We start from the raw sequence: 57,064 nt of genomic DNA, 5'->3' as shown, positions 1-57,064 counted from the left end.
GCGTTCGCGATCTTCCTGTTCGGCGCGTCGGGAGCGGCGACCTCGCCCTACATGTCGATGATCGGCATCCGTGAACTCGGACTGTCGGACCGGGCCTATTCCGTCCTGATCTTCGCCGCCGCGCTGGTGAACGTCAGCGCCAGCATTGCCGCGGGCATTCTCGTCGACCGGCTCGGACACTACCGGCGCCCGATGCTCGTCGCGTCGCTCTTTGGCGTTGCCGGCTTCGCGATGGTCTATGCATTTCCGTCGGCGCCCGTCTTCGTGGTCGCCACGCTCGTCTTCATTCCCGTCTTCGGCTCGATCAATTCGCTGATCTTCGCCAGCATCAGGGCGGCCTCCGCCGACATGGCCGCACGCGAGCTGATCGCGGTCAACTCGGCTGTACGCGCCGTGCTCTCGCTCTCGTGGGTGCTGGTGCCGGGCGTGGTCGGCGCGCTTCTCGCCGGCGGCCCTTCGATGCTGCCCGCCTTTCTGTTTGCGAGCATCGCCTGCGGCGCCTGTTTCCTGCTCTTCGTCCTGTCGTCGTCGACGGCCGATGCCGGACGGAGTGCCGGCGTCCGGCGCGGCTCGTTCCTCGCCTCGCTGGGCGAGATCGCTTCGGGCAGGGTTCTGCCGCGGATCGTCGCGATCGCGCTGATATCCTCGATGCTGCACATCAACGGCGCCGTGCTGCCTCTCGTCGTCACCGGCAAGGCGAAAGGCACGGCAGTCGATGTCGGCGTCATCGTCGGGATCGTCGCGTTTCTGGAGATCGTCTTCATCGTCTTCTGGGGCTGGGTGGAGGCGCGCACATCCGCGCGCTTCGCCATGATCGCGAGCGCATCGGTCTATGCCGCCTACCTCGTCTTTCTCGGCCTTGCCGATGCACCGCGCGACGTTTACGTCCTGACGCTGGTCGCAAGCCTCGGAGCGGCCGGCATCATCTCCGTTCCGATCACATACCTGCAGGACCTGATCGCCGAGCGCGCCGGGCTCGGCAGTTCGCTCATCGCCGTCAACGTCTTCCTGAGCGGCGGCCTGAGTTCGCTGGCGTTTGCCCTCGGCACCTGGATCAGCGACTATGCCGGAACGGCGATTCTGGGAGCGTTCGGCGGGCTGTGCGGCATCGTGCTGCTACGCCTCCTCGATCGCCCCGGCGCTGCGGCATTGCGGGAGGCGGACGATGGCGGAACGTGACGGCGGGCATGATCGCCGCAAGCCCCTCCTGGAAGTCTGCGTCGACGATCCCGCCGGCCTCGCCGCAGCGATCGAGGGCGGGGCGGACCGGCTCGAGCTGTGCTCGGCGCTCACCGTCGGGGGGCTCACCCCGTCGCACGGCCTCATGGCCCATGCCGCCGGTTCCCCGGTCCCCGTCTATGCACTGATCCGGCCCCGGACCGGCGATTTTGTGTTCACGACGGACGATCTCAGCGTCATGGTCGATGATGTCCGTGCGGCACGCTCGGTGGGGCTTGCGGGCGTGGTGATCGGTGCGTTGCGTTCGGACGGTCAGCTCGACGTCGCGGCGCTGGAGACACTGGTCGCCGCGGCGGAAGGCATGGACCTGACGCTCGACCGCGCGTTCGACCTTGCCGCAGATCAGGAGGAGGAACTCGAAACCGCGGTCCGACTCGGCTTTTCGCGCATCCTGACCTCCGGCGGCGCGACGACGGCGATCGAAGGGCTACCGCGTCTCGAACGGCTCGCGCGCCGGGCCGCCGGCCGTATCTCGATCATGCCGGGCGCTGGCGTGCGGCCGGAGACCGTTGACCGTCTGCTCTCGCTGCCCGGCGTCTTCGAGCTTCATGCCTCCTGCAGCGCGCCGATCGCCGCCGCCGATCCACGGCTTTCCGCCTTCGGCTTCTCGCAACCGGGTGAAAGGCGTACGACAGTTGAGGCTGTTCGGGCGATGAAGGAGAGGATGTTACGGTCGGTCGCAGGTTGAGGCAGGCCGGTTCGTCATTCCGAGCCATGCAACCTCGCAGTAGCTATTGCGACTGCTGAAGGAGCTTGCGCACCTGAGGTCTGACAACTGGCAACGAGCCCTCGGAAGGGCACGTGTTTGTCTTCTTGCAATCTTCGGCAGGTGTTTCGTTCGCGATTTGCTTCGGATCTGACGGGGTGCCGATTCTGAGCTCACGCCGCATGAGATTGTCGGTCTTCACCCGAGCTTTTTCCTCGGCAATCGCCCCCTCGGCACAGAGCATCGCAATCATCGCCGCCAACAACGCTGTCTTCATGGCGAGCCTCCAGACCAATAATTTATACTATTCTAATGTAATCATGTCGAGGAAATGCGCCGTGCCGGTCGACACGACCGTCTGGTCCCGGAAGAGATCAACGGCTGCGGCGAGACCACGGCTATGGCAGCTGCGACAAGCCCTGACGAGATCTTGTGTAAGCGATTGGGAAAAATGGTGAGCGCGCAGGGATTCGAACCCTGGACCTACTGATTAAAAGTCAGTTGCTCTACCGGCTGAGCTACGCGCTCCCGTCGAGGGGCAAATCGGCTCCTCTGGAAGTGCGCGGAACATATGCAGGCGACTCCGTGCGGTCAACCCAAAAATCGTGCCGAAAACGGGGAAAACTGTCCAATTGCCGCACGCGCGGAAAGGTGATTGGCAAGCAAGCCCGCCGGAAGGTAGGAAGGCCGCATCGAAGGATAGCGGAGACCCGACGTGTCGATTGCCGATATTTCCCTGTTGAGTGCGCTTCTGGCCGGTGCGCTGTCGTTCCTGTCGCCATGCGTGCTGCCGCTTGTTCCGCCCTATCTCTGCTATATGGCCGGCATCTCCGTCGAGCAGTTCCGCGGCGAGAGCCATGCGGAGGCCGATCCGGCGGCACGGCGCGCGGTCATGTTCGCGGCGCTCGCCTTCACGCTCGGCTTCGCCACCGTCTTCGTGGCGCTCGGCGCCGGCGCCTCGACCATCGGCACGCTGCTTCGGCAGCATCTCGACCTGCTCGCCAAGATCGGCGGCCTCATCATCATCGTCATGGGGCTCAATTTCCTCGGCGTTTTCCGCATCGGCTTTCTCGCGAGCGAAATGCGCTTCCAGGGGCAGGGCAAGCCGGCGACCCTCGGCGGTGCCTATGTCATGGGGCTCGCCTTCGCTTTCGGCTGGACGCCCTGCATCGGACCGGTTCTCGGCGCCATCCTCGGCGTCGCCGCCTCGCGCGAGACCGTCGGCGACGGGGCGATGCTGCTTGCCGTCTATTCGCTCGGCCTTGCGGTGCCCTTCTGGATCGCGGCCGCCTTTTCCGGCGCCTTCATGCGTTTCCTCGTGCGCTTCCGCCGCCACCTCGGCCTCGTCGAGAAACTGATCGGCGCGCTGCTGGTGCTGACCGGGCTCGCCTTCATGTTCGGTTTCGTCTCGAACCTCGCGATCTGGTTCCAGCAGACCTTTCCAATCCTCTCGCAAATCGGCTAAGTCCGGAGCGACGGGCCGAGCGCCCGGACGCGGAAGAGGAAGCGGGACGCGCCCATGGCCGACATCATCGCACTGGTTCTCCCGTTCTTCGGGCTGATCCTGATCGGCTACATCTCCGGCAAGCTCGGCCGCCAGCCGGCGACTGCCCTCGGCTGGCTGAACTTCTTCGTTATCTACGTGTCGCTGCCGTCGCTGTTCTTCAAGCTCGTCTCGCGCACGCCGCTTTCGGAACTGACGCGCATCGACTTCATCGCCGCCTCACTCGCGGCGACCTACACGATCTTCGTGCTCGTCTTCCTGATCGGCCGCTTCGTCCGGGGCAATTCGATCGCCGACTGCACGATCCAGGCGCTTGCCGGCGCCTACGGCAATATCGGCTACATGGGGCCGGGGCTCGCACTTCTCGCCTTCGGCGAGGCGGCGGCAGTGCCGGTCGCGCTGGTCTTCTGCTTCGAGAATGCCGCCCACTTCATCGCCGCGCCCGCCCTCATGGCGTTTGCCGGGGGCGATGCCCGTCCGCGCGCGGCGGTGGCTGCCGATGTGGTGAAGCGGATCGTCACCCATCCCTTCATCATTGCGACGGCGATCGGGTTCCTCGCCGCTGCCTTCTCCTTCGAGCCGCCGCTGGCACTGCAGCGCCTCATCGACTATCTCGCCCAGGCCGCCGCCCCTTGCGCTCTCTTCGCCATGGGGGTCACGCTGGCACTTCGCCCGCTGAAACGCATTCCCGCCGAGATCGGCTACATCGTCCCGGTCAAGCTGCTCCTGCATCCGCTGCTCGCCTGGCTCGTGCTTGGCCTTGCCGGCAATTTCGACCCGCTGTGGATCTACACCGCCGTCCTGCTCGCCTCGCTGCCGACGGCGACCAACGTCTTCGTCATCGGCCAGCAATACGGCGTCTGGCAGGAGCGCGCATCGGCGACGATCCTGATCACGACGGTGCTTTCGGTGCTGACGGTCTCGGGTCTGCTCTACGCGATTACGACCGGTCTTCTGCCGCCCGACCTCTTCCCCTGACGCTCAGCCGTTCCTTCAGGAAGAGCGGCAGCGCGGAGAAGCCGCGTCCGGGCTCGACACCCTCGCGCATCACCAGCTGGCGCAGCGGCCCGAAGCCAGACAGCAGGTGAAGGCCCGCGGTTCTCAGAACCTGCACCGGCAGGAAATCGGACAGCAGCGAACGGTTGAGGAGGTCGACACTCGCCGTGCGGCTGACGACGTCGATGCGGCGGCGGCGGTCGAAGCTGTCGCCGGCGCGGGGATCGATGGGACGGTCGGCTCGAGAGCAGAGGATTTCAACGAGCGCCATCACGTCGCGCAGGCTGAGATTGAGCCCCTGCGCGCCGATCGGTGGGAAGGCGTGCGCCGCCTCGCCGATGAAGGCGGCCCGGCCCTTGCCGAAACGCACCGCCGTCATGCTGGAGAGCGGCCAGGCCTGGACGCCATCCTCAACCGTCACCTTGCCGAGCATCGACTGCATCCGCTTCTCGACCTCGCCGCTCAGTGCCTCAAGAGAAAGCGAGGTGAGCCGCGTAGCTTCGGCGGGCTCCACGACCCAGACGAGACTCGAGCGGAGACCGGGCAGGGGAACCTGGGTGAACGGCCCCGATTCGCCGTGAAACTCGGTCGAGACGTTGCGGTGCGGCAGCGTGTGCCTGAAATTCAGCACCACCGCCGTCTGCGGATAGGACCACTTGCGCACGGTAACACCCGCACTTTCCCGCGTCCTGGAACCTCGGCCATCGGCGCCGACGACAAAGTCGGCGGTCACCACTTCGCCGTCTTCGAGCGTGATGACAACGCGGTCGCCGCCGATCTCGATGCGTTCGGCCGCGCCGGCGATGCCGGTGATGTTGTTTTCGGCGGCGACAGCCTTCTTCAATACGGAAATCAGCGCTTCGTTCGGGATATTATAGCCGAAGGCGTCCAGCCCGATCTCGGCGCTGCGGAAGGCGACGACCGGCGCCCGCAGCAGCCGCTTGGTGCCGTCGATGATCTGCATGGTCGAAAGCGCTTCCGCAGACGGGCGGATTTCATCCCAGAGCCCCAGCCGTTCCATGAAGCGAATCGATTGCTCCATCAGCGCCGTGGTGCGCTGGTCGACGATCTCGCGCTCCGGTGCGACGAGCGCCACCGAGCGACCGCCGCGGGCCAGCGCCAGCGCCGCAATCGAGCCGGCCAGTCCCGCACCGACAACCGCAACTTCGAAATGCTTCATCGCTTCCATCCGCGTCAACCGTTCGCTCCGGATGCATGTATCGCAATTCATCGATACGACCACTGCCACACGACGGCGGTCACTCCGGTCCTCGTCGTTCGATATAGGCGCTTCGCGCGTTCGAATCCATGGGACAAATACGACCGGTGATCCGGCGCAGCCAGGGCAAGCGGCTTCAGGACGGCAAAGGCGCGAAACCGGGGAGCGCCGAGCGCGCGCCGTTGCAAAACGCGCCGATTCGTCGGATACCCGTAGCCGAGGCGAAGAGGGGACCGACAAAGAGCATGAAAATCTTCAACTACCGCCGTGTGCCCTATGCCGAAATCCGCGCCTTTTCCGTTCACGTCCTGACGGCCTCCGGCTCCTTCCTCGCCTTTCTCGGCGTGGTCGCCGCGGCCGAGCGCCGGTTCGTCGACATGTTCTGGTGGCTCGGGCTGGCGTTGCTCGTCGACGGCATCGACGGGCCGATCGCCCGCAAGGTGCGCGTGAAGGAGGTGCTGCCCAACTGGTCCGGCGATACGCTGGACAACATCATCGACTACGTGACCTACGTGCTGCTGCCGGCCTTCGCGCTCTACCAGAGCGGCATGATCGGCGAACCGTGGTCGTTCGTGGCCGCAGGCATGATCGTGGTGTCGAGCGCGATCTATTACGCGGACATGGGCATGAAGACGGACGAATATTTCTTCTCCGGATTCCCTGTCGTGTGGAACATGATCGTCTTCTCGCTGTTCGTCATCGACGCTTCGGCGACGACGGCGTTGTCCGTCGTGGTGGTGTCGGTGGTGCTGACCTTCCTGCCGATCCATTTTCTGCATCCGGTCAGGGTGGAGCGGCTGCGGCCGGTCAACATTGCCGTCTTCCTCGCCTGGTGTGCCTTCGGCATCTATGCGCTGCTCCTGCATTTTGCGACCCCGCAATGGGTCGTCGTCGGCTTCGTCGCAACCGGCATCTATCTCTACGGGATCGGCGCCGTGCTGCAATTCTTCCCCTCGCTCGGACGAAAGTAGGAGGCTTTTATCATGGCAAAGACGCAGGCAATCCTGATCCGCGACCTCGGCGGCCCGGACGTGCTTCGGCTCGAAGAGGTCGACCTTGCCGCGCCTGCCGCCGGCGAGGTACAGATCCGCCACGCCGCCGTCGGCCTCAACTTCATCGACGTCTACTTCCGCACCGGGCTCTACAAGGCGCCGAACGGTTTGCCGTTCGTGCCGGGCAAGGAAGCGGCAGGAACGGTGACGGCCGTCGGTCTGGGCGTCACGGACTTCCGTGTCGGCGACAGGGTCGCCTATGCCGGAGCGGACGGCGCGTATGCGGTCGAGCGCAACGTCGCCACCCGCCATCTCGTCAAGGTGCCGGACGAGATCCCGCTCGAGACGGCGGCCGCGATGATGCTGAAGGGCATGACGGCGGAATACCTGCTCAACCGCACCTACAAGGTCGGGCCGGGCACGGTGCTCCTCTTCCACGCGGCCGCCGGCGGCGTCGGTCTCATCGCCGGCCAGTGGGCGAAGGCGCTCGGCGCAACGGTCATCGGCACGGCAGGCTCGCCGGAAAAGATCGAACTCGCGCTCCGCCACGGCTACGACCACGTCATCGATTACCGCAACGACGACTTCGTCGCCCGCGTCAAGGACCTGACCGGCGGCAAGGGTGTCGACGTCGTCTACGATTCCGTCGGCCGCGACGTCTTCCCGCGGTCGCTCGACTGCTTGAAGCCGCGCGGGATGTGGGTGCTCTTCGGCCAGTCGTCCGGGCCGGTCGAGACGTTCGACATGAGCCTTCTGGCACAGAAGGGCTCGCTCTATGCGACGCGCCCGTCGCTCTTCGCTTACATCGCGACGCCGGCCGAACTGGCGGCCTGTGCAAATTCTCTGTTTGATGTTGTGCGGAGCAACAAAGTGCGTATCAATATCAATCAGACCTATCCTTTGGCCGACGCCCGTCGCGCCCATGAGGATCTGGAATCAAGAAAAACAAGCGGAACGACCTTGCTGATCCCCTGAATGCTCATGCGGACAAGGGGCCGCAAGGATGAAAAGAGGGGATCGCGTGACGGACATCGAGGCATCGCGAACCGGCAGCCTTCTGGCGGTCCGCGGCTTGACGAAGCTGTTCGGCAGCTTCGCGGCCTGCCAGGGCATTGATTTCGACATCAGGCCGGGAGAGATCCACGCCCTCCTCGGTGAGAACGGCGCCGGCAAGTCGACGCTGGTCAAGATGTTGTTCGGCGTGCTCGCCCCGAGCGCCGGCGAGATCGCCTGGCAGGGCGGTGCGGTTTCGATCGCCTCTCCGGCCGCCGCACGCCGGCTCGGCATCGGCATGGTCTTCCAGCACTTTTCGCTCTTCGAGGCGCTGACGGTCGCCGAAAACATCGCGCTGTCACTCGATGACGGTATCCCGCTCGCGGCGGTCGCAAAGAAGGCCGAGGAGCTTTCCCGTCTCTACGGCCTGCCGCTCGATCCCGGCGCCCACGTCGCCGACCTCTCCGTCGGTGAACGCCAGCGGATCGAGATCGTCCGCGCGCTGCTGCAGAACCCGAAACTCATCATCCTCGACGAGCCGACCTCGGTGCTCACCCCGCAGGAAGCGGACCGGCTCTTTGAGACGCTCGCAAAGCTGAAGGCGGAGGGCCGTTCGGTCCTTTATATCAGCCACCGGCTCGAAGAAGTGCAGCGCATCTGCGATCGCGCCACTGTGCTGCGTCACGGCCGGGTCACCGGTGAATGCGATCCCCGAAAGGAAACACCGGCCTCGCTCGCCCGCATGATGGTCGGCAGCGACATCGCCATCGTTCACAACACGGGCACGGCTGACACGGGCGCGGTGCAGCTCGAGGTGAAAGCGCTTTCCGCACCGGCCCGCACACCCTTCGCCGTCGCGTTGAAGGACGTCGCGTTGACGGTGAGGGCAGGGCAGGTGCTGGCGATCGCCGGTGTGGCCGGCAATGGCCAGAGCGAACTCTTCGACGCCTTGTCCGGCGAGTATCCGGTCGCCGGTCGCGACGCGATCCGCATTCGCGGCCAGGCCGTCGGCCGCCTCGGTATCAACGAGCGGCGGCTGCTCGGCGCCGGCTTCGTTCCGGAAGAGCGGCAAGGCCACGCCGCGATCGGTACGCTACCGCTTTCCGACAACCTCGTGCTCGCCCGCCATCGCTCGGATCGCAAGGCGTTCCTGACCGGCGGCGTCTTCGGCCTCGTCCGTCACTCGGTCGTCCGGGCGGCCGCCAAACGGATCGCGGAGGCGATGGACGTCCGCAAGAGCGGCGACGATCCGCTCGCCGGCTCGCTTTCCGGCGGCAACCTGCAGAAGTTCATCGTCGGGCGCGAGCTCGATCGCCAGCCATCGGTTCTGGTGGTCAATCAACCCACCTGGGGCGTCGACGCCGGTGCAGCGAGCCGCATCCGCCAGTCGCTGATCGATCTCGCCCGCGGCGGTTCGGCGGTGGTTGTCATCAGCCAGGATCTCGACGAGATCTTCGAGATCGCGACAGACATCGCGGTGATTTCCGAGGGCCGGCTCTCGCCCGCCGAACCTGCCGCCGCCATGACCCGCGAGAAGATCGGCCTTCTCATGGGCGGATTGCACGAAAGCAAAGCCGAGCCAGAGCCCGCCCATGCGCATTGAACTCGAAAAACGCCCCGGTGGCTCGCCGCTCTTTTCCGTGCTGTCGCCGCTGCTTGCCATGGTCCTCACCGTCGTCTTCGGCGGCATCATGTTCTGGCTGCTCGGCAAGGACCCGGTCGATGCGATCTATTCCTTCTTCATCGAGCCGTTGCTTGAGGTCTGGTCGCTGCATGAACTGGCGATCAAGGCCGGCCCGCTGATCCTGATCGGCGTCGGGCTCTCGGTCTGCTACCGGTCGAACAACTGGAACATCGGCGCGGAAGGCCAGTTCATCATGGGCGCGATCGCCGGGTCGATCCTGCCGGTGGTCTTCTTCGAATGGCATTCGCCGCTGGTCCTGCCGCTGATGCTGGTCATGGGCGCGATCGGCGGCGCGCTCTATGCCGGTATCCCGGCGCTGCTGAAGGCGCATTTCAACACCAACGAGATCCTGACGAGCCTGATGCTCGTCTATATCGCCCAGCTCTTCCTCGACTGGCTGGTGCGTGGCCCCTGGCGCAATCCGCAGGGCATGAACTTTCCCGAAACGCGGACCTTCGCGACCGAGGCAGTCCTGCCGGCCGTCGTGGAATCGTCCGGCCGCGCGCACTGGTCGATCGTCTTCGCGCTGGTTGCGGCGGTGCTCGTCTGGTTCATGATGCGGTTCACGCTCAAGGGCTTCGAGGTGACGGTGCTCGGAGAGTCGGCACGGGCAGGGCGCTTTGCCGGCTTTTCCTCCCGCAAGATGATCTGGTTCTCGATGCTGCTTTCCGGAGCCTTCGCCGGCTTTGCCGGCATCGCCGAGGTCTCGGGCTCGATCGGCCATCTGCAGCCGATCATCTCGCCCGGCTACGGCTTCACCGCGATCATCGTCGCCTTCCTCGGCCGGCTCAATCCGCTCGGCATCGTCGCCTCCGGCCTCGTGCTCGCACTCACCTATCTCGGTGGCGAGGCCGCACAGCTGTCGATCGGCGTCTCCGACAAGGTCACCCGCGTGTTCCAGGGGCTTCTCCTGTTCTTCGTGCTCTCCTGCGACACGCTGATCCACTACAGGATACGGATCGTCGTCGACCGGGTGAGGACGGCGATCGAGGGAGGACGCAACTGATGCTCGAAGCGATCCTTCTCACCGTCATCACCGCCGCCACGCCACTCGTCGTCGCGGCACTTGGCGAACTCGTCACCGAACGCGCCGGCGTGCTGAACCTCGGCGTCGAGGGCATGATGGTCATGGGCGCGGTCGGCGCCTTCGCCGTCACCCAGATCACCGGCTCACCCTACATCGGTCTCCTCGCCGGGATCGCCAGCGGTGCTCTGTTCTCGCTGCTCTTCGGCTTCCTCACGCTGACGCTCGTCGCCAACCAGGTCGCGACCGGCCTTGCGCTGACGCTGCTCGGGCTCGGCGCCTCCGGCATGCTGGGGGAAAGCTATGTCGGCGCGCCGGGCATCAAACTCCAGCCGATCACGATACCGCTGCTTTCCGAAATTCCCTTCCTCGGCCCGGTGCTGTTCCGCCAGGACATCATCTTCTACCTGTCGGTCGCGCTGGTCGTCGGGGTCAACTGGTTCCTGTTCAAAAGCCGCACGGGACTGAAGCTCAGGGCGATCGGCGACAACCACGCCTCTGCCCATGCGCTCGGCATCCGCGTCATCCGCACGCGCTATCTCGCGGTCCTCTTCGGCGGCGCCTGTGCAGGGCTCGCCGGCGCCCAGCTTTCGCTCATCTACACGCCGCAATGGGTGGAGAACATGACCGCGGGGCGCGGCTGGATCGCACTCGCGCTGGTCGTCTTCGCCTCCTGGCGGCCTTGGAGGGTGCTTGCCGGCGGCTATCTCTTCGGCGCCGTCTCCATCGGGCAGCTGCACGCGCAGGCAATGGGGGTCGGCATTCCGTCCCAGTTCCTCTCGGCGCTGCCCTATGCCGCCACTATTGTCGTCCTCGTCATCATTTCCCATAATCGCCGCACGACACTGATCAACACGCCGGCCTGCCTCGGCAAGGCCTTCGTGCCGGACAGGTGACGGCAGCAGGCAACGTTCAGAAAAACCTTCCAACACAAAAGGGGTCACCATGAAGAAACTAGCATTCGCACTCGCCGCGACCGCGGCGATGGTTTTCTCGATTGCCAGCGGCGCCCAGGCCGAGGACAAGAAGAAGATCTGCTTCGTCTATGTCGGTTCGAAGACCGACGGCGGCTGGACCCAGGCCCATGACCGCGGCCGCCAGGAACTCGAAAAGGAACTCGGCGACAAGATCGAGACCGCCTTCCTCGAAAACGTTCCGGAAGGCCCGGACGCCGAGCGCGCGATCGAGCGCATGGCCCGCTCCGGCTGTGCCCTGATCTTCACCACCTCCTTCGGCTTCATGGACGCCACCCTCAAGGTCGCGGAAAAGTTCCCGGACGTGAAGTTCGAGCATGCGACCGGCTACAAGACCGCTGCGAACGTCGCGACCTACAATTCGCGCTTCTATGAAGGCCGCTACATCCAGGGTCAGATCGCCGCGAAGATGTCTGAGAAGGGCGTCGCTGGCTACATCGCCTCATTCCCGATCCCGGAAGTGGTCATGGGCATCAACTCCTTCGTCCACGGCGCACAGTCGGTCAATCCGGACTTCAAGGTGAAGGTCATCTGGGCCAACACCTGGTTCGATCCGGGCAAGGAGGCCGACGCCGCCAAGGCGCTGATCGACCAGGGTGTCGATATCCTGACCCAGCACACCGACACCACCGCGCCGATGCAGGTTGCTGCCGAGCGCGGCATCAAGGCCTTCGGTCAGGCCTCCGACATGATTGCTGCCGGCCCGAACACGCAGCTGACGGCGATCACCGACACCTGGGGTGCCTACTACGTCAAGCGCACCAATGCACTGCTCGACGGCAGCTGGAAGTCCGAGCAGATCTGGGACGGCCTGAAGGACGGCATCCTCACGATGGCGCCGTACACCAACATGCCGGACGACGTGAAGAAGATGGCCGAGGAAACCGAAGCCAAGATCAAGTCCGGAGAGCTGCATCCCTTCACCGGCCCGATCAACAAGCAGGACGGCTCGCCCTGGCTGAAGGACGGCGAGAAGTCGGACGACGGCACGCTGCTCGGCATGAACTTCTACATCCAGGGCGTCGACGACAAGCTGCCGCAATAAGCGTCGGCTCCAGCTTCGAGTATTTTGTGGAGGGCGCCGTCGGGCGCCCTCTTTTTTTTGTCAAATGTCATGCCGCGACGACACGATGCCCGTTTACAAAAGTCATACTATATGATTTATAGGTTCTCGTCTTGGGAGAAGACTCAAACGGGAGGAAATCATGAAGTTGTTGAAAGCGCTCGCGAGCGCGACGGTTCTTGCTGGCTGCATGTTCGGTTCCGCAATGGCGGACGGCATGGTCGTCGGTTTCTCGCAGATCGGCTCGGAATCGGGCTGGCGCGCTGCTGAAACCACACTCACCAAGCAGCAGGCTGAAAAGCGCGGCGTTGACCTGAAATTCGCCGATGCGCAGCAGAAGCAGGAAAACCAGATCAAGGCTCTGCGCTCGTTCATCGCACAGGGCGTGGATGCCATCCTCGTCGCCCCGGTCGTTGCGACCGGCTGGGACGAAGTTCTGGAAGAAGCCAAGGATGCCGAAATCCCGGTCATCCTGCTCGACCGCACGGTCGATGCGAGCAAGGATCTCTACATGACGGCCGTCACCTCGGACCTCGTGCACGAAGGCAAGGTCGCGGGCGACTGGCTGGTCAAGACGGTCGGCGACAAGCCCTGCAACATCGTCGAGCTTCAGGGCACCACCGGTTCGTCGCCTGCAATCGATCGCAAGAAGGGCTTCGAGGAAGCAATTGCCGGTCACGACAATCTCAAGATCGTCCGCAGCCAGACGGGTGACTTCACCCGCACCAAGGGCAAGGAAGTCATGGAGAGCTTCTTGAAGGCGGAAGACGGCGGCAAGAACATCTGCGCCCTCTATGCCCATAACGACGACATGGCCGTCGGCGCTATCCAGGCGATCAAGGAAGCCGGTCTGAAGCCCGGAACCGATATCCTCGTCGTCTCGATCGACGCTGTTCCGGACATCTTCCTCGCGATGGCCGCCGGTGAAGCCAATGCGACTGTCGAGCTGACGCCGAACATGGCGGGCCCGGCTTTCGACGCCCTGGAAGCGTACAAGAAGGACGGCACCATGCCGCCGAAGTGGATCCAGACGGAATCGAAGCTCTACACCCAGGCCGACGATCCGAAGAAGGTCTACGAGGAGAAGAAGGGTCTCGGCTACTGATCTGCCCGTCCGGGTGCCTCGTTCCGGTCTCCCTTGCCGAACCGGGCACCCGCAACCCGGCTTGCTGCCGCACGAAACGCGGCGGCAAGCGGTGACGCTTTCCTCGGGCTGGAGCTGGAATGACCGACAACCAATCCATGATTCTCGCGGCCTCCGGGCTGTGCAAGTATTTTCCGGGAGCGACGGCGCTCGACCACGTCGATTTCGGCCTGAGACGCGGTGAAATCCACGCGCTGCTCGGCGAGAACGGCGCGGGGAAATCGACGCTCGTCAAATGCCTGACTGGCGCCTATCGCCGTGACGCCGGCCGCGTCGTGCTCGACGGCGAGGAAATCGACCCGCGCGACACCCATGCCGCCCAGAAGCTCGGCATCGGCACCGTCTACCAGGAGGTGAACCTTCTCGGGAATCTCTCCGTCGCCGAAAACCTCTTTCTCGGCCGCCAGCCCCGCCGTTTCGGCGTCGTCGATCCGAAGCGGATGAACGCGGCGGCGGAAAGTCTCCTTTCCACCTACGGCATCGACATCGACGTGCGCGCAGAACTGTCCCGCTATCCTGTCGCGATCCAGCAGGTGGTGGCGATCGCGCGTGCGGTCGATCTCTCCGGCAAGGTGCTGATCCTCGACGAACCGACGGCGAGCCTCGATACCCGCGAGGTCGAGATGCTCTTCTCGATCATGCGCGATCTGAAGGCGCGGGGCCTCGGGATCATCTTCATCACCCATTTCCTCGGCCAGGTCTACGAGGTCGCCGACCGCGTGACCGTCCTGCGCAACGGCTGTCTCGTCGGCAGCCGGGAGACCGCGGAGCTCGACCGGCGCTCGCTGATCTCGATGATGCTCGGCCGCGATCTCGAAGCCGTCGAGGCGACACCTCATCGCCAGACGGTGGAGGACCGGCCCGTCTGTTTCCGCTTCTCCGGCTACGGCAGGAGAGGGCACATCCAGCCCTTCGACCTTTCGCTCCGGCAGGGCGAGGTGGTCGGCATGGCAGGGCTCCTCGGCTCCGGCCGCACGGAGACGGCAACGACGCTCTTCGGGATCGCTCCGGCCGACAGCGGGTCGGCGGAAATCGACGGCCGGACGGTCGGCATCGGCAGCCCGCGCGACGCGGTCGCGCATGGACTCGGCTTTTGCCCGGAAGATCGCAAGACCGACGGCATCATCGGCGATCTTTCGATCCGCGAGAACATCGCGCTCGCGCTGCAAGCGCGCCGCGGCTGGTGGCGTCCGATCCGGCTTGCCGAACAGATCGAGCTCGCCGATCGCTACATAGCCGCGCTCGACGTGCGCACCACGGATCGGGAAAAGCCGATCCGCCAGCTTTCGGGCGGCAACCAGCAGAAAGTGATCCTCGCCCGCTGGCTTGCGACCAATCCGCGCTTCCTCATCCTCGACGAGCCGACGCGCGGCATCGATGTCGGCGCCCATGCGGAGATCATCCGTCTGATCGAGGATCTCTGCGACAAGGGGATGTCGCTCCTCGTGATTTCCTCGGAACTCGAGGAACTACTGGCCTACAGCTCGCGCATCATCGTGGTGCGCGACCGCCGCCACGTGGCCGAGCTCGTCGGCGAGGAGATGACGACGGCGTCGATCGTCGATGCCATCGCCGCCCAGCATACGGAAGGAACACCAGCATGAGTGCGGCACTCCGTTCTCTGGGGGCGCGGCTTGCGCCGCAGCTGATCGCGCTTCTCGTGATCCTCGCCCTGAATTTCATCGCCTTCCCGAGCTTCTTCGATATCGGCGTGCAGAACGGCCGCTTCTACGGCAGCCTGATCGACGTTCTCAACCGCGGCGCGCCGGTCGCGCTGCTCGCCGTCGGCATGACGCTGGTCATCGCCACCAAGGGCATTGATCTTTCCGTCGGCGCGGTGATCGCCATCAGCGGCGCGGTGGCGGCGACCGCGGTGGCCGACGGGCAGCCACTCGTCGTAGCACTTGCGCTCGCCCTCGCCGTCGGCCTTCTCTGCGGCGTCTGGAACGGCCTGCTCGTCGCCGTCCTCGACATCCAGCCGATTATCGCCACGCTGGTGCTGATGGTTGCCGGTCGTGGCATCGCGCAGCTCATTACCGAGGGGACGATCCTCACCTTCACCGACCAGTCCTTCGCCTTCATCGGCAGCGGAGCGCTCTTCCTCGTGCCGGTTCCGGTGCTGATCTGGGTGGCCTTTGCGCTCGCGGTCGCGGCGCTGGTGCGGCGCAGCGCCCTCGGCATGCTGGTCGAGGCGGTCGGCATCAACCGCCGTGCCAGCACGATCGCCGGCGTGCGCACGCCGGTGCTGCTCGTCGTCGTCTACATGCTCTGCAGCCTGGCGGCGGCGATCGCCGGCATCATCGTCGCGGCCGACATCCGTGGCGCGGATGCAAACAATGCCGGGTTGTGGCTCGAGCTCGATGCGATCCTCGCCGTCGTCGTCGGCGGCAATTCGCTCCTCGGCGGACGCTTTTCCATCGCCGGCTCGATCCTCGGTGCGATGATCATCCAGGCGATCAACACCGGCATCCTGCTTTCGGGCTTCCCGCCGGAATTCAACCTCATCATCAAGGCTGCGATCATCGTCATCATTCTGGTGGTGCAGTCGCCGGCCGTGCAGTCCTTCGCCGCCATCTGGCTCGGGCGAACGACGCGCGCCGGGGAGTAGTCGGACATGAACTCGAGATATCTGCCCGTCCTCGCGACCGTCGTCATCTTCGTCGTCGCCTATGCCGTCTGCGCCCTGCAGTTCCCGGCGATGCTGTCCTTGCGCGTCGTCAGCAACCTGATCACCGACAACGCCTTTCTCGGCATCGCCGCCGTCGGCATGACCTTCGTGATCCTCTCCGGCGGCATCGACCTCTCCGTCGGCGCGGTGATCGGCTTTGCCGGCGTCTTCCTGGCGGTCCTGCTCCGAGACACGGGCGTGCACCCGCTCGCCGCCTTCGCCCTTTTGCTGGTCATCACCACGCTCTTCGGCGCGCTGATGGGGGCGGTCATCCACTACCTCGAAATGCCGGCCTTCATCGTGACGCTCGCCGGGATGTTCCTCGCCCGCGGCATGGCCTTCCTGCTCTCGATCGACAGCGTGCCGGTCAATCACGAATTCTATGCGCTGGTGCGCAAGAGCTTCTACAAGCTGCCGGGCGGCGGACGCCTGACGCTGATCGGCGGGGCGATGCTGCTCGTCTTCCTGGTCGGCGTCTTCATCGCCCATCGCACCCGATTCGGTGCCAACGTCTACGCACTCGGCGGCGGCGTGCAGACGGCCCGCCTCATGGGGGTACCGGTCGGTCGCACGACGATCCTCACCTACGCCTTCTCGGGGCTGCTCGCAGGCGCATCGGGCATCGTCTTTTCGCTCTATACGTCGGCCGGCTATCCGCTCTCGGCCGTCGGCGTCGAACTCGACGCGATCGCCGCAGTCGTCATCGGCGGTACCCTGCTCACCGGTGGCACCGGCTTCGTCGCGGGCACCTTCGTCGGCATCCTGATCCAGGGCCTGATCCAGACCTACATCACCTTCGATGGCACACTTTCAAGTTGGTGGACTAAAATCCTAATAGGCTTTCTGCTGTTTGCGTTTATCTTGCTGCAAAAGGGAATTCTTGGCCTGTCGCGAAAGGACAGCAGCTAGCCCGAACGAGGAGAATATCGCTTGCCGAGTGAAATGCCTGATCCCATGGGGCTCGTCCGCCGAAAGCACACGAGCCACCGGCAAGTTGTCGAGGAAATCGGCAAGGCCATCGTGTCTGGCGGTTTTCCGGTCGGTAGCGTCCTTCCCGGCGACCCCGAGCTGGCGAAGCGCTTCCATGTCTCGCGCACGGTGCTGCGCGAGGCGATGAAGACGCTCGCCGCCAAGGGGCTCGTCGTCCCCAAAGCGCGAATCGGAACCAGGGTCACGGATCGCCAGTTCTGGAACATGTTCGACGGCGACATCCTGAGGTGGCATTTCGAGGCTGGCGTCAGCGAGGAATTCCTTCTCAATCTCTACGATATCCGCGAAGCTTTCGAGCCAGCTGCCGCCGCGCTCGCCGCCGAGCGGGCGAGTCCGGAGCAAATCGTCCTGCTGCGTCAGCTCGCCGAAGCTCTCGGCAACCCGGACCACACGACGGAAAGCCTTGCCTTCGCAGACTTGCGCTTCCACCTTACGCTCGCGACAGCGTCGCGGAACCCGTTCATGCGGACCTTGGGAAGCCTGATCGAGGCTGCGCTTTTCGGTGTTTTCCGCCTTTCGTCGGGCTCGCCCGACGGACACCGCGCTGCTGAAGTGCGCGCGTCCCACATGGCGATCGTCGACGCGATTGCCGCCCGTGACGGTGCGGCCGCGCGCCTCGCCATGGAGAAGGTGATCCAGGTCGGTCGCGACCGTGCTCGGGAGACCTTTTCCGACGAGGCCGTCGGCGCTCCTTGATCTTCTTTCACTTTCGGCACTCTTGCGGGCTTTCCGGACTGCGTCTAGGGATGTATCCCGAAGAGTGCGTTTCCGGAGAGCTCCATGGCCCGCAGTTGTCTCGCTGTCATCCTCGCCGCAGGTGACAGCACTCGCATGAAATCGTCGGTATCGAAGGTGCTTCACCCAGTGGCGGGGCGGCCGATGATCGCCCATGTGGCGGCCGCGGTCGCACGAGCCGGGATCAGCGATGTCGCGCTGGTGGTCGGACGCGACGCGGAGGCCGTCGAGAAGGCAGCCGCGGTCGACGATCTTCGGGTTTCTTCCTTCATTCAGAAGGAGCGGCTCGGAACGGGACACGCCGTGCTCGCCGCGCGCGAGGCGATCGCAAGGGGCTATGATGATATCCTGGTCGCCTATGGCGACGTGCCACTGATCACTGACGGGCCGTTTGCGGCAGCGCGTGCCGCCGTCGCCGAAGGCCACGATGTTGCGGTCATCGGCTTCCATACCGATGAACCGACGGGTTACGGACGCCTTCTCGTCGAGAACGGCGAGCTCGTCGCGATTCGCGAGGAGAAGGATGCGACCGATGCCGAGCGGGCCGTTACCTGGTGCAACAGCGGCCTGATGGCGATCGACGGGCGCAAGGCGCTTGCGCTCCTGGAGCGCATCGGCAACGACAACGCCAAGCGGGAATTCTACCTGACCGACATCGTCGAGATCGCCCGGTCGCTCGGGGGTAGGACGGTCGCCGTCGACGCCTCGGAAGAGGAACTCTCCGGCTGCAACAATCGCGCCGAACTCGCTCATATCGAACGGCTCTGGCAGCAGCGCCGACGCCGCGAAATCATGCTTTCGGGTGTCACGATGATCGCGCCCGAAACAGTCTTCCTCTCCTATGACACCGAGATCGGGCAGGACGCGGTGATCGAGCCGAACGTCGTCTTCGGTCCCGGCGTCACCGTCGAGGGCGGCGCCGTTATCCATGCCTTCAGTCATGTCGAAGGCGCCCATGTCTCCGCGGGCGCTACCGTCGGTCCGTTCGCGCGGCTGCGGCCGGGTGCTCATCTCGCGGAAGGAGCGAAGGTCGGCAATTTCTGCGAGGTCAAGAAGGCGGAGATCGGCGCCGGCGCCAAGGTCAACCACCTGACCTATATCGGCGATGCCTTCGTCGGCGCGGGAAGCAATATCGGCGCCGGCACCATCACCTGCAACTACGACGGCGTGAACAAGTTCGAGACTCATATCGGCGCCGGCGCCTTCATCGGGTCGAACACAGCGCTCGTCGCGCCGGTTTCGGTCGGCGACGGCGCCTATGTCGGCTCCGGCAGCGTGATCACCGAAGACGTCCCGGCCGACGCGCTCGCGCTCGGCCGTGCGCGGCAGGTGGTGAAGCCGGAGAGGGCAAAGCAGATCCGCGAGCACAACCTCGCCATCAAGGCGGCGAGGAAGGCGAAGGGCTGATTGCCGCAGCTTGCGTAACGCGGCGAAACCGAATGTGACCTGTGGGCTGATTGCGAAAAACCGGAAAGTGATTAGGACTGGCTTTCGCTGATGAAACCAGACGGAGAAGTCTATGTGTGGCATTGTCGGAATTGTTGGTAACAAGCCGGTCGCGGGCCGCCTTGTCGACGCCCTGAAGCGACTGGAATATCGCGGCTACGATTCGGCCGGTGTCGCCACCATCGACAATGGCGTGATGGATCGACGGCGCGCCGAAGGCAAACTTTTCAATCTGGAAAAGCGGCTTGCCGACGAACCGCTCGGCGGCAATATCGGCATCGCGCACACGCGCTGGGCGACCCACGGCGTCCCGAACGAAACCAATGCCCATCCGCACTTCGTCGAAGGCGTCGCGGTCGTCCACAACGGTATCATCGAGAACTTCGCCGAACTGCGCGACGAACTGATGCGCGAGGGTGCGCATTTCACCACGCAGACCGATACGGAAATCGTCGCCCAGCTGATCGCGAAATACCGCCGCCAGGGTTACGACAATCGTGCGGCGATGCTCGCCATGCTGAACCACGTCACCGGCGCCTATGCGCTGGTCGTGATGTTCGAAAACGATCCGGACACGATCATGGCCGCTCGCTTCGGGCCGCCGCTCGCGATCGGCTTCGGCAAGGGCGAAATGTTCCTCGGTTCCGACGCGATCGCGTTGGCGCCGTTCACCAACGACATCGTCTACATGGTCGACGGCGATTGCGCGGTCATCCACCACGACAGCGCAGAGATCACCGATTTCTCCGGCAAGCCGGTCGAACGCCCGCACCAGATTTCCCAGGCGAGCGCCTTCCTCGTCGACAAGGGCAATCACCGGCACTTCATGGAGAAGGAAATCCATGAACAGCCGGAAGTGATTTCCCACGCGCTGTCGAACTACATCGATTTCCACAGCCAGACGGTCCGTCTCGACGAGACCGCGATCGATTTCGGCAAGGTGTCGCGCCTGGCCGTCTCCGCGTGTGGAACGGCCTATCTCTCCGGCCTCGTCGGCAAGTATTGGTTCGAGCGCTATGCCCGGCTGCCGGTCGAGATCGACGTCGCGTCGGAATTCCGCTACCGTGAAATGCCGCTCTCGAAGGACGAGGCCGCACTCTTCATCTCGCAGTCCGGTGAAACCGCCGATACGCTCGCCTCGCTCCGCTACTGCAAGGAGCAGGGCCTGAGGATCGGCGGCATCGTCAACGTCAAGGAATCGACGATCGCGCGCGAGTCCGACGGCGTCTATCCGATCCTAGCGGGCCCGGAAATCGGCGTCGCCTCCACCAAGGCCTTCACCTGCCAGCTCGCGGTGCTCGCTTCGCTCGCGATCGGCGCCGGCCGTATGCGCGGCACGCTGACCGAGGCGGAAGAAAAGCAGATGGTGCGCAGCCTGTCGGAGCTGCCGCGCATCATGAGCGGCGTGCTCAACGACATCCAGCCGCAGATGGAAAGCCTGGCGCGCGAGCTTTCGAAGTTCCACCACGTGCTCTATCTCGGCCGCGGTACCAGCTATCCGATGGCGCTCGAAGGCGCGCTGAAGCTCAAGGAAATTTCCTACATCCACGCCGAGGGTTACGCCGCCGGCGAGTTGAAGCACGGCCCCATCGCGCTCATCGACGAGAACATGCCGGTCATCGTGATCGCGCCGCACGACCGCTTCTTCGAAAAGACGGTGTCCAACATGCAGGAGGTCGCCGCCCGCGGCGGCCGCATCATCTTCATCACCGACGAAAAGGGCGCGGCAGCCTCCAAGCTGCCGACCATGGCGACGATCGTGCTGCCGAACGTCGCCGAGCTCATCGCGCCGATGGTCTTCGCCCTGCCGGTCCAGTTGCTCGCCTATCACACGGCGGTCTTCATGGGTACTGACGTCGACCAGCCGCGCAACCTCGCAAAGTCGGTGACCGTCGAGTGATCCTGCGTCCGGAGCGCGCGGGCGACGAGGCGGCGATCAGCGCCGTCACGGCGGCCGCCTTTGATGGCCATCCGCACAGCGACGGCAGCGAACCGCGCATCATCGAAAGACTGCGGGCGGCGGGCGTCCTGACGCTCTCGCTCGTCGCCGAGGAGCAGGGCGAGGTGGTCGGTCACGTCGCCTTCTCGCCGGTCACCTTTTCAGGCGGCGAGCCGGGCTGGTTCGCGCTCGGCCCCATTTCCGTCCGGCCGGACCGGCAAGGGCAGGGGATCGGCAGCCGCCTCGTCCGCGAAGGCCTCCGTCGTCTGCAGGAGGATGGCGCGAGAGGTTGCGTCCTCGTCGGGGAGCCGGCGTACTACCGGCGCTTCGGATTCAGCACCGAGCATGATCTCTCGACGCCCGGCGTTCCGCGCGAGTATTTGCTCGCTTTGGCCTTGAACGGCCCGGTTCCATCCGGCATTGTCGCCTTCCACCCCGGTTTCTTTGGCGATGCAGCATAGCGGCGACCGATGAACGATCTCCCCGAAAAGATGTCCCTGGCGACGCGGCTGAGAAACAACTTCCTCGCCGGCCTGATCATCTGCGCCCCGGTGGCGATCACCATCTGGCTCACCTGGTCGTTCATCCGCTGGGCGGACAGCTGGGTGAAACCCTATATTCCGAGCCGGATCGATCCCGAGAGCTACCTGAAATTTGCCATTCCGGGCTTCGGCCTCCTGATCGCCGTCGTCTCGATCACCCTGATCGGTTTCCTGGGCAAGAACCTGATCGGCCGCTCGGTCGTCGATTTTTCCGAGCGGGTCCTCCACCGGATGCCGCTGGTGCGCACGCTCTACAAGAGCCTGAAGCAGATCTTCGAATCGGTGCTGAAGGACCAGTCCTCGTCCTTCAAGCGGGTCGGCCTCGTCGAGTTCCCGAGCCCCGGCATGTGGGCGGTCGTTTTCATCGCCACCGACGTTCGTGGAGAAATCGCCGCCCGCCTCAACGAGGACGGTCGGGAAATGGTCGCGGTCTTCCTGCCGCCGACGCCGGTGCCGACCGCCGGCTTCCTGATGTTCGTGCCGCGCGACCACATCAAGCTCCTCGACATGACGCCGGAAGAGGCGGCGAAGCTGCTGATCTCCGGCGGTCTCGTCATGCCGGACTACAAACCGCGCAGTGTGGAAACCGTCTTTCCGGTCTGGAAGCCCTGAAACGGCCGAGAATTAGCCGGCTAAGGACCGTTCCGCAGGATGCTTTCACCCCGCTCTGAGGAAGCGGATCGCCTCGTCGCGGCGGAAGAGATAGAGCAGGATGCGCAGCGCCCGCCCGCGCTCCGAGACGAGGTCCGCATCCTTCTCCAGAATATACCCGGCGTCCTTGTGGGCAGTTTCCAGCAGGTCGCCGTGGTGTTCGAGACTTGCGAACCGGAAACCCGGTGTGCCCGATTGCCGCGTGCCGAGGAGTTCGCCTTCTCCGCGCAGCTTCAGGTCCTCCTCCGCGATCAGGAAACCGTCCTCGCTCTCACGCAGGATGGAAAGCCGCGCATGGCCCGTCTCGCCGAGGGGTGCCTTGTAGAGGAGAATGCAGCTCGACGCTTCGGCGCCGCGCCCGACCCGGCCGCGCAACTGGTGGAGCTGGGCGAGCCCGAACCGCTCCGCATGCTCGATCACCATGATCGTCGCGTCCGGCACGTCGACGCCGACCTCGACCACCGTCGTCGCGACGAGAACGCGGGTTTCGCCGTTCTTGAACGCCATCATCGCGGCGTCCTTTTCCGCACCGCTCATGCGACCGTGAACGAGCCCGACATCCACCCCGAGCGCCTGCGTCAGGATCGCGTGACGCTCCTCGGCCGACATCAGTTCCGTCACGTCGGACTCCTCGACGAGCGGGCAGATCCAGTAGGCTTTCTTGCCCTCACGAACCGCACTTCTGAGCCGGTCGATGATCTCGTTGGTGCGTTCGGAAGGGACGGTCACCGTATGGATCGGCTTGCGGCCCGCCGGCTTTTCCGTGAGCTTGGAGACGTCGAGATCGCCGAAGGCGGCAAGCACGAGCGTGCGTGGAATGGGGGTCGCCGTCATCACCAGCATGTGCGGCGATATCCCCTTCGCGGTGAGGCGCAGCCGCTGGTGCACGCCGAAGCGATGCTGCTCGTCGACGACGGCGAGCTGCAGGTTGCGATAGCTCACCGTCTCCTGGAAGAGGGCGTGCGTGCCGATGACGATCTGCGCCTCGCCGCTCGCGATCTTTTCGAGGATCGCCTCGCGCTCGCGGCCCTTGGTGCGCCCGGTCAGCACGACCACCGAAATGCCGGCCGCCTCCGCGAGCCGGGAAATGGTCGCATGGTGCTGCCTTGCCAGAATTTCCGTCGGTGCCATCAGCACCGCCTGGCCGCCGCTCTCGACCGCCGCCGCCATCGCGAGCAGAGCGACGAGCGTCTTGCCCGCGCCGACATCCCCCTGCAAGAGGCGTAGCATGCGGGTCTGCCCGCCCATGTCCTTCAGGATGTCGGCGACCGCCTGTTGCTGGCCGGCAGTCAGCGAGAAGGGCAGGGCCGCGAGGATCTTGTGGCTGATCGCCCCTGTCGCGTGGACGGGCGAGCCCGCGACCCGCCGCAGCCTCTGCCGCACCAGCGCCAGCGACACCTGGCCGGCGAGAAATTCGTCATAGGCAAGCCGCCGCCGCGCCGGTGCCTGTGCCTCGACATCGGCCGCATCGCGCGGATTGTGGAGCCGCAGGATGCTTGCCTTCGGCGGCTCGAAGCCCTGTCTTTGGACGAGCGGCGGATCGATCCATTCGGGAAGCTCGGGAAGGCGCTCCAGCGCACTTTCGATCGCCTTGCGCAACACTTTCGGCGAGAGCCCGGCGGTGAGCGGATAGACCGGTTCGACGCGCGGCAGACTGTCCGCCTCGCTCGCCTTGACCACATAGTCCGGGTGGACCATCGACGGCCGGCCGTTGAACCAGTCGACCTTGCCGGACACCATGATGGTCTCGTCGACCGGAAATGTCTTTTCGAGCCACGGGCCCTTCGCATGGAAGAAGGTCAGCGCCAACTCGCCGGTGTCGTCGTGCAGGAAGACGCGGTAGGGCACGCTCCTGTTGCCGCGTGGCGGCGGCTGGTGCCGGTCGACACGGCCGGTGACGGTGACGATCGCGCCCTGCGGGGCGAGTGCGATACCGGGCTGGTAACGCCGATCGATCAGCCGGTGCGGCGCCAGCATCAGCAGGTCGATCACCCGGCAGTCGTCGGCGTCCTCCCGCCCGAGGAGCGTGGCGATGAGGCCGGCGAGCTTCGGCCCGACGCCGGGAAGCGAAGCGACGGGGGCGAACAGGGGATCGAGAAGGGCGGGTCGCATGGTGGCTGCCAAAATGCGACGATAATTACGCCCTTGGCAAGGCTGACAATCCTGATCCCAGGGGCTATAGAGGCGCATCAACAGGAAGGGATGCCGAAATGACAGGATTGACCCGCACCAGCGCCGATCTCGACCCGCGCCGCCGGCGCATCCTTTTCCGTTGCTGGCACCGCGGGATCCGCGAGATGGACCTCGTTCTCGGCCAGTTCGCCGAACAAGCGATCGCCGACCTCTCCGACGCCGACCTCGACGAACTCGAACGGATCATGGCCGAGGAAGACAATGATCTGGTGAAATGGATCACCGGAGCCGAAGCTGTCCCCGAGCGCCACCGGACACCGCTCTTCGAGCGCATCGCCGCCTGTCGTCCGGACTTTTCGCCGGTCACCATGGAACCCACCGGAAAGGCAGAATGATCTCCCTCTTCGACGCCAGGACGATCGCGCAGGCCGAAACCGCGCTGACACTTTCGAGCGTGCCGGACGGCATGGATGCCTTCCTGATCGCGGAGCTCGCGCGTCAGGGCCGGCCCGTCGCCTACGTGCTCTCCGACGGCCAGAAGCTCGCCGACATCGAGCAGGTCCTTTCTTTCGCCGCGCCGGAAATCCCGGTGCTGACCCTGCCGGCCTGGGACTGCCTTCCCTATGACCGCGTCTCTCCAAGCGCTGACGTTTCCGCCCGCCGCCTGACCGCGCTCGGCGGCCTGATCGCCCATCGCCGCAAGCCGCATCCGGGCGTCGTCCTCGTGACGGTCAATGCGATGCTGCAGCGGGTCGCCCCGGCCGACGTCATCGAGAGCCTTGCCTTCTCTGCCCGTCCGGGCAACCAGATCCGCATGGACGACGTCGCCTCGCGGCTCGAACGCAACGGTTTCGAACGGGTCGCGACGGTCCGCGAGGTCGGCGAATTCGCCGTCCGCGGCGGCATTCTCGACGTTTTCGTGCCCGGTGCGGAAGAGCCGGTGCGTCTCGATTTCTTCGGCGACACGCTGGAATCGATCCGCTATTTCGATCCGGCGAGCCAGCGCACGACGGGGCAGGCCCGCTCCCTCGATCTCAATCCGATGAGCGAAGTGACGCTGACGCCGGAAAGCATCGCCCGCTTCCGCAAGAACTATCTCTCGCTCTTCGGCGCAGCCACCCGCGACGACGCGCTCTATGCCGCCGTCTCGGAAGGGCGCCGCTATGCCGGTCTCGAACACTGGCTGCCGCTCTTCCACGACCATCTGGAAACGGTCTTCGACTATCTCGAAGGCTTCCTCATCGTCACCGACCACACGGTCCGCGAGGCCGCCGAGGAACGCGCAAAGCAGATCCGCGACTATTACGAGGCGCGCCACCACAGCGGCGAGACCGGCAAGAGCCACCTTTCGCAGGGCACCCCTTACAAGCCCGTGCCGCCCGAGCGCCTCTACCTCAGTGCCAAACAGTTCGCCAATGCGCTCGATGCTGTGGCGCCGGTCCGCATCTCGCCCTTCGCCGAACATGAGGGTGAAACGCGGAAGGTGGTGGAGATCGCCGCCCGCCCGAGCCCGCGCTGGGCGAAGACGGCCGTCGACGCTGCCGAGGGCAATCGCGTCAACGTCTTCGACCAGGCCGTCCGCTACATTGCCGACAAGCGCGCCTCGGGCGCCAAGGTGCTCGTCGCCGGCTGGTCGGACGGCTCGCTCGACCGCCTCTGCCAGGTGCTTGCCGAGCACGGGCTCGAAAAGCTGGTTCCGGTTAAGTCGCTGAAGGACATCGACACGCTGAAGAAGGGCGAGGGCGGTGCCGCTGTCCTCAGCCTCGAAGGCGGGTTCGAAGCGGGCGATCTCGTCATCGTCGGTGAACAGGATATTCTCGGCGACCGCATGGTGCGCCGCTCCAAGCGCCGCAAGCGTGCCGCCGATTTCATCTCCGAGGTTGCGGGTCTGGACGAAGGATCGATCGTCGTCCACGCCGAACACGGCATCGGCCGCTTTGTCGGCCTGCGCACCATCGAGGCGGCCGGCGCGCCGCATGCCTGCCTCGAACTGCTCTACGCCGACGACGCAAAGCTCTTCCTGCCCGTCGAGAACATCGATCTCCTGTCGCGCTACGGCTCGGAGGGGAGCGATGCCCAGCTCGACCGCCTCGGCGGCGGCGCCTGGCAGATGCGCAAGGCGAAGCTCAAGCGCCGCCTGCTCGACATGGCCGACGGCCTGATCCGCATCGCCGCGGAACGGCTGACGCGGTCCGCGCCGGTGCTCACCACCCAGGAAGGCCTCTACGACGAATTCGCCGCCCGCTTCCCCTATGACGAGACCGAGGACCAGATGAACGCCATCGAGGCGGTGCGCGGCGATCTCGGCGCCGGCCGTCCGATGGATCGCCTCGTCTGCGGCGACGTCGGCTTCGGCAAGACGGAAGTGGCGCTCAGAGCCGCCTTCACCGCTGCGATGAACGGCGTGCAGGTGGCGGTCGTCGTGCCGACCACGCTTCTCGCCCGCCAGCATTTCAAGACCTTTTCCGAGCGTTTCCGCGGGCTGCCGATCCGCGTACAGCAGGCGTCGCGCCTCGTCGGCGCCAAGGAGCTCAATCTGGTCAAGAAGGAAGTGGCGGACGGCAAGACCGACATCGTCGTCGGCACCCATGCGCTTCTCGGCTCCGGCATCAAGTTCGCCAATCTCGGCCTCCTCATCATCGACGAGGAGCAGCACTTCGGCGTCAAGCACAAGGAACGGCTGAAGGAGCTGAAGTCGGACGTCCACGTGCTGACGCTGTCGGCGACGCCGATCCCGCGCACGCTGCAGCTAGCGATGACCGGCGTCCGCGAACTCTCGCTCATCACCACGCCGCCGGTCGACCGCATGGCGGTTCGCACCTTCATCTCGCCGTTCGACCCGCTGGTGATCCGCGAGACGCTGATGCGCGAACACTATCGCGGTGGTCAGAGCTTCTATGTCTGCCCGCGGCTCTCCGATCTCGCCGACGTGCAGGCCTTCCTGCAATCGGACGTGCCGGAACTGAAGGTCGCCGTCGCCCACGGCCAGATGGCCGCCGGCGAGCTCGAAGACATCATGAATGCCTTCTACGACGGCCGCTACGACGTGCTCCTCTCGACCACCATTGTCGAATCGGGCCTCGACGTGCCGACCGCCAACACGCTGGTCGTCCACCGGGCCGACATGTTCGGCCTCGCCCAGCTCTATCAATTGCGCGGCCGCGTCGGGCGTTCCAAGGTCCGCGCCTTCGCGCTCTTGACGCTGCCGGTCAACAAGGTGCTGACCTCGTCGGCCGAGCGTCGCCTCAAAGTCCTGCAGTCGCTCGATACGCTCGGCGCCGGCTTCCAGCTCGCGAGCCACGACCTCGACATCCGCGGTGCCGGTAACCTGCTCGGCGAGGAGCAGTCCGGCCACATCAAGGAGGTCGGCTTCGAACTCTATCAGCACATGCTGGAAGAGGCGGTCGCCGAGGTGAAGGGCGTCGATGTCGTCGAGGATACCGGCTGGTCGCCGCAGATTTCCGTCGGCACCTCCGTCATGATCCCCGACGACTACGTGCCGGACCTGCACCTGCGCCTCGGCCTTTATCGCCGCCTCGGCGAGCTGACAGAACTCGGAGAGATCGATGCCTTCGGCGCGGAAATGATCGACCGCTTCGGCCCGATGCCGGCGGAAGTCCAGAGCCTGTTGAAGGTCGTCTACATCAAGGCGCTCTGCCGCAAGGCCAACGTCGAAAAGCTCGAGGCGGGACCGAAGGGCGTGGTCGTGCAGTTCCGCAACAAGGAATTCCCGAACCCGGCCGCCCTCGTCGGCTATATCGCCAAACAGGGCACGATGGCGAAGATCCGCCCGGACCAGAGCGTCTTTTTGACCCGCGACCTGCCGACGCCCGAAAAGCGGCTCGCCGGCGCGGCGATGGTCATGACTCAGTTCGCGGAACTGGCGCGTCAACCCTGATAGCCTCGGCATATGCCGAGGCCTCCGGCTCCGCCGGAAGGGCCGCCTGTGGCGCTGCGGCGAGCGAAGGCGGCAGGGGCACACCACGCGTTCGTTCGCGGATGACGGTGAGGAGGCCAGAGCCGACGATCAGCACGATGCCGGCGAACATCGGCGTGTCCAGGCGGTCGCCGAAAAGCACGTAGCCGAAGAGCACCGCCCAGATCATCTGGCTGTACTGGATCGGCCCGACGACCGCCGCCGAGGCATAGAAGGAGGCGACCATCAGCAGGACGTTGCCGACGGTCGCGAGGATGCCGAAGGACGCCAGAAGCGAAAAATCGTGGACCGTCGGCCAGACGAAACCGGGCGCCATCAGCGCCCCGGAAATCAGGAGGCTGCCGAGAAAACCCGCGCCATAGAGCGACACGCTCTTTTCGGCCGGGCCGACCGCCCGGTAGATGACGATGGAGACGGCGCCGGTGAAGCCGGAAACGAGCGCCGTCAGGTGTCCGAACGACAGTTCCCGGAAACCCGGACGCAAAACGATCAGTACGCCGACGAAACCGATGACGACGGCCGACCAGCGCCGCGGCCCCACTTTCTCCTTGAGGAAGATCACCGAGAGGATGGTTGCAAAGGAGGGCAGCAGGAAGATCAGGCTGAACGCCTCCGCCATGCTGAGCTCAGTGAAGGCGATGATGCTGCCGACGGTGCCGATCGCCGAACAGACGAATCGCAGGAGCCAGAGCGGCCGGTTGGTCGTGCGCACGAGATCGGACAAGCGGTCGCCCCGCTTCAGCAGGAAGGGGACCGCGAGGAGGCCGAAGCAGGAGCCGAAGAAGGCCGCTTCGAGTGGCGGCACGCGGCCGTCGATAAGCTTCACCGAAGCGTCGCTGATGGCATAGGCGACAAAGCAGACGAAGGCGATCAGGACGCCTTTGAGCGTGGTGTCTTGGGACAAGAGGGATATTCCGGGGCGAGGGGCGATGCCGTCTGGATAGGTCCCTTCCTGACAGGCGTCAATTCAGTTTTCGCTGATCTTCCGCCTTGAGGCGCGCGATGTCGCGGAGCGCATTGGTGAGCACCTCCGGCGTCTGCGCGCCGCTGACGGCATATTTCTGGTCGAAGATGAAGAAAGGCACGCCGTTCACCCCCATCTTCTGCGCGGCATCGATTTCGGAAAGCACATGCGCCTTGTCGGCATCTCCCTCGAGGAGGGTCGAAATCACCGCGCGGTCGAGACCCGCCTTCTCGGCGATGTCGAGCAGGACGGCCTTGTCGCCGACATTGCGGCCTTCCTCGAAATTGGCCTTGAACAGCGCGGAAACGACGCGCTGTTGCGCCTCGCGGTCCTCGGTTCCGGCCCAGTGAATCAGCCGGTGGGCGTCGAGCGTGTTCGGGCCGATCCTGATCGCATCGAAGTCGAAGGCGATTCCGACCTCGCGTCCGAGCGCCTTCAACTGCTCGTGGGCGCGATCCATGTTCTCCTTGCCGCCGAGCTTGCGGGCAAGTTCCACCTGCTGGTCGACACCTTCCGGCGGATAGTCGGGGTTGAGACGGTAGGGACGCCAGTTCACGTCGACGGAGACCTCGTCCTGCACCTCGGCGATCGCGAGGTCGAGACGCGCCTTTCCGAGGAAGCACCAGGGGCAGACGACGTCGGAGACGATGTCGATGGTGATGCGCTGCATGGGGCTTCCTTTCATGGACTTAGGCGGCGAAAAACTTCTGTTTCCGCCACTTAGGGCCAATGGCCCGGCGCTTCAAGGCGTTACCTTTCGGGAACCACCCCTGAAACACCACCGGACAAGAAGCAGAGGCGGACGTCCGTCACTGCGCCCGCGCATCCCACCAGGTCGGCAGCTGATAGCCGTAGAGCGGCACCTGCTCAGGGCGGGCGATACGTGTCCAGTGTGCCACCCACTGTTCGCCGAGGTGATAGAGCGGCACGACATAGTGGCCGTCGACCAGCAGGCGGTCATAGGCGCGCACGGCGGCCTGGAAATCCTCCTGGGTGCGCGCATTCATCAGCGCGTCGATCATCCGGTCGATATCCGGATCGGCCACACCCGCATAGTTGAAGCTGCCCTGCGCGTCCTTCGATGCCGATCCCCAGCGGTTGACCTGCTCTGCACCCGGCGACAGCGACGAGGTGTAGGCCTTGATGATCATGTCGTAGTCGAAGCTGTTCGAGCGGGCTTGGTACTGCGCATCGTCGACCGTGCGGATCGCCATGTCGACGCCGATCATCTTCAGCGCCCGCTGATAAGCGACTGCCATCTTCTCCTGGCCGGCGTTCTGGGTCATCACCTCGAAGGCGAGCGGCTTGCCGGCGGCATCGACCATCTTGCCGCCCTGGATCGTGTAGCCGGCCTCCTTGAGCAGGCCGACGGCCTCGCGCAGCACCTTGCGGTCGCTGCCGGAGGCATCCGTCACCGGCATGGTGTAGGTGCCGGCGAGGATTTCCGCACCGATCTTGTCCTTCGCCGGGCCGAGCAGTGCCAGTTCGCGCGCGTCGGCGGCGTTGCCGTAGGCGCCGAGCTTGGAATTCTGCCAGAAGCTCTGCGTGCGCTGGAATGCGTTGTCGTAGAGTGTCTTGTTCATCCATTCGAAATCGAAGGCGAGCGACAGCGCCTCGCGCACCCGCACGTCGGCGAAGATCGGCCGGCGGGTGTTGAAGACGAAACCGAGCATGCCCGAGGGAAGGCCCGGCTTGAACACTTCCTTGACGACGTCACCCTTCTGCACGGCGGGGAAATCATAGGCACGGTCCCAGTGATTCGCGTCACCGTCGGGATAAACGTCGACATCGCCCTTCTTGAAGGCTTCGAAAAGCGTCGAATCCTGCAGGAAGTAGGTGACGGAGATTTCGTCGTAGTTGTCGAAGCCGACCTTGGAGGGGATATCCTTGCCCCAGTAGTCCGGGTCGCGCTGCCAGACGATCCTTTCGCCGGGTTGGATCGACTTGATCTTGTAGGGGCCGGAGGCGACCGGGATCGCAAGCGAGGTCTGTTCGAACGTCGCCGGATCGACCGCGTGCTTCGGCAGGATCGGCATCGACAGTGCGAGGATCAGCGGTGTCTCGCGGTTGGCCTTCTCGTTGAAGGTGAAGCGCACGCTGCGCTCGCCCACCTGTTCCATCTTGGAGACGACGTCGAGGCGCTTGTTGTAGGGCGGGCGTCCCTTTTCGGCGAGGAGCTTGAAGGAGAAGATAACGTCTTCCGCCGTCACCGGCTTGCCGTCGTGCCAGTGCGCCTTCGGATTGAGATTGAACTGGATGAAGCTGCGCTCCTCGTCCCATTCCACGCTTTCCGCCAGCAGGCCGTAGAGCGAGAACGGCTCGTCGCTCGAGCGCTGCATAAGCGCCTCGTAGAAAAGATTGCCGTATTCCGGATCCCACACGCCGCGCGCTGTCGTGCGCATGCCCTTGATGACGAAGGGATTGAGGCTGTCGAAGGTGCCGACGACGCCGTAGGAGATCTTGCCGCCCTTCTTCACTTGCGGGTTCACGTAGGGGAAGTGTGTATAGTCCGCAGGCAGCGCCACCTGGCCATGCATGGCGATGCCGTGGACGGGCTCGGCCTGAGCCAGTCCGGAAAAGCCCAGGAAGAGGATGGGAAGAAGAAGGCGGCGCACGTCGATTCCTTTCGGCTAATGTCGGATTCGCGGGCGGAGGCTACCACGAAGACCATAAAACCAACACATCAGGCGGCCAATTTCGCCCCGCGGCGCAAGGAAGGCCCAAAGAAGGGCTGGATATTCGCCGTTGCCCGATGTAACAGGTGTGACCGGGTAGCCAAGGTCATGTATTTGCCTCATTTGAACGACAGGTGACTGGCAGCACGACCGAGCGGTGCCGTACCGTGAGTGCGGTTCGGGATTGGTTTTCAGGAGACGGAATTCGTATGATGCTTAAAGCAAACAAAGCCACGCGGGCTGTTCTTTCCGCGCTTGTCCTCACCGTCGGCACGGCCGCCGTTCCTGCGGTTTCTGCCGCACAGGATGCCGGCGCCGCCGCGAATGCCGCTCCGCCGAAGTGGTTCAAGACCTGCCAGAAGCAGGAGGACAACGATGTCTGCGTGGTGCAGAATCAGCAGCTCGCCCAGAACGGTCAGCTCCTGACGGCCGTCGGCCTCATCAGCGTCGAAGGCAAGATCAACCGCAAGATCCTGCAGGTCACCGTTCCGACCGCCCGTCTCATCCCGCCGGGCATCATGATGCAGATCGACGGCGGCAAGGGCCAGAAGCTCGACTACGCCGTCTGCCTGCCTGACCGCTGCACGGCCGAGATGCCGCTGACCGACGCGGTCATCGCGAGCCTCAAGAAGGGCAACGAGGTGGTCTTCACCTCGATCAACTTCCGCCGCGCGCCGAACCCGATCAAGATTACGCTCGAAGGCTTCACCGGCGCCTATGACGGCGAGGCGATGTCGCAGTCGCAGGCCGAGGAGCGCCAGCGCCTCCTGCAGGAAGTCATGCAGAAGAAGACCGACGAGAGCCGCAAGGCACTCGAGGCCGCCCAGGACAAGGCGAAGACCGGCAACTGATTGCCGAAAGAGTATCAAAGGAAAAGGCCCGGTCTCCCGGGCCTTTTTTCGTTCGTATCGCCGTGCGGCTGACGATGATCTAGTGGGCGAAGTTGACCCGCGGCTTGTAACGGCCCGCCTGCTCCATCACGAAGATCTGGTTCACTTGTGGATTGCGCAGCGGAATGTCGCTGTCGTCGTGTTCCAGGTTCTGCTCCGAAACATAGGCGACGTATTCCGTCTCCTCGTTCTCCGCGAGCAGGTGATAGAAGGGCTGGTCCCTGTTCGGCCGGACCTCGGCCGGTATCGAGTTCCACCATTCTTCCGAATTCGCAAACTCCGGATCCACATCAAAAACGACGCCCCGGAACGGAAAGAACTTGTGGCGGACGACTTCCCCGATGCCAAATTTTGCGTTGCTCTGTTTCATGGCGTGAACATCCTTTCCCCCAAGAAATTGGGGTTGAGGACATCGATAATCAAGGGTTTAGGGTGAAAACCGTTCAATGTGCGACAAAACCGTGTCGCGCATCGCTTAGTCAGGGCCGGCGCCTGACCGGTGCCGTCGCAAGCATCAGTCCGCCCGTCACCAGCACGATGCCGATCGCGTGATAGGTTTCGAAGCGCTCGCCGAGCAGGATGACCGCCATGATGATCGAGGTCGGCGGCATCAGGTAGAGCGTGACGCCGGCCATCGCCGGACCGAAGACGCGCACCGCATGCTGGAAGCAATAGAAGGCGGCGAGCGAGGCGAAGGCGATGATCCCGGCAAGCTTCGTCCAGTCGCTCGCACTGTCGGGCAGGAGCCCGCCCGTCGCCACCTCGTAGAGGGCAGGCGGCAGGAGCACGATGGCGCCGGAAAACGCCAGAAGGCCGAAGAGTGGCAGCGGCGGCATCGCCGCGACGTCCGGGTGCCGCAGCAAGAGCGAGTAGAGCGCGAAGGCGATCGCCGCGACGAGAATGCCGAGGTCGCCGATATTGAAGGTGAAACTCTTCGCCGCCGACCAGTCCCCCTTGAGCACGATGATGGCGACGCCGGAAAAGGCGATCGCCATGCCGAGCAGTTCGCCCGGACGGATGCGGCGCCCCTGCAGCAGCCATTGCAAGAGGATGATGAACAGCGACGAGGTGGTGTAGATCAGCGTTGCGTTGGAGGCGGTCGTGAGCGTCAGCGCCCAGTAGACGAAACCGCCGCAGATACCCATGCCGAGAAAGCCGAGCACCAGCCAGATCGTCGTGTGGCTCCGCACGAAGGCAAGGCAGGTCCGCCGCTCGGCATAGACGAAGGGAAAGATGACGATCGCCGAGCCGATCCAGCGCAGGAAGGCAGTGGTGAAGGGGGCGATCTCGCCGGTGATGCCGCGGCCGAAGATGAGGTTGCTGGAGAAGAAGACCGGCGCCAGGAAATAGAGAAGCCAGTCGAGCGCTCGCGGTTGCGCGGCCTTGCTGCGGTCAGTCATCGGAACTCCGGAGAAGAACGGAAGGCGGTGCGCCGGTGGCGCGGGCAGGCGAGTCTCGAGCAGGAAGCCTATCGCGCCCTGCGTGAGGAGGAAAGGTGATTTCGCGTGCCATAATCCTGAAGTGAGATATCAGGAAAAAGGCACTTCAATCTGAATCAAAAAGAAAAACCGGCGACGCGTGGCGTCGCCGGCTTGTCCGTCCACCAGCCCGAGGGCCGGAGGAAACCCGGATCAGACCGAGTAGTACATGTCGTATTCGACCGGATGCGGGGTCATTTCGAAACGCATGACCTCCTGCATCTTCAGCTCGATGAACGAGTCGATCTGGTCGTCGTCGAAGACGCCGCCGGCGGTCAGGAACTTGCGGTCCTTGTCGAGCGATTCGAGTGCCTCGCGCAGCGAGCCGCACACCGTCGGGATCTTCTTCAGCTCCTTCGGCGGCAGGTCGTAGAGGTCCTTGTCCATTGCCTTGCCGGGATGGATCTTGTTCTTGATCCCGTCGAGGCCGGCCATCAGCATCGCCGCGAAGGCGAGATACGGGTTGGCGGTCGGGTCGGGGAAGCGGATCTCGACGCGCTTGGCCTTCGGGTTGGAGCCGAACGGAATGCGGCAGGAAGCCGAACGGTTGCGCGCCGAGTAGGCGAGCAGAACCGGTGCCTCATAGCCAGGGACCAGACGCTTGTAGGAGTTGGTCGACGGGTTGGTGAAGGCGTTGATCGCCTTCGCGTGCTTGATGATGCCGCCGATGTAGTAGAGGCAGGTTTCGGAAAGACCGGCGTATTCGTCGCCGGCGAAGGTCGGCTTGCCGTCCTTCCAGATCGACATGTGGACGTGCATGCCCGAGCCGTTGTCGCCGAAGATCGGCTTCGGCATGAAGGTCGCGGTCTTGCCGTAGGCATTGGCGACCTGGTGAACGACATACTTGTAGATCTGCATCTTGTCGGCGTTGCGCACCAGCGCGTCGAACTTGACGCCGAGCTCATGCTGGGCAGCCGCGACCTCATGGTGATGCTTTTCGACGGTGACGCCCATTTCGGCGAGCACGGTCAGCATTTCGGAACGCATGTCCTGCAGGCTGTCGACCGGCGGAACCGGGAAATAGCCGCCCTTGACGCGCGGACGGTGGCCGAGGTTGCCGGTCTCGTAGTCGGTGTCGTCGTTCGACGGAAGTTCCGACGAGTCGAGCTTGAAGCCGGTGTTGTAGGGATCGGCCTTGTACTTCACATCGTCGAAGACGAAGAATTCCGCTTCCGGACCGACGAAGATCGTGTCGCCGATGCCCGAGGCCTTGAGGTAGGCTTCCGCCTTCTTGGCGGTGCCGCGCGGGTCGCGGTTATAGGCTTCGCCCGAAATGGGATCGAGGATGTCGCACATGATGACCATGGTCGACTGTGCGAAGAACGGGTCCATGTGAACGGTCGCCGGATCGGGCATCAGAACCATGTCGGACTCGTTGATCGCCTTCCAGCCGGCGATCGAGGAACCGTCGAACATGACGCCGTCGGCGAACATGTCCTCATCGACGCAGCAGACGTCCATCGTGACGTGCTGCAATTTGCCCTTCGGGTCGGTAAAGCGCAGGTCGACGAACTTGACGTCGTTATCCTTGATTTGCTTCAGAATGTCGTTTGCGGTCGTCATTATCGAATTCCTTGGGTGAGATGACGATAGACTGGTCCGCCTCCGGAAGAGGACGGATGTTTTAGATGGCGTCGACGCCGGTTTCGCCGGTACGGATGCGGACGACTTCCTCCACATTCGAAACGAAGATCTTTCCATCGCCGATCCGGCCCGTCTGGGCGGCGTTGCGGATCGCGTCGATGACGGCTTCCACGTTTTCGTCCGCCAGGACAACCTCGACCTTCACCTTGGGCAGGAAATCCACGACGTATTCCGCCCCCCGGTAAAGCTCGGTATGTCCCTTCTGGCGACCGAACCCCTTGGCCTCCGTGACGGTGATGCCTTGCAAGCCGACTTCCTGAAGGGCTTCCTTCACTTCGTCGAGCTTGAACGGCTTTATGATCGCTTCGATCTTTTTCATGAGAAAATTTCTCTCCGCTTCTCTCATTGCAGCAGGATGATCCCACTCGCCCATATTGATGCACGTGCCGTGCCAGTTGGCGACAGGTTTTTCAAAAAAATGCCCTGTTTTTTGAGGCGAAAGGGCAAATCGGGCGCATTTCCGGAGAAAACGGTTACGAAATTCGAGCAAAAATGCCGCAGGAGGGCGAAATCGACCGATTTTTCGACGGAATTCGCAAATGCCGGATATGCCTGCAAAGCGGGCGTTTCGTGATTACAAAATAGGCAAATGCATTCTGTTTGTTCATTCGTGCTGTGGCCGTGATGCCTGTTGTCTTTCCAAGCGGAATGCGTTCAATGGCGGTATGGCAAAGGGACGCGACAACTGGCTGCTGACGCCGTCGGCGATGGGAGAGGTGGACGCTGCGGCTGCGGCGTCGGGCATTGATTCCTTCGGCCTGATGGAGAAGGCGGGGCAGGCGGTCGCCGCCGCCGTCCTCAGGCTCTTTCCCGGTGGAGAACGCTTCGTCGTCCTGTGCGGTCCCGGCAACAACGGCGGCGACGGCTATGTCGCGGCGCGCGCCCTGCGGGCGGCTGGCGCTGCGGTCGCCGTTTTTCATCTGGGCGATCCGGCGAAGCTCAAGGGGGATGCCGCAACGGCCCGCTCGCATTGCCCGATCCCTGGAGAACCGCTCGAAACCTGGCGCCCGGCTGAGGGCGACGTGATCGTCGATGCGATCTTCGGGGCAGGGCTCGCCCGCGCGGTGCCGCCCGTCGTCGCCGACGTCGTGCGGCGGGTCGATGAGGCCGGCCTGCCGGTTGTTGCCGTCGACTTGCCTTCGGGGATAGATGGGCGCACCGGCGCCGTCATGGGGGCCGCCTTCCGGGCGCACCACACCGTCACCTTCATGACCCGCAAGCCGGGCCATCTCCTGCTTCCCGGCCGGCTCTATTGCGGCACGGTCGAAACCTTCGACATCGGCATCCCGTTCCGCCTCGTCGAGGCCAAGGACGAGCGCCTCTTCGTCAACGGCCCGCAGGAGTGGCGGACGTCCATGCCCACGGCCGATGCCGCCGCCCACAAGTTCCGCCGCGGCCATCTCACCGTCTTTTCGGGACCGGCCACCGCGACGGGCGCCGCACGGCTCGCCGCCGCCGCGGGTCTGAGGGCAGGGGCGGGGCTCGTCACCGTCGTCTCGCCAACGGAAGCGGCGGCGGCCAACGCTGCCCACCTGACCGCCGTGATGCTGAAAGCGGTCGACACCGAGAGCGACCTCGCCGACTACCTTCGCGACGAGCGGCGCGCCACCTTCGTCCTCGGACCCGGTTTCGGCGTGGGCCCGAAGGCCCGCGCCTTCGTCGCCGCGCTCGCCGCCGCCTGCCGGCACCTCGTCCTCGACGCCGACGGCATCAGCGCCTTCGCGGAGGACCCGAAGGCGCTCTTCTCAGCCTTTGCGGATGGAGCGCCACGTCTGGTGCTGACGCCGCACGAGGGCGAGTTCGCGAGGCTCTTCCCCGATCTCGCCGCCGATCCGGCGCTGAGCAAGGTCGACCGGGCAAGGCAGGCCGCCGCGCGCGCCAACGCGGCCGTCGTCTACAAGGGCGCCGACAGCGTGATCGCCGCGGCGGACGGCCGCGCCGTCATCAACGAGAATGCTCCCGCCTCTCTCGCCACCGCCGGATCGGGCGATGTGCTCGCCGGCATCATCGGCGGGCTTCTGGCGCAGGGCGTGCCGGCCTTCGAGGCGGCGGCGGCCGGTGTCTGGCTGCATGGAGAGGCGGCATGCCGGGCCGGCGCGAGCCTCACCGCGGAGACCCTCATCAACCATATCGATCGCTGGCATTAGCAGAATACGTTTTTCGCAAGCGCGGGCGAGGGTGTATCGATCGTCCACCAGCACGCCGGAGATTCGCCCCCATGTCGCCCCTTCACATCCTGATGCTCGTCCTCGTCGCCGCCGTCTGGGGCTTCAATTTCGTGGTCATCAAGCTCGGCCTCGACAATTTCCCGCCGCTTCTCTTTTCCGCGCTCCGCTTCCTTTTTGCCGCCGTGCCGCTCGCCTTCTTCATCCGCCGGCCGGATGTGCCGTGGCGGCTGATCCTCGGCATCGGCCTGATGCTCGGCGTGGTGAAGTTCTCCTTCCTCTTCATCGGCATGAATGTCGGCGCACCGCCCGGCCTAGCCTCGCTGCTCCTGCAGTCGCAGGCCTTCTTCACCGTCCTGCTCGCCTTTCTCCTTTACGGTGACCGGCCGCGGCCGCTGCAGGTTGCCGGCATGATCCTCGCCTTTTCCGGAGTCGCGCTCATCGCCAGCTCGATCGATGGTACGTTCACCGTCGCGGGCCTCGTGCTCGTTCTTGCCGCCGCTGTCGCCTGGGCCTGCTCGAACATGCTGATGAAGAAGGTCGGCAAGGTTCAGATGCTGAACCTGATGGTCTGGGTGAGCCTCGTGCCGCCGATCCCACTTTTCATCATCTCCGCTCTCTTCGAGGGCTGGGACCGCGACCTGCAGGCATTGGCGAACCTCAACCTCGAAGGGGCAGGGGCGGTACTCTTCGTCGCTTATGGTGCGACCGTCTTCGGTTTCGCGGTTTGGGGAGCGATGATCAGCCGTTACGGGGTTTCGACCGTCGCGCCGTTCTCGCTGCTCGTCCCGGTCTTCGGCATGTCGTCGGCAGCCCTGGTGCTCGGCGAGGATTTCGGGCCGCTGCGGGTGATGGCCGCCGCGCTCATCGTCCTCGGTCTGGTGATGAACGTCTTCAATCCGCGCTGGCTCGCCCGCAAGGCGCCGGCCGGCGAGGCCGCCGGCTCTTGAGCGACTGGTGATCCGAGAAGAAGACGGAAGCGGTTTCGCCCGTCAGAGCAGGCGGCTCCGCCGCAGCATGCCCTCGTCCTCAAGCAGCGGATAGCCGATCGAGGCGACCAGCGAATTGATCTCCTTGAGGTCCCGCATGGTGTCGATATGCAGCGAGCTCGATTCGAAGCTTGCGATATTGCCATCGCGCAGCCGCTGCAGGTGCCGCTCCTCGCTCTGGCGCACGAGGTTGCGCACAACCTCCTTGCGGGCGACGAGCTGGCGGGCATATTCGACATCGCGGTCGACCAGCAGGTTGAAGGCGAGGCGCGCGTTCTTGACCACTTCGTTGTGCATCGCTTTCAGCTCGCTCCAGCCCTCGTCGGAGAAGGCGACCTTGCGATCGTGCTTCTTGCGCGCTCTCGTCGCCATGTTCTGGGCGATGATGTCCGCCGCCTGCTCCACCTTGATCGCAGCGCTCAGCAGGTTCTGCGACTGCGCCGCCGACTCCTCGTCGAGCGCGCTTTCGGAAATCCGCGCGAGATAGAACTTGATGTCGCGATGGGTGCGGTCGATCTCGTCGTCGAGCGCCTCGAGGCGCTGCAGCTTCTTCGGATCGAAGGTCTCGTAGAGCTCGAAGATGCGGTTCAGCATCACCTCGGTCTTGTCGCAGACGCTCAGCACCTCGCGGGTGGCGTTGGCGATCGCCTGTTTCGGGTTGGCGAGGTCGGTCGGGTTGAGCGCCGAGAGACGCTCTTCCGGTCCCTCCGCCTCGGCGGCGACCGGCTTCGTCAGCAGGCGTTCGAGCAGGCGGGCCACGATGCCGGCAAACGGCAGGCCGAGGAGAAGCACCGCGCCGTTGAGCGCTAGGTGCACCATCACGACGGCGTCGCCGGGGTGGCTCGCGAAAAGCTCCGAAGGCACCACGAAGACGAGCTGGACGGCGAGTGCGGCAAGCGTGCCGAGCCCGCGGATGACGACATTGCCGAGCGGCACGACGCGGGCGGCGCTTTCGGCGTTCTTGGTGAGCATCGCGCCGATCACCGCCGCGCCGAAATTCGCGCCGAGCACCATCGGAATGATCAGCACCGGCGGCAGCAGCCCGCGGTCCGCCAGCGAGGCGAAGAGCAGGATCGTCGCGACGCTGGAATGGAAGGCCCAGGCGAGGAGCGCCGAAAGAAGGAAGGCGGTGATCCAGTCCCGCGAGAGATAGTTGATGAGGAGCGGCAGGATCTGGCTGGTGCGCAGCGGGTCGGAGGCCTCGCCGATCAGCCTGAGCGAAAGGAGCAGCAGGCCGAGCCCGAAGAAGATGCGGCCCGCCTGTCGCCAGCCACGGGTTTCCGAGGCGCGGAATGCCACGGTGCCCATCAGCAGCAGGATCGGGATCAGGAGCGACAGGTCGTGACGCAGGATGCGCACGACGAAGGCCGAACCGAAATCGGCGCCGAGCAGGGTGGCGATGCCGATCCCCGACGAGACATAGCCGCCGGCGACGAAGGAGGCGACGATCAGCGCGACGGCGGTCGCGCTCTGTAGTGCCACGGCCAGCGCAAAGCCTGCGACGCCGGCGGTGACCCGGTTGCCGACGGCGAGCCGCAGCTTGTCTTTCAGCACATGGCCGTAGGCGCGTTCGATGCCGGTGCGCACCATGCGCGTCGCCCACAGGAGAAGCGCGACGGCGCCGGCGAGATTGATGAAGACGACGATGCCCGACATGAGGAACCCGGAAGGCGTTGTGAGGGGAAGCGGCCGCTCCGGGCCGCAGCCGGAAAGCCTCCGCTATTTCCGGCCCCGATGAGGTCGGCAACACGACGGACCATATCCCAGATTCGCCGGCGTCACAATTTTGTCATATGACAGTTTCGGCTTCAGGAAACCGCCGCCTGCAGCACCCTTGCGCCGTTCGGCGCATTGACCTTGCCACCGGTAATGAAGAAGGCGAAGACGTCCCGCGGCTTCTTCGCCACGGTCTCCTCTTCGGCAATTTTCGGCAGGTCGTCCGGCATCGCTCCGGCGGCGTAGCGCTTTAGCCGGCCGGCCCAGGCCTCGACTTCCTTTTCCGGATAGCAGGTGGGGATGTCGTCCTCTCCCTTCTGCAGCCGCGCATAGACGAAATCGGCCGTCGGATCGGCGAACATCGGATAGTCGTGATGATCGGCGCAGACCGCCGCGACCTCGTATTTCTTCAAGAGCGCTATGAATTCCGGTACCTGGAACGAGGCGTGTCGTGGCTCGACCACATGCCGCAACGCGATCCCGTCCTGGCTCTTCGGCAGCAGCGCCAGAAAGGCCTCGAAATCCTCCGGTTCGAACTTCTTCGTTCCCATGAACTGCCAGAGGATTGGCCCGAGATGCGCGCCGAGTTCGGTGATCCCCTGGGTCAGGAATTTTTCGACGGACGGCCCCGCCTCGGCGAGCACCTTGCGGTTGGTGCAGAAACGGCTCGCCTTCAGCGAAAAGACGAAATTCTCCGGCACGTCCGACGCCCATTTGGCGAAGGTCTCCGGCTTCTGGCTGGAGTAGTAGGTGCCGTTGACCTCGATCGCCATCAGCTCGCGGCTCGCATATTCGAGCTGCCTCTTCTTCGGCAGCTTCTCCGGATAGAAGGTGCCTTCCCACGGATCGAAGGTCCAGCCGCCGATGCCGGTGCGGATTGTGCCTGACTGGGTCATCCTCTCTCCTCCTTCGCGGTCAGGGCCAAGGCCCTTTCGCGTTGCTCATTGTCGGTGCCGCGCGACCGTTCTCATGCCGGCGGGATGAATGGCTGGGAAATCGTCTTGAAAACCGGCAGGGTTTCGAGGCGCTCGCCGTGCGCGGCAAGTGCCGGCACCTCGGACGCCGATATGAAGCCCGGATGGGAGTCTCCGATGTGGCGCAGCGCGCAGGCGACCGCGATATCGGCGTGCGTGATCCTGTCGCCGAACCAGAACGGCGTCGGCCGGCCGGCGCGATCGGCCTCGAGTGCGTTCAGTGTCGCGCGCATCTGCGACCGGCAGCGGTCCATCCAGACCTCCGCCGGCACCTTGTGCAGCACGAGTTCGTAGAACAGGCTCACGCCCTTGTCCGCAAATCCCGTCGCCAGCGCCATCACCTTCAAGGCATGCCGGCGTTCGCCCGGTGCCGGCCAGAGGCGGTCGGCCTCGGGAACGAGGCTGTCGACATGGTCGAGAATGGTGACGCTGTCGACCAGCACGGTCCCGTCGTCCAGCACCATCGTCGGCACCCGCATCAGCGGATTGAGCGCCTGGATCTTCTCGCCGTCGCCGAAAACCGACCAGGGCCGATGCTCGAACGGAAGACGGTAGAGCGTCAGCGCGATGCCGACGCGGCGAACGAAAGAGGAGTCATACTGCCCGATCAGGATCATCTTTCACTCCGCCGCCTGCACCTTGCGCATCGGCCGCCGCTCCAGCAGTTCCTTGAGGAACTGGCCGGTATAGGAGCGCTCGGCCTCGACGATCTGTTCCGGCGTGCCGGTCGCGACGATCTCGCCGCCGCCGTCGCCGCCCTCGGGACCGAAATCGATCACCCAGTCGGCCGTCTTGATGACCTCGAGATTGTGCTCGATCACCACCACCGAATTGCCCTGCCTGACGAGCTCGTGCAGCATTTCGAGGAGCTTTGCCACGTCGTGGAAGTGCAGCCCGGTCGTCGGCTCGTCGAGGATGTAGAGCGTGCGCCCGGTGGAACGTTTCGACAATTCCTTGGCGAGCTTGACGCGCTGCGCCTCGCCGCCGGAGAGCGTGTTCGCCTGCTGACCGACCTTGATATAGCCGAGGCCGACGTCGAAGAGCGACTGCAGCTTGTCGCGCACCGCGGGCACCGCGGAGAAGAATTCGACGCCCTCCTCGACCGTCATGTCGAGCACGTCGGCGATCGACTTGCCCTTGAAGGTGACGTCGAGCGTCTCGCGATTGTAGCGCTTGCCGTGGCAGACGTCGCAGGTCACGTAGACGTCCGGCAGGAAGTGCATCTCGATCTTGATCACCCCGTCGCCCTGGCAGGCTTCGCAGCGGCCGCCCTTGACGTTGAAGGAGAAGCGGCCCGGCTGGTAGCCGCGCGCCTTCGCCTCCGGCAGGCCGGCATACCAGTCGCGGATCGGCGTGAAGGCGCCGGTATAGGTCGCCGGGTTAGAGCGCGGCGTGCGACCGATCGGCGACTGGTCGATGTCGATCACCTTGTCGATGAACTCGAAGCCGTCGATGCGGTCGTGCTCGGCGGGGTTCTCGCGCGCGCCCATGATGCGGCGTGCCGCCGCCTTGTAGAGCGTCTCGATGAGGAAGGTCGACTTGCCGCCGCCGGAAACGCCGGTGACGGCGGTGAACACGCCGAGCGGAATGCTTGCGGTGACGTTTTTCAGATTGTTGCCGCGCGCGCCGATCACCTTGATCTGCTGGCCCTTCCTCGGCTTGCGGCGTTCGGCGGGAACCGCAACGCCGAGCTCGCCGGAGAGGTATTTGCCCGTCAGCGAATTCGGATTGGCCATGATCTCGGCGGGAACGCCCTGCGCCACCACCTCGCCGCCGTGGATGCCGGCGGCCGGGCCGATGTCGACGACGTAGTCGGCGGAAAGGATCGCGTCCTCGTCATGCTCGACCACGATCACCGTATTGCCGATGTCGCGCAGGTGCTTCAGCGTCTCGATGAGGCGGGCGTTGTCGCGCTGGTGCAGGCCGATCGACGGCTCGTCCAGCACATAGAGCACGCCGGTCAGCCCCGAGCCGATCTGCGAGGCGAGCCGGATGCGCTGGCTCTCGCCGCCCGAAAGCGTGCCGGAATTGCGCGACATCGAGAGATAGTCGAGCCCGACATCATTCAGGAAGCGCAGCCGCTCGCGGATCTCCTTGAGGATGCGCACGGCAATCTCGTTCTGCTTGTCGCTGAGCTTCGCCGGCAGCGTCTCGAACCAGGCACCGGCGACGCGGATCGACATGCCGGTCACTTCCCCGATGTGCAGGCCATTGATCTTGACGGCAAGCGCCTCCGGCTTCAGCCGGTAGCCGGCGCAGGCCGGGCAGGGGGCCGCCGACATGAACCGCTCGATTTCCTCACGCGCCCAGGCGCTATCGGTCTCCTTCCAGCGCCGTTCGAGGTTCGGAACGATCCCCTCGAAGGTCTTGGTCGTCGTATAGGCCCGCGCCCCGTCGGCATAGTGGAACTCGATCTTCTCTTCCGTGCCGTGCAGGATCGCGCGCTGCGCCTCCTCGCTCAAATCCGACCAGCGGTTCGACAGCTTGAACCCAAAAACCTTGCCGAGGGATTCGAGCGTCTGGTTGTAGTAGGGGGACGACGACTTCGCCCAGGGCGCGATTGCGCCGTCGTTCAACCGCCGCTGTACCTCCGGCACGATCAGCGCCTCGTCGATCTTCTGCTGCGAGCCGAGCCCATCGCAGGTCGGGCAAGCGCCGAAAGGATTGTTGAAGGAAAAGAGCCGCGGCTCGATCTCCGGAATGGTGAAGCCGGAGACCGGGCAGGCGAATTTTTCGGAAAACATCACGCGCTCGTGCGTCTCGTTGAGCGACTTGTTGGCCGATCCGCCCGCCGCCGTTTCTGAAGCCGGCAGCGGCTTATCGGCGAACTCGGCGATCGCCAGCCCGTCGGCGAGCTTCAGGCAGGTCTCCAGGCTGTCTGCCAGACGCGTGCCGATGTCCGGGCGCACCACCACACGGTCGACCACCACGTCGATGTCGTGCTTGTACTTCTTGTCGAGCGCCGGCGCCTCGGCGATCTCGTAGAACTGCCCGTCGATCTTCACCCGCTGGAAGCCGCGCTTCATCAGGTCGGCGAGCTCCTTCTTGTACTCGCCCTTGCGGCCGCGGATCATCGGCGCAAGGATATAGAGGCGCGAACCCTCCTCGAAGGCGAGGATGCGGTCGACCATCTGGGAGACCGTCTGGCTCTCGATCGGCAGGCCCGTGGCCGGCGAATAGGGAACGCCGACGCGTGCGAAGAGCAGGCGCATGTAGTCGTAGATCTCGGTGACCGTGCCGACGGTGGAGCGCGGATTGCGCGAGGTCGTCTTCTGCTCGATCGAAATCGCCGGCGAAAGCCCGTCGATCTGGTCGACATCCGGCTTCTGCATCATCTCGAGGAACTGCCGGGCGTAGGCCGAGAGGCTCTCGACGTAGCGGCGCTGCCCCTCGGCATAAATGGTGTCGAAGGCGAGCGACGACTTGCCCGAACCGGAAAGCCCGGTCATCACGATCAGGCTGTTGCGTGGCAGGTCGAGATCGATGCCCTTCAGGTTGTGCTCGCGGGCGCCGCGGATGGAAATGGTCTTCAGTTCACTCATGGACAAGGCTCGCTTGGAGAAGGACAGTCCTTATTTAGTCATCACTGTGCCTCTGTCGAGGCGCAACAGGACGTCACGGGTCACATTTCGAGTCGGTTGACAGGATCATAGACAATCACTAGAACAAATAAAGAACATTTTTCGCTGTGGATTAACGGTTAAGACTTTCCATCGGGGCCGGCGATTGGTTTAAGGTGGCGGAAATCGACAAATGCGGGCGCGGCCGGTCCGGCGCCCTCTCTTCCCAAGGTGTGTGTTATGGCTGGTAGCGTAAACAAGGTAATTCTGATCGGGAATCTCGGCGCGGATCCGGAAATCCGCCGGACCCAGGACGGCCGTCCTATCGCCAACCTGCGCATTGCGACGTCCGAATCCTGGCGCGACCGCAACACCGGCGAACGCAAGGAAAAGACCGAGTGGCACACCGTGGTGATCTTCAACGAAGGTCTCTGCAAGGTCGCCGAACAGTACCTGAAGAAGGGCTCGACGGTCTATGTCGAGGGCCAGCTGCAAACCCGCAAGTGGCAGGACCAGAGCGGCAACGACCGCTATTCGACCGAAGTCGTCCTGCAGGGCTTCAATTCCAACCTGACCATGCTCGGCGGTCGCGGCGAGGGCGGCGGCGCCTCGCGTGGCGGCAACGACTTCGGCGGCGGCTACGGCGACGATTACAACCAGCCGTCCCGTGCGCCGGCCCGCACCGGCAACCAGGGCGGCGGCGGCAATTTCTCGCGCGATCTCGACGACGACATCCCGTTCTGATTCAGGGACCACCGTCCGGCCGGGCGCGCGCCATATCTTCTCGTTGATCCGAAAGGGGGCTTTCGATGGGAGAGACGAAAACGGATACCGGACCCGCGACCTGGCGCATCGTGCTCGCGGCGCTGCTCGATTTCTTCACCGCCTTTTTCGTGCTCGGCTTTCTGGTTGCCTCGGTGACCGGCGGCCGCACGGAGGGCGGTTTTCAGTTGAATGGCCTGCCGGCCTTCGTTCTGTTCGCGCTGATCGTCGCCTATTTCGTCGTGTTCAACCGCTATCTCGGCGGCACGATCTGGAAACGCATCCTGAAAGCGCAGCGCTGAGCTGAGCTTCCGCGGGCTGCTCGCGTCGCGCCTCACATCTTGTCCTCCTCCGGCAGGATCGGTATTGCTGCCGGCGGCGATCCTCGCCTCACAAGGCTCCGGGAGAAAGTCCATGCGCCTGATCCGTTAGCGACCTTGACCATGAAAACCATTGCACGTCGCCGCCGGCCTTTTGCCGAGCTGCGCTCGTGTGTTTTCCTGAATCAACGTCCGGTTCCCGGCGCCCGACACGGCGCGGCGAACCGCACTACCGGATACATCATCATGGAAGAACTGGATTACGGCCGCGCCGAGCGCGGCATCATTCGCTCGGGTATCTTCGAGCTCGGCTACGCGATCGAAGGGCAGGGGCTCCCGGTGCTGGTCATCGGCAGCAGCCTTTACTACGCGCGGACCTTCTCGCCCGGACTTCGCCGTTCGGTCCGCCTCCACTTCGTCGATCACAGATGCTTCGCCCGCCCGGTCCGGCCGGCGGAGGCGAGCGACTTTGCCTTCGACCGGATCATCGACGACATCGAACTGGCGCGGCAGTCCTTCAGGCTGGAGCGCTTCGCCGTTCTCGGGCATTCGGGCCATGGCTACATGGCGCTCGAATATGCGCGCCGGTTTCCCGATCGCGTATCCCACGTCGTCCTCGCCGGCACCGGCCCGAACCAGGGGGCCGATCTCGCAGAGTGGGCGGAACGCCGCTGGGCGGCGGAAGCCTCGGCCGCGCGCAAGCTGATCTTCGACCGCGAGATGGCGAAACTCGCCGGTGACATCGCCGCCCATCCGCACGAGCGCTTCAAGCATCTGCTGATCCGGCTCGGCGCCCGCAGCTGGTTCGACGCAGGCTTCGACGCACGTCCGCTATGGGACGGCGTCTGGATCAACGACATCGGCTTCGATCATCTGTGGGGCGAGGTGTTCCGTGACATCGACATGCACGCACTCGCGCGCGGCGTCACGGCGCCGGTGCTCCTCACCCTCGGGCGCTTCGACTACCTCATCGCGCCGCCCGCGGCATGGGAGCCGTTCCGGGGCGATTTCGCCCGGTTGACGATCGAGATGTTCGAGCGCAGCGGGCACACGATGCAGTTGGAGGAGAGCGATCGTTTCGACGCGGCGCTCCTCGATTTCCTGCACCGCAACTGAGGGGCAGACGCCGGCGGAAACGCCGGCGTCTCACCCGGCGAAGGCCGACTTCACCCCGTCGACAACGAACTGCACCGAGAGCGCCGAAAGCAGCACACCGAGCAGGCGGGTCAGCAGCGCCCGGCCGGTGACGCCGAGAAAGCGGTTGAGGCCTTCCGCCAGCATCAGCGCCAGGAAGACGAGTGCCATTGAGACGGCGATAACGCCGATCAGCCCGACGCGGCCGGCGATGCCGTCCATCGTGCCGGCGATCAGCACCGTCGCCGAGATCGCACCGGGTCCGGCGATCAGCGGGATCGCCAGCGGAAAGACGGCGAGATGGTGGATGTGGTCGCGGGTGATGGCGTCGTCTTTTGTCTTTTCCTTCCGCTCGTTGCGCTTCTCAAAGATCATCTCGAAGGCGATCGCAAACAGCATCAGGCCGCCGGCGATCCGGAAGGAGCCCATCGAGATGCCGAGGACGCCGAGGATGCCCGAGCCGAAGACGGCGAAAACGGCAAGGATTCCAAAGGCGATGAGCGAGCCGCGGACGGCGACCTGGCGACGCTGCGCGCCGGTCATGCCCTGGGTGAGGCCGAGAAAGAGCGGCGCGAGCCCCGGCGGATCGAGCGTCACCAGCAGCGTGGTGAATGCCGTTATCAGTGCGTCTGTCGGTGCCATCGTGTCTGCCTCTCCTGCGATTTCGCGGACAGTAGCACCGACAGCCTCGAATTTGTCTAGGTATTTGATCGTCCTGCCTTTCCAGCGCCGCAAAAGCTGTTCAAAACCTGCTGCGAAATTGGCGCTACGGCGCCCTTTCGGCTATAAGCTAGACAGTGATTCCGAACAGAGATCGTGACCAGATTTGACTGAGCAAAGCACTCCCGGCGGCGGCAAGTCCCCGTCCGACATCGAGCCGATTTCCATCATTGAGGAAATGCAGCGGTCGTATCTCGACTACGCCATGAGCGTAATCGTCAGCCGCGCGCTTCCCGACGTCCGCGACGGCCTGAAGCCGGTGCATCGCCGCATTCTCTACGGCATGTCCGAGCTCGGCATCGACTGGAACAAGAAGTACGTCAAGTGCGCCCGCGTGACGGGTGACGTCATGGGTAAGTATCACCCCCATGGCAACGCCGCGATCTATGACGCGCTGGCGCGCATGGCCCAGGACTGGTCGCTGCGCCTGCCGCTCATCGACGGCCAGGGCAATTTCGGTTCGATCGACGGCGACCCGCCGGCGGCCGAACGCTATACGGAGTGCCGCCTGCAAAAGGCCGCCCATTCGCTGCTCGACGACCTCGACAAGGAGACGGTCGACTTCCGCGACAACTACGACGGCACGCTCTCCGAACCGGTCGTCGTTCCGGCGAAGTTCCCGAACCTGCTCGTCAACGGCGCGGGCGGCATCGCCGTCGGCATGGCGACCAACATTCCGCCGCACAATCTCGGCGAAGTCATCGACGGCTGCATCGCCCTCATCGACAATCCGGCGATCGATCTGCCCGAACTCATGCAGATCATTCCGGGCCCGGATTTCCCGACCGGCGCGATGATCCTCGGACGCTCGGGCATCAAGTCGGCCTATGAGACCGGCCGTGGCTCGGTCATCATGCGCGGCGTGGCGAAGATCGAACCGATGCGCGGCGACCGCGAGCAGATCATCATCACCGAGGTTCCCTATCAGGTGAACAAGGCGACGATGATCGAGAAGATGGCCGAGCTGGTGCGCGAGAAGCGCATCGAGGGCATCTCCGATCTGCGCGACGAGTCCGACCGCGAAGGCTACCGCGTCGTCATCGAACTGAAGCGCGATGCCAATGCCGACGTCATTTTGAACCAGCTCTACCGCTACACGCCGCTGCAGACCTCCTTCGGCTGCAACATGGTGGCGCTGAACGGCGGCAAGCCGGAACAGATGGCGCTTCTCGACATGCTGCGGGCCTTCGTCTCTTTCCGCGAGGAGGTCGTCAGCCGGCGAACGAAGTACCTGCTGCGCAAGGCGCGCGAACGCGCCCATGTCTTGGTCGGTCTCGCCATCGCCGTCGCCAACATCGACGAGGTCATCAACCTCATTCGCCGTGCGCCCGATCCGCAGACGGCCCGTGAACAGTTGATGGAACGCCGCTGGCCGGCCCACGACGTCGAGGCGCTGATCCGCCTGATCGACGATCCGCGCCACCGTATCAACGAAGACCTGACCTACAACCTCTCGGAAGAGCAGGCCCGCGCGATCCTCGAACTGCGTTTGGCGCGCCTCACTGCGCTCGGCCGCGACGAGATCGACGAGGAGCTGAACAAGATCGGTGCCGAGATCGCCGACTATCTCGAAATCCTCTCCTCGCGCCTGCGCATCCAGGACATCGTCAAGGCGGAACTCGCCGCCGTCCGCGACGAGTTCGGCACGCCGCGCCGCACCGAGATCGTCGAAGGCGGTCCGGACATGGACGACGAGGACCTGATCGCCCGCGAGGACATGGTCGTCACCGTCAGCCATGCGGGCTACATCAAGCGCGTGCCGCTCGCCACCTACCGCGCCCAGCGGCGCGGCGGCAAGGGCCGGTCCGGCATGGCCATGAAGGACGAGGATTTCGCGACCCGTCTTTTCGTCGCCAACACCCATACGCCGGTGCTGTTCTTCTCCTCGCGCGGCATCGTCTACAAGGAGAAGGTCTGGCGTCTGCCGATCGGCACGCCGACCTCGCGCGGCAAGGCACTGATCAATATGCTGCCGCTGGAACCCGGCGAACGCATCACCACGATCATGCCGTTGCCGGAAGACGAGACGACCTGGGAAAACCTGGACGTCATGTTCTCGACGACCCGAGGCACGGTGCGCCGCAACAAGCTTTCGGACTTCGTCCAGGTCAACCGCAACGGCAAGATCGCGATGAAGCTCGACGAGGATGGTGACGAGATCCTCTCCGTCGAGACCTGCACCGATCGCGACGACGTGCTGCTCACCACCGCGCTCGGCCAGGCGATCCGCTTCCCGGTCGACGAGGTTCGCGTCTTCGCCGGCCGCAACTCGATCGGCGTGCGCGGCATCACGCTCGCCGACGGCGACCGCCTGATCTCCATGACCATCCTCGGCCATGTCGATGCCGATGCCGCCCAGCGCGCAGCCTATCTCAAGCGTTCGGCCGCCGAACGGCGCGCCAGCGGGGTGGACGAAGAGGACATCGCGCTCGTCGGCGAGGAGGTGGGCGAACTCGCCGACCTCTCCGAAGAGCTCTACCAGGAGCTCAAGGCCCGCGAGCAGTTCGTGCTCACGGTCTCGGAAAAGGGATTCGGCAAGCGTTCGTCCTCCTACGACTTCCGCACCTCGGGCCGTGGCGGCAAGGGCATCCGCGCCACCGACACCTCGAAGACGGCGGAGATCGGCGAACTGGTCGCCGCCTTCCCGGTCGAGGACAACGACCAGCTGATGCTGGTCTCCGACGGCGGCCAGCTGATCCGCGTGCCGGTCGACGGCATCCGTATCGCGAGCCGCGCCACCAAGGGTGTCACGATCTTCTCCACCGCGAAGGACGAAAAGGTCGTCTCGGTCGAGCGGATCAGCGAGCCCGAAGGCGAGGCGGATGTCGAGGGTGTCGCGGAAGAGGCTCCCGGCGAGGGCGACACCGAGTAAGGAATGACAGTTTGGCCGTCGGAGCGATCCGGCGGCCAAGTCGTTCGGACGAGCAGCGCCTTTCGCGCAAGCACCACGTGAAAAGAGCCTCGCGCCGGGAGCGGCGGAGGCTCGAATTTCTGGTCGGGGGCCGGTGGGGTGAGACGCCTCTGGTGGCCGCAGCAGGTGTGGATCCCCGCGGCGAGCGTCGACCCCTGGAGGTCTGGGCGGCCCGGCAGCAGCTAGAAGGCCTTGTGCCTTTCCATCAGCAGCTTGTAATCCTCGCTCTCGCGCCGCAGGGCCGAAACGGTCGAGGTCACCGAGGCGACGAACATTCCGCAGATCAGGGCTGCGAGTACGGTGAGCGTCGTGAACATCTACATCCTCCTCGTCAAATTATCCCGCTGCGGCTGCACCTGAAGTGAAAGATCAGTGCCCGAAGGTATGGTAGCTCGCCGTCATCGGCGGTCCATAGAACTTGGCGTCATTCTTCTCGTTCATGTAGAACGTGACGGAGGTCGCAAGCATTGCCGTCATGGTCGCCATCCAAACCAAGTTGATAAGGGTCACTTTATCAGGCATGGTCTTTGTCCTTTCTGGTATTGCCGCATTGCGCAAAGAATGTTCTGCCCATGGCATTGTTCCTCTGCATTGTGAAAATCTGATATCAAGGTCAGCCTGAAGCCCGCCTTAATGGCTTGTTCATCTGGCGTTCATCTTTCTGCCCGGCCTTGTGCGACGCAGCATCGGTCGCAGGCGATACTCCAAAAGTGGCCGGCAGGGAAGTGGGGTGCCCGCGCGAAATGCCCCGTCCGGACGGGGTTTCGGCCGTTTCGCTGACCTTCTTTGGTTCGTGTCGCGCCGGGTGCTTGCCGGCCAAGTCCCTTGCGATTTCCGGCCGTCCGTGACAAAAGGCTCCAAACAAAGAATCCGGGACGCCATGACCATCGCCTTCTATCCAGGATCATTCGATCCCATGACCAACGGGCATCTGGACGTGCTCGTTCAGTCCCTGAATGTCGTGTCGAAAGTGATCGTCGGCATCGGCATTCATCCCGGCAAGGCGCCGATGTTCAGCTACGACGAGCGCGCGGAACTGATCCGCCTCTCGCTCGCCGAAGCGATGCCCGGGCGGGTGGGCGACATCTCCGTCGTTTCCTTCGACAATCTCGCGGTCGATGCGGCCCGCCGCCACGGCGCCAAGCTCCTCGTGCGCGGGCTCCGCGACGGCACCGATCTCGACTACGAGATGCAGATGGCCGGCATGAACTACCAGATGGCGCCGGACCTGCAGACGATCTTCCTGCCGGCCGGCACCGCCTCGCGGCCCATAACGGCCACATTGGTTCGTCAGATCGCGTCCATGGGCGGAGACGTCAGCGCCTTCGTGCCGGCCTCGGTCCTCACGGCCCTCAAATCCAGGCTCAAGTCCTGACCTGTTAGCGAAACACTACGGAGCCACCATGAAGCTGCTTCATCTTGCCTTTGCCGCAACGCTCGCGGTTGCCGGACTGTTCGGTACGGCCAACGCGCAGTCGAACGAGAATATCCTCACGATCCAGTTGAAGGACGGGCCGGTTGTCATTGAATTGCTTCCGCAAGTCGCTCCGAAGCATGTCGAGCGCATGAAGGAGCTCGCCGGCAAGGGCGAGTATGACAACGTCGCCTTCCACCGGGTGATCGACGGCTTCATGGCACAGACCGGCGACGTGGAATTCGGCGATCTCAAGGACGGTTACGATCCGGCCCGCGCCGGCACCGGCGGCTCCAAGCTGCCCGACCTTCCGGCTGAATTCTCCAACATCCCGTTCGAGCGCGGCACGATCGGCATGGCGCGCGCCCAGGACCCGAACTCGGCGAATTCGCAGTTCTTCATCATGTTCGCCGACGGCGGCTTCCTCAACGGCCAGTACACGGTCGTCGGCAAGGTCGTGGCCGGCATGGAATATGTCGACAAGATCAAGCGCGGCGAGGGCGCCAACGGCGAAGTCAGCGATCCCGACGCGATGCTCAAGGTCACGGTCGGCAGGTAATCTTAAAACGGGCATCCGTGCCCCCGAGAGGAGTAAGTCTATGGCCGAGATCAAGGATCCGGAAAACACCATCATCATGGAAACGACGAAGGGCAAGGTCGTGATCGCGCTGAAGCCCGACGTCGCGCCCGGCCACGTCGCCCGCATCAAGGAACTGACGCGGGAAGGGGCCTATGACGGCGTCGTCTTCCACCGCGTGATCGAGGACTTCATGGCGCAGACCGGCGACGTGCAGTACGGCAAGCAGGGCGGCCCGAGCTTCAATCCGGCCCGCGCCGGCATGGGCGGCTCCGACAAGCCGGACCTCAAGGCCGAGTTTTCCGCCACGCCGCACGTGCGCGGCACCTGCTCGATGGCCCGCTCGCAGAACCCGAACTCCGCCAACTCGCAGTTCTTCATCTGCTTCACCGACGCCCCTTGGCTCAACAAGCAGTATTCCGTCTGGGGCGAAGTCGTCGAAGGCATGGAGATCATCGACCAGATCAAGCGCGGCGAACCGGTGCGCGATCCGGATTCGATCGTCTCGATGAAGGTCGCCGCCGACGCCTGAGCGAGAGCCGCTTTCAGAGCCCGCCCGGCGTCCATGACGCCCGGGCGGGTTTCGCGTTTTCCCGAAGCCGAGACACCATGCGCGTAGACCTTTTCGATTTCGACCTGCCGGACGAGCGCATTGCGCTGAGGCCCGTGAGCCCGCGTGACAGCGCCCGCATGCTCGTCGTCAGGCCCGATCGCGAGCCGGTGCTCGAGGATCGCCACGTCTTCGACCTGCCGTCCTTCCTCTCGCCCGGCGATGCGCTCGTCTTCAACGACACCAAGGTCATTCCCGCCCAGCTCGAAGGCAAGCGGTTGCGCGAAGGAGGGCAGGAGACGCCGGTCTCGGCGACGCTGCACATGCGGATCGGGCCGGAGCGCTGGAAGGCCTTTGCCCGCCCCGGCAAGCGCATCAAGGTCGGCGACCGCATCGAATTCGGCCATTCCGGCAATGCCTGCCTGCTCGGAACCCTCGGCGCCGTGGTCGAGGAGAAGGGCGAGGCGGGCGAGGTGACGCTGCGCTTTGATTTTTCCGGGCCGGCGCTCGACGAGGCGATCATGACGGTCGGGCACATCCCGTTGCCGCCCTATATCGCCTCCAAGCGCGGCGAGGACGAGAAGGACCGCACCGACTACCAGACCGTCTACGCCCGCAAGGAGGGCGCCGTCGCCGCCCCGACCGCCGGGCTTCATTTCACGCCGGCGCTCTTCGAGGCGCTCGACAGGGCCGGCATCGAGCGCCATTTCGTGACACTCCATGTCGGTGCCGGCACCTTCCTGCCGGTCAAGGCCGACGACACCGACGACCACAAGATGCATCTGGAGACCGGCCATGTCAGCGCCGAAACGGCGGCGCGGCTCAACGCCGTGAAGGCGAGGGGCGGGCGCATCGTCTGCGTCGGCACCACCTCGCTGCGGCTGATCGAGAGCGCGGCAAACGCCTCCGGTCAGATCGAGCCGTGGTCCGGCGCAACCGGCATCTTCATCACGCCGGGCTATCGCTTCAGGGCGGTGGACGTGCTGATGACCAACTTCCACCTGCCGAAATCCACGCTCTTCATGCTGGTTTCGGCCTTTGCCGGCCTCGACACCATGCGTGCGGCCTATGCCCATGCGATCGAATCCGGCTATCGCTTCTATTCCTACGGCGACGCCAGCCTTCTCTTCCGGAAATCCTGACCATGCACGAGAAATTCGAGTTCAAGCTCAAGGCCACCAGCGGCAAGGCGCGTCTCGGCGAGATTTCGATGCCGCGCGGCGTCATCCGCACGCCGGCCTTCATGCCGGTCGGCACCGTCGGCACGGTCAAGGCGATGTATCTCGACCAGGTGCGCGAGCTCGGCGCCGACATCATTCTCGGCAATACCTATCACCTGATGCTGCGGCCGGGGCCGGAGCGCGTCGCGCGCCTCGGCGGCCTTCACGAGCTCATCCGCTGGCCGCACCCGATCCTCACCGATAGCGGCGGTTTCCAGGTCATGTCGCTCTCCGGCCTCAGAAAGCTCGACGAGAAGGGCGTTACCTTCAAGAGCCATGTCGACGGATCGACCCATCACATGTCGCCCGAGCGCTCCATCGAGATCCAGGGGCTTCTCGACAGCGACATCCAGATGCAGCTCGACGAATGCGTGGCGCTTCCCGCGGAGCCGAAGGAAATCGAACGCGCCATGGAAATGTCGCTGCGCTGGGCCGAGCGCTGCCGCATCGCTTTCGGCGAGCAGCCCGGCAAGGCGATGTTCGGCATCGTGCAGGGCGGGGACATCCCGGACCTGCGCATCCGCTCTGCGGAAGGATTGAAACAGCTCGACCTCAAGGGCTATGCGGTCGGCGGGCTGGCCGTCGGCGAGCCGCAGGCGGTGATGCTCGACATGCTCGACATCACGCTGCCGGTTCTTCCCAGCGAAAAGCCGCGTTACCTGATGGGGGTCGGCACGCCCGACGACATCCTGAAATCGGTCGCCCTCGGCGTCGACATGTTCGACTGCGTGATGCCGACCCGCTCCGGCCGCCACGGGCTGGCGTTTACCCGCCGCGGCAAGGTCAATATCCGCAACGCCCGCCACGCGGAGGACATGCGTCCGCTCGACGAGCAATCGAACTGCCCGGCAAGCCGCGATTATTCGCGCGCCTATCTCCACCATCTCGTGCGCTCGAACGAGGCGCTCGGCGGCATGCTGCTCTCGTGGAACAATCTCGCTTACTATCAGGAGCTCATGCAGGGTATCCGCAAGTCGATCGAGGAAGGCCGTTTTGCCGACTTCATGGCCGAGACGCAGGAAATGTGGGCCAAAGGCGATGTCGAGGCCGCATAGGTGTATATCGTGAATCGCCGATAAGCGATATTGGGGCAGGGGTCATGGACGAGGGCGAAATCGAGGGGCCGACGCCGCGCATGCTCGCCTGGGCCCGCAACTCTGCGGCCTACCGGCTCTCTCGCAAGATGATGACCGAGCGCGAGCTTTCCGACGCCGTCTCGCGCAAGGCGCGGCAGAAGTTCGACGAGATCAGCGAGGCGCAGGTGCAGACGCTCGCGGCCGCCGCTATCGAATTCGGCCGACAGGTGCGGGCGCTCGACGATGTGTCCTATGCCGAGATCAAGGCGCGATCTTCCGCGAGGAGCGGCAAGTCGAAACGCGCGATCGCCCGCAGGCTCGTCGACAAGGGCATCGACCGGGAGACCGTCGCAGAAGCTCTGGCGGAGGCCGACGATCTGCCGGCCGCACTGATCTTCGCCCGCAAGCGTGGCTTCGGTCCGTTCCGCCGTAGCGAAGGCGACGAGAAGCGCGAGGCACGGGAATTCTCCGCATTCGCCCGCAACGGCTTCGGCTTCGAGATCACGCGCAAGGTCATGGCCATGGAGCGCGACGAGGCGGAGGCGATCCTGGCGGATCAGGCGACACTCGGCTCCCTGTGAGAGCATTGCCGAAACGTCGAGAGGCGACATCGCGGCACGTCATTCTGGAAGTCACCCGGCTACATGCAATGTGGCGGCCAGATTGAAATGTCCGTTCCGGCGCAAAGTTGAAATGTCACTTTGGGCTGCCGCACGGCACGCCGACCAGCCCCGATCTGACCGGCT

The 57,064-nt window shown here is 64.5% G+C and carries 51 protein-coding genes and 1 tRNA gene (1 of these 52 cut by a window edge); 34 read left to right on the top strand and 18 right to left on the bottom strand.

Features of this window, described 5'->3' with window-relative positions; genetic code table 11:
• Positions 1 to 1,179, top strand: the 3' portion of a protein-coding gene (locus EUU22_RS04590) for an MFS transporter (protein ID WP_129330889.1). The gene continues 51 nt to the left of window position 1, outside the view; only the last 1,179 of its 1,230 coding nucleotides appear in the window; its start codon lies off the left edge, out of view; its stop codon occupies positions 1,177 to 1,179.
• Positions 1,166 to 1,927 (top strand): copper homeostasis protein CutC, encoded by a 762-nt coding sequence (locus tag EUU22_RS04585; RefSeq protein ID WP_129330888.1) that lies wholly within the window; start codon positions 1,166 to 1,168, stop codon positions 1,925 to 1,927. Before EUU22_RS04590 ends, EUU22_RS04585 begins: the two co-directional genes overlap by 14 nt.
• Before the next feature lie 43 nt (positions 1,928 to 1,970).
• Here the strand turns inward: EUU22_RS04585 and EUU22_RS04580 are convergent, their stop codons facing one another.
• Both EUU22_RS04580 and EUU22_RS04575 read right to left on the bottom strand, forming a co-directional pair.
• Entirely contained in the window at positions 1,971 to 2,222 is a 252-nt protein-coding gene (locus EUU22_RS04580; protein ID WP_129330887.1) for a hypothetical protein, read from the bottom strand.
• A gap of 175 nt (positions 2,223 to 2,397) precedes the next feature.
• Positions 2,398 to 2,473: transfer RNA gene (locus tag EUU22_RS04575), tRNA-Lys, on the bottom strand.
• Between the two features lie 187 nt (positions 2,474 to 2,660).
• Between EUU22_RS04575 and EUU22_RS04570 the strand changes: the two genes are divergently transcribed.
• Positions 2,661 to 3,410, top strand: a complete 750-nt coding sequence (locus tag EUU22_RS04570) for a cytochrome c biogenesis CcdA family protein (protein ID WP_129330886.1) — start codon at positions 2,661 to 2,663, stop codon at positions 3,408 to 3,410.
• Positions 3,411 to 3,464: 54 nt separating this feature from the next.
• Positions 3,465 to 4,427: an AEC family transporter gene (locus EUU22_RS04565; protein WP_129330885.1), complete on the top strand. Its 963-nt coding sequence runs from the start codon at positions 3,465 to 3,467 to the stop codon at positions 4,425 to 4,427.
• Here the strand turns inward: EUU22_RS04565 and EUU22_RS04560 are convergent.
• Positions 4,390 to 5,625 carry a UbiH/UbiF family hydroxylase gene (locus EUU22_RS04560; RefSeq protein WP_129330884.1) on the bottom strand — a complete coding sequence of 412 codons (1,236 nt, stop codon included), beginning with the start codon at positions 5,623 to 5,625 and terminating at the stop codon, positions 4,390 to 4,392. The genes EUU22_RS04565 and EUU22_RS04560 overlap by 38 nt on opposite strands.
• Before the next feature lie 284 nt (positions 5,626 to 5,909).
• Here EUU22_RS04560 and pcsA point away from each other — a divergent pair, with 284 nt between their 5' ends.
• The 15 genes from pcsA (at position 5,910) to EUU22_RS04485 (ending at position 22,470) form a co-directional block, all read left to right on the top strand.
• Complete coding sequence (gene pcsA, locus EUU22_RS04555) at positions 5,910 to 6,635, top strand: phosphatidylcholine synthase (RefSeq protein WP_129330883.1); 726 nt, start codon at positions 5,910 to 5,912, stop codon at positions 6,633 to 6,635.
• A gap of 12 nt (positions 6,636 to 6,647) precedes the next feature.
• A complete protein-coding gene (locus EUU22_RS04550; RefSeq protein ID WP_129330882.1) occupies positions 6,648 to 7,631 on the top strand; it encodes a quinone oxidoreductase family protein in 984 nt (327 codons plus the stop codon).
• Positions 7,632 to 7,677: 46 nt separating this feature from the next.
• Entirely contained in the window at positions 7,678 to 9,252 is a 1,575-nt protein-coding gene (locus EUU22_RS04545) for an ABC transporter ATP-binding protein (protein WP_245484909.1), read from the top strand.
• A complete protein-coding gene (locus EUU22_RS04540) occupies positions 9,242 to 10,339 on the top strand; it encodes an ABC transporter permease (protein ID WP_129330880.1) in 1,098 nt (365 codons plus the stop codon). Before EUU22_RS04545 ends, EUU22_RS04540 begins: the two co-directional genes overlap by 11 nt.
• Positions 10,339 to 11,253 (top strand): ABC transporter permease, encoded by a 915-nt coding sequence (locus EUU22_RS04535; protein WP_129330879.1) that lies wholly within the window; start codon positions 10,339 to 10,341, stop codon positions 11,251 to 11,253. The genes EUU22_RS04540 and EUU22_RS04535 overlap by 1 nt, the downstream gene beginning before the upstream one ends.
• Positions 11,254 to 11,302: 49 nt before the next feature.
• A complete protein-coding gene (locus tag EUU22_RS04530; RefSeq protein WP_129330878.1) occupies positions 11,303 to 12,376 on the top strand; it encodes a BMP family ABC transporter substrate-binding protein in 1,074 nt (357 codons plus the stop codon).
• Between the two features lie 160 nt (positions 12,377 to 12,536).
• Entirely contained in the window at positions 12,537 to 13,499 is a 963-nt protein-coding gene (ytfQ, locus tag EUU22_RS04525) for a galactofuranose ABC transporter, galactofuranose-binding protein YtfQ (protein ID WP_112689649.1), read from the top strand.
• A gap of 119 nt (positions 13,500 to 13,618) precedes the next feature.
• Positions 13,619 to 15,142: a galactofuranose ABC transporter, ATP-binding protein YtfR gene (gene ytfR / locus EUU22_RS04520; RefSeq protein ID WP_129330877.1), complete on the top strand. Its 1,524-nt coding sequence runs from the start codon at positions 13,619 to 13,621 to the stop codon at positions 15,140 to 15,142.
• On the top strand, positions 15,139 to 16,146 hold the full coding sequence (locus EUU22_RS04515; RefSeq protein WP_129330876.1) for an ABC transporter permease: 1,008 nt from the start codon (positions 15,139 to 15,141) through the stop codon (positions 16,144 to 16,146). Before ytfR ends, EUU22_RS04515 begins: the two co-directional genes overlap by 4 nt.
• A gap of 6 nt (positions 16,147 to 16,152) precedes the next feature.
• On the top strand, positions 16,153 to 17,115 hold the full coding sequence (yjfF, locus tag EUU22_RS04510) for a galactofuranose ABC transporter, permease protein YjfF (RefSeq protein ID WP_129330875.1): 963 nt from the start codon (positions 16,153 to 16,155) through the stop codon (positions 17,113 to 17,115).
• A gap of 33 nt (positions 17,116 to 17,148) precedes the next feature.
• On the top strand, positions 17,149 to 17,892 hold the full coding sequence (locus EUU22_RS04505) for a FadR/GntR family transcriptional regulator (RefSeq protein ID WP_129331469.1): 744 nt from the start codon (positions 17,149 to 17,151) through the stop codon (positions 17,890 to 17,892).
• An 84-nt stretch (positions 17,893 to 17,976) separates the two neighbouring features.
• Positions 17,977 to 19,338, top strand: a complete 1,362-nt coding sequence (gene glmU / locus EUU22_RS04500) for a bifunctional UDP-N-acetylglucosamine diphosphorylase/glucosamine-1-phosphate N-acetyltransferase GlmU (RefSeq protein ID WP_129330874.1) — start codon at positions 17,977 to 17,979, stop codon at positions 19,336 to 19,338.
• Positions 19,339 to 19,450: 112 nt separating this feature from the next.
• The gene (gene glmS / locus EUU22_RS04495) at positions 19,451 to 21,277 is read left to right on the top strand and encodes a glutamine--fructose-6-phosphate transaminase (isomerizing) (RefSeq protein WP_129330873.1); all 1,827 of its coding nucleotides are present in this window, start codon (positions 19,451 to 19,453) and stop codon (positions 21,275 to 21,277) included.
• Positions 21,274 to 21,777 carry a GNAT family N-acetyltransferase gene (locus EUU22_RS04490; protein WP_129330872.1) on the top strand — a complete coding sequence of 168 codons (504 nt, stop codon included), beginning with the start codon at positions 21,274 to 21,276 and terminating at the stop codon, positions 21,775 to 21,777. The genes glmS and EUU22_RS04490 overlap by 4 nt, the downstream gene beginning before the upstream one ends.
• A gap of 9 nt (positions 21,778 to 21,786) precedes the next feature.
• Positions 21,787 to 22,470: a DUF502 domain-containing protein gene (locus tag EUU22_RS04485; RefSeq protein WP_129330871.1), complete on the top strand. Its 684-nt coding sequence runs from the start codon at positions 21,787 to 21,789 to the stop codon at positions 22,468 to 22,470.
• Positions 22,471 to 22,515: 45 nt separating this feature from the next.
• Here EUU22_RS04485 and recG read toward each other — a convergent pair whose 3' ends face one another.
• Entirely contained in the window at positions 22,516 to 24,621 is a 2,106-nt protein-coding gene (gene recG / locus EUU22_RS04480) for an ATP-dependent DNA helicase RecG (RefSeq protein ID WP_129330870.1), read from the bottom strand.
• A gap of 98 nt (positions 24,622 to 24,719) precedes the next feature.
• Between recG and EUU22_RS04475 the strand changes: the two genes are divergently transcribed.
• Entirely contained in the window at positions 24,720 to 25,037 is a 318-nt protein-coding gene (locus tag EUU22_RS04475) for a succinate dehydrogenase assembly factor 2 (RefSeq protein WP_129330869.1), read from the top strand.
• A complete protein-coding gene (gene mfd / locus EUU22_RS04470; protein ID WP_129330868.1) occupies positions 25,034 to 28,540 on the top strand; it encodes a transcription-repair coupling factor in 3,507 nt (1,168 codons plus the stop codon). The genes EUU22_RS04475 and mfd overlap by 4 nt, the downstream gene beginning before the upstream one ends.
• On the opposite strand, the gene EUU22_RS04465 is transcribed toward mfd, so the two are convergent.
• The 3 genes from EUU22_RS04465 to EUU22_RS04455 form a co-directional block, all read right to left on the bottom strand.
• Positions 28,503 to 29,483, bottom strand: coding sequence for a DMT family transporter (locus EUU22_RS04465; protein WP_129330867.1), 981 nt, complete (start codon positions 29,481 to 29,483; stop codon positions 28,503 to 28,505). The two genes, mfd and EUU22_RS04465, sit on opposite strands and share 38 nt — an antisense overlap.
• 58 nt (positions 29,484 to 29,541) lie before the next feature.
• Entirely contained in the window at positions 29,542 to 30,213 is a 672-nt protein-coding gene (locus tag EUU22_RS04460; RefSeq protein WP_129330866.1) for a DsbA family oxidoreductase, read from the bottom strand.
• A 139-nt stretch (positions 30,214 to 30,352) separates the two neighbouring features.
• Positions 30,353 to 32,158 (bottom strand): extracellular solute-binding protein, encoded by a 1,806-nt coding sequence (locus EUU22_RS04455; RefSeq protein WP_129330865.1) that lies wholly within the window; start codon positions 32,156 to 32,158, stop codon positions 30,353 to 30,355.
• 269 nt (positions 32,159 to 32,427) lie between these two features.
• On the opposite strand from EUU22_RS04455, the gene EUU22_RS04450 reads away from it, so the two are divergent.
• Positions 32,428 to 33,069, top strand: a complete 642-nt coding sequence (locus EUU22_RS04450; RefSeq protein ID WP_129330864.1) for an invasion associated locus B family protein — start codon at positions 32,428 to 32,430, stop codon at positions 33,067 to 33,069.
• 79 nt (positions 33,070 to 33,148) lie between these two features.
• On the opposite strand, the gene hspQ is transcribed toward EUU22_RS04450, so the two are convergent.
• The 5 genes from hspQ to EUU22_RS04425 all read right to left on the bottom strand — a co-directional run bounded on the left by hspQ (position 33,149) and on the right by EUU22_RS04425 (position 36,788).
• Positions 33,149 to 33,478 carry a heat shock protein HspQ gene (gene hspQ, locus EUU22_RS04445; protein ID WP_129330863.1) on the bottom strand — a complete coding sequence of 110 codons (330 nt, stop codon included), beginning with the start codon at positions 33,476 to 33,478 and terminating at the stop codon, positions 33,149 to 33,151.
• Between the two features lie 109 nt (positions 33,479 to 33,587).
• Positions 33,588 to 34,508, bottom strand: a complete 921-nt coding sequence (locus EUU22_RS04440; protein WP_129330862.1) for a DMT family transporter — start codon at positions 34,506 to 34,508, stop codon at positions 33,588 to 33,590.
• A gap of 231 nt (positions 34,509 to 34,739) precedes the next feature.
• On the bottom strand, positions 34,740 to 36,149 hold the full coding sequence (gene glnA, locus EUU22_RS04435) for a type I glutamate--ammonia ligase (RefSeq protein WP_129330861.1): 1,410 nt from the start codon (positions 36,147 to 36,149) through the stop codon (positions 34,740 to 34,742).
• Between the two features lie 61 nt (positions 36,150 to 36,210).
• Positions 36,211 to 36,549: a P-II family nitrogen regulator gene (locus EUU22_RS04430; RefSeq protein WP_015916113.1), complete on the bottom strand. Its 339-nt coding sequence runs from the start codon at positions 36,547 to 36,549 to the stop codon at positions 36,211 to 36,213.
• Between the two features lie 23 nt (positions 36,550 to 36,572).
• Positions 36,573 to 36,788: a hypothetical protein gene (locus EUU22_RS04425; RefSeq protein ID WP_129330860.1), complete on the bottom strand. Its 216-nt coding sequence runs from the start codon at positions 36,786 to 36,788 to the stop codon at positions 36,573 to 36,575.
• Between the two features lie 107 nt (positions 36,789 to 36,895).
• On the opposite strand from EUU22_RS04425, the gene EUU22_RS04420 reads away from it, so the two are divergent.
• Positions 36,896 to 38,377 carry an NAD(P)H-hydrate dehydratase gene (locus EUU22_RS04420; protein WP_129330859.1) on the top strand — a complete coding sequence of 494 codons (1,482 nt, stop codon included), beginning with the start codon at positions 36,896 to 36,898 and terminating at the stop codon, positions 38,375 to 38,377.
• 71 nt (positions 38,378 to 38,448) lie between these two features.
• Positions 38,449 to 39,345, top strand: coding sequence for an EamA family transporter (locus tag EUU22_RS04415; RefSeq protein ID WP_129330858.1), 897 nt, complete (start codon positions 38,449 to 38,451; stop codon positions 39,343 to 39,345).
• A gap of 42 nt (positions 39,346 to 39,387) precedes the next feature.
• On the opposite strand, the gene EUU22_RS04410 is transcribed toward EUU22_RS04415, so the two are convergent.
• The 4 genes from EUU22_RS04410 to uvrA form a co-directional block, all read right to left on the bottom strand.
• Positions 39,388 to 41,040, bottom strand: coding sequence for a Na/Pi cotransporter family protein (locus tag EUU22_RS04410; RefSeq protein ID WP_129330857.1), 1,653 nt, complete (start codon positions 41,038 to 41,040; stop codon positions 39,388 to 39,390).
• Between the two features lie 152 nt (positions 41,041 to 41,192).
• Complete coding sequence (locus EUU22_RS04405) at positions 41,193 to 41,996, bottom strand: DUF72 domain-containing protein (RefSeq protein ID WP_129330856.1); 804 nt, start codon at positions 41,994 to 41,996, stop codon at positions 41,193 to 41,195.
• 71 nt (positions 41,997 to 42,067) lie between these two features.
• Entirely contained in the window at positions 42,068 to 42,691 is a 624-nt protein-coding gene (locus EUU22_RS04400; RefSeq protein ID WP_129330855.1) for a glutathione S-transferase family protein, read from the bottom strand.
• 3 nt (positions 42,692 to 42,694) lie between these two features.
• On the bottom strand, positions 42,695 to 45,616 hold the full coding sequence (gene uvrA / locus EUU22_RS04395) for an excinuclease ABC subunit UvrA (RefSeq protein WP_129330854.1): 2,922 nt from the start codon (positions 45,614 to 45,616) through the stop codon (positions 42,695 to 42,697).
• A 258-nt stretch (positions 45,617 to 45,874) separates the two neighbouring features.
• Between uvrA and EUU22_RS04390 the strand changes: the two genes are divergently transcribed.
• From EUU22_RS04390 to EUU22_RS04380, 3 genes are all read left to right on the top strand, one after another.
• Entirely contained in the window at positions 45,875 to 46,378 is a 504-nt protein-coding gene (locus tag EUU22_RS04390) for a single-stranded DNA-binding protein (RefSeq protein WP_129330853.1), read from the top strand.
• A 65-nt stretch (positions 46,379 to 46,443) separates the two neighbouring features.
• Positions 46,444 to 46,698 (top strand): hypothetical protein, encoded by a 255-nt coding sequence (locus tag EUU22_RS04385; protein ID WP_112691744.1) that lies wholly within the window; start codon positions 46,444 to 46,446, stop codon positions 46,696 to 46,698.
• A 264-nt stretch (positions 46,699 to 46,962) separates the two neighbouring features.
• A complete protein-coding gene (locus EUU22_RS04380; protein ID WP_165351092.1) occupies positions 46,963 to 47,832 on the top strand; it encodes an alpha/beta fold hydrolase in 870 nt (289 codons plus the stop codon).
• Positions 47,833 to 47,862: 30 nt separating this feature from the next.
• On the opposite strand, the gene EUU22_RS04375 is transcribed toward EUU22_RS04380, so the two are convergent.
• Positions 47,863 to 48,492, bottom strand: coding sequence for a MarC family protein (locus EUU22_RS04375; RefSeq protein WP_129330851.1), 630 nt, complete (start codon positions 48,490 to 48,492; stop codon positions 47,863 to 47,865).
• A gap of 184 nt (positions 48,493 to 48,676) precedes the next feature.
• Here EUU22_RS04375 and gyrA point away from each other — a divergent pair, with 184 nt between their 5' ends.
• Positions 48,677 to 51,442 carry a DNA gyrase subunit A gene (gyrA, locus tag EUU22_RS04370; RefSeq protein ID WP_129330850.1) on the top strand — a complete coding sequence of 922 codons (2,766 nt, stop codon included), beginning with the start codon at positions 48,677 to 48,679 and terminating at the stop codon, positions 51,440 to 51,442.
• Positions 51,443 to 51,663: 221 nt separating this feature from the next.
• On the opposite strand, the gene EUU22_RS25950 is transcribed toward gyrA, so the two are convergent.
• On the bottom strand, positions 51,664 to 51,798 hold the full coding sequence (locus EUU22_RS25950; protein ID WP_280956469.1) for a hypothetical protein: 135 nt from the start codon (positions 51,796 to 51,798) through the stop codon (positions 51,664 to 51,666).
• A gap of 563 nt (positions 51,799 to 52,361) precedes the next feature.
• Between EUU22_RS25950 and coaD the strand changes: the two genes are divergently transcribed.
• From coaD to recX, 6 genes are all read left to right on the top strand, one after another.
• The gene (coaD, locus tag EUU22_RS04365) at positions 52,362 to 52,856 is read left to right on the top strand and encodes a pantetheine-phosphate adenylyltransferase (RefSeq protein WP_129330849.1); all 495 of its coding nucleotides are present in this window, start codon (positions 52,362 to 52,364) and stop codon (positions 52,854 to 52,856) included.
• A 28-nt stretch (positions 52,857 to 52,884) separates the two neighbouring features.
• Positions 52,885 to 53,454, top strand: coding sequence for a peptidylprolyl isomerase (locus tag EUU22_RS04360; RefSeq protein ID WP_129330848.1), 570 nt, complete (start codon positions 52,885 to 52,887; stop codon positions 53,452 to 53,454).
• Between the two features lie 40 nt (positions 53,455 to 53,494).
• Positions 53,495 to 54,004: a peptidylprolyl isomerase gene (locus EUU22_RS04355; RefSeq protein ID WP_129330847.1), complete on the top strand. Its 510-nt coding sequence runs from the start codon at positions 53,495 to 53,497 to the stop codon at positions 54,002 to 54,004.
• Between the two features lie 77 nt (positions 54,005 to 54,081).
• On the top strand, positions 54,082 to 55,164 hold the full coding sequence (gene queA / locus EUU22_RS04350) for a tRNA preQ1(34) S-adenosylmethionine ribosyltransferase-isomerase QueA (RefSeq protein ID WP_129330846.1): 1,083 nt from the start codon (positions 54,082 to 54,084) through the stop codon (positions 55,162 to 55,164).
• Between the two features lie 2 nt (positions 55,165 to 55,166).
• On the top strand, positions 55,167 to 56,297 hold the full coding sequence (gene tgt, locus EUU22_RS04345; RefSeq protein ID WP_129330845.1) for a tRNA guanosine(34) transglycosylase Tgt: 1,131 nt from the start codon (positions 55,167 to 55,169) through the stop codon (positions 56,295 to 56,297).
• 44 nt (positions 56,298 to 56,341) lie between these two features.
• Positions 56,342 to 56,899, top strand: coding sequence for a recombination regulator RecX (recX, locus tag EUU22_RS04340; RefSeq protein ID WP_129330844.1), 558 nt, complete (start codon positions 56,342 to 56,344; stop codon positions 56,897 to 56,899).
• The last annotated feature ends 165 nt before the right edge of the window (positions 56,900 to 57,064 follow it).

It is taken from the genome of Ciceribacter ferrooxidans, from assembly GCF_004137355.1.
Classification (GTDB): Bacteria; Pseudomonadota; Alphaproteobacteria; order Rhizobiales; family Rhizobiaceae; genus Allorhizobium; species Allorhizobium ferrooxidans.
This window is presented reverse-complemented; position numbering and strand designations above follow the sequence as displayed.

Coding starts and splice junctions, on each gene's coding strand:
- EUU22_RS04585 (WP_129330888.1), top strand. CDS start 1,166: ATGGCGGAACGTGACGGCGGGCATGATCGCCGCAAGCCCCTCCTGGAA.
- glnA (WP_129330861.1), bottom strand. CDS start 36,149: ATGACGACCGCAAACGACATTCTGAAGCAAATCAAGGATAACGACGTC.
- EUU22_RS04410 (WP_129330857.1), bottom strand. CDS start 41,040: ATGTCGGGCATCGTCGTCTTCATCAATCTCGCCGGCGCCGTCGCGCTT.
- EUU22_RS04580 (WP_129330887.1), bottom strand. CDS start 2,222: ATGAAGACAGCGTTGTTGGCGGCGATGATTGCGATGCTCTGTGCCGAG.
- EUU22_RS04460 (WP_129330866.1), bottom strand. CDS start 30,213: ATGCAGCGCATCACCATCGACATCGTCTCCGACGTCGTCTGCCCCTGG.
- EUU22_RS04560 (WP_129330884.1), bottom strand. CDS start 5,625: ATGAAGCATTTCGAAGTTGCGGTTGTCGGTGCGGGACTGGCCGGCTCG.
- pcsA (WP_129330883.1), top strand. CDS start 5,910: ATGAAAATCTTCAACTACCGCCGTGTGCCCTATGCCGAAATCCGCGCC.
- EUU22_RS04440 (WP_129330862.1), bottom strand. CDS start 34,508: ATGACTGACCGCAGCAAGGCCGCGCAACCGCGAGCGCTCGACTGGCTT.
- EUU22_RS04475 (WP_129330869.1), top strand. CDS start 24,720: ATGACAGGATTGACCCGCACCAGCGCCGATCTCGACCCGCGCCGCCGG.
- mfd (WP_129330868.1), top strand. CDS start 25,034: ATGATCTCCCTCTTCGACGCCAGGACGATCGCGCAGGCCGAAACCGCG.
- EUU22_RS04530 (WP_129330878.1), top strand. CDS start 11,303: ATGAAGAAACTAGCATTCGCACTCGCCGCGACCGCGGCGATGGTTTTC.
- EUU22_RS04505 (WP_129331469.1), top strand. CDS start 17,149: ATGCCTGATCCCATGGGGCTCGTCCGCCGAAAGCACACGAGCCACCGG.
- glmU (WP_129330874.1), top strand. CDS start 17,977: ATGGCCCGCAGTTGTCTCGCTGTCATCCTCGCCGCAGGTGACAGCACT.
- yjfF (WP_129330875.1), top strand. CDS start 16,153: ATGAACTCGAGATATCTGCCCGTCCTCGCGACCGTCGTCATCTTCGTC.
- EUU22_RS04550 (WP_129330882.1), top strand. CDS start 6,648: ATGGCAAAGACGCAGGCAATCCTGATCCGCGACCTCGGCGGCCCGGAC.
- queA (WP_129330846.1), top strand. CDS start 54,082: ATGCGCGTAGACCTTTTCGATTTCGACCTGCCGGACGAGCGCATTGCG.
- recX (WP_129330844.1), top strand. CDS start 56,342: ATGGACGAGGGCGAAATCGAGGGGCCGACGCCGCGCATGCTCGCCTGG.
- EUU22_RS04400 (WP_129330855.1), bottom strand. CDS start 42,691: ATGATCCTGATCGGGCAGTATGACTCCTCTTTCGTTCGCCGCGTCGGC.
- EUU22_RS04535 (WP_129330879.1), top strand. CDS start 10,339: ATGCTCGAAGCGATCCTTCTCACCGTCATCACCGCCGCCACGCCACTC.
- EUU22_RS04515 (WP_129330876.1), top strand. CDS start 15,139: ATGAGTGCGGCACTCCGTTCTCTGGGGGCGCGGCTTGCGCCGCAGCTG.
- EUU22_RS04565 (WP_129330885.1), top strand. CDS start 3,465: ATGGCCGACATCATCGCACTGGTTCTCCCGTTCTTCGGGCTGATCCTG.
- glmS (WP_129330873.1), top strand. CDS start 19,451: ATGTGTGGCATTGTCGGAATTGTTGGTAACAAGCCGGTCGCGGGCCGC.
- ytfQ (WP_112689649.1), top strand. CDS start 12,537: ATGAAGTTGTTGAAAGCGCTCGCGAGCGCGACGGTTCTTGCTGGCTGC.
- EUU22_RS04405 (WP_129330856.1), bottom strand. CDS start 41,996: ATGACCCAGTCAGGCACAATCCGCACCGGCATCGGCGGCTGGACCTTC.
- EUU22_RS04450 (WP_129330864.1), top strand. CDS start 32,428: ATGATGCTTAAAGCAAACAAAGCCACGCGGGCTGTTCTTTCCGCGCTT.
- recG (WP_129330870.1), bottom strand. CDS start 24,621: ATGCGACCCGCCCTTCTCGATCCCCTGTTCGCCCCCGTCGCTTCGCTT.
- EUU22_RS04375 (WP_129330851.1), bottom strand. CDS start 48,492: ATGGCACCGACAGACGCACTGATAACGGCATTCACCACGCTGCTGGTG.
- EUU22_RS04430 (WP_015916113.1), bottom strand. CDS start 36,549: ATGAAAAAGATCGAAGCGATCATAAAGCCGTTCAAGCTCGACGAAGTG.
- tgt (WP_129330845.1), top strand. CDS start 55,167: ATGCACGAGAAATTCGAGTTCAAGCTCAAGGCCACCAGCGGCAAGGCG.
- EUU22_RS04420 (WP_129330859.1), top strand. CDS start 36,896: ATGGCAAAGGGACGCGACAACTGGCTGCTGACGCCGTCGGCGATGGGA.
- EUU22_RS25950 (WP_280956469.1), bottom strand. CDS start 51,798: ATGTTCACGACGCTCACCGTACTCGCAGCCCTGATCTGCGGAATGTTC.
- EUU22_RS04385 (WP_112691744.1), top strand. CDS start 46,444: ATGGGAGAGACGAAAACGGATACCGGACCCGCGACCTGGCGCATCGTG.
- uvrA (WP_129330854.1), bottom strand. CDS start 45,616: ATGAGTGAACTGAAGACCATTTCCATCCGCGGCGCCCGCGAGCACAAC.
- EUU22_RS04415 (WP_129330858.1), top strand. CDS start 38,449: ATGTCGCCCCTTCACATCCTGATGCTCGTCCTCGTCGCCGCCGTCTGG.
- hspQ (WP_129330863.1), bottom strand. CDS start 33,478: ATGAAACAGAGCAACGCAAAATTTGGCATCGGGGAAGTCGTCCGCCAC.
- coaD (WP_129330849.1), top strand. CDS start 52,362: ATGACCATCGCCTTCTATCCAGGATCATTCGATCCCATGACCAACGGG.
- ytfR (WP_129330877.1), top strand. CDS start 13,619: ATGACCGACAACCAATCCATGATTCTCGCGGCCTCCGGGCTGTGCAAG.
- EUU22_RS04360 (WP_129330848.1), top strand. CDS start 52,885: ATGAAGCTGCTTCATCTTGCCTTTGCCGCAACGCTCGCGGTTGCCGGA.
- EUU22_RS04355 (WP_129330847.1), top strand. CDS start 53,495: ATGGCCGAGATCAAGGATCCGGAAAACACCATCATCATGGAAACGACG.
- EUU22_RS04540 (WP_129330880.1), top strand. CDS start 9,242: ATGCGCATTGAACTCGAAAAACGCCCCGGTGGCTCGCCGCTCTTTTCC.
- EUU22_RS04380 (WP_165351092.1), top strand. CDS start 46,963: ATGGAAGAACTGGATTACGGCCGCGCCGAGCGCGGCATCATTCGCTCG.
- EUU22_RS04485 (WP_129330871.1), top strand. CDS start 21,787: ATGAACGATCTCCCCGAAAAGATGTCCCTGGCGACGCGGCTGAGAAAC.
- EUU22_RS04390 (WP_129330853.1), top strand. CDS start 45,875: ATGGCTGGTAGCGTAAACAAGGTAATTCTGATCGGGAATCTCGGCGCG.